Genomic DNA, 54,672 nt, shown 5'->3' with positions numbered 1-54,672 from the left:
TCGAGCTGCTCCGCCTGGCCGACGGCGAGGCCGAGGTCACGGTGCGCGTCGTGGACGCGCTGACCAATTCCTTCCAGGTCGCCCACGGCGGCCTGACGATGACCCTGCTCGACGTCACGATGGCGCATGCGGCACGCAGCGCCAACCACGCGCAGGCCGGGCTGGGGCCGGGTGTCGTGACGGTGGAGATGAAGACCAGCTTCCTGCGCCCCGGCGAGGGCCTGCTGCACTGCCATGGCCGGCTGCTGCACCGCACGGCCACGCTGGCGTTCTGCGAAGGCCGGGTGCTCGGCGAGGACGGCGCGCTGTGCGCGCACGCGACCGGCACCTTCAAGTACTTGCGCGCGCTGCCGGCCGGCGCGCGCGAACCCAAGTCGCTGCGGCGCCGTCTCGACGGCAGCGGCTCCGACTGAACCCGCACCGGAGAGCGACCATGACCGCGACGATCAACCAGCAGATCCTGCTCGCCTCCCGCCCCGAGGGCGAACCGACGGTCGACAACTTCCGCCTCGTCACGACGCCGCTGGCCGAGCTGGAGGACGGCCAGGTGCGCGTGCGCCACCATTACCTCTCGCTCGACCCCTACATGCGCGGCCGCATGAACGAGGGCCGCAGCTACGCCCAGCCCCAGCCGCTGGGCGAGGTGATGATCGGCGGCACCGTCGGCGAAGTGGTGGCATCGCGCCACGCGTCCTTCGCCGTCGGCGATGCCGTGGTCGGCATGGGCGGCTGGCAGCTCTACCAGACGGTCGACGCGAGGCAGCGTGGCGCGCTGCAGAAGGTCGACACGAGCCAGGTCCCGCTGTCGGCCTACCTGGGCGCGGTCGGCATGCCGGGCGTGACGGCGTGGTACGGCCTCACGCAGATCATCGCGCCGCAAGCCGGCGAGACCGTGGTGGTCAGCGCGGCGAGCGGGGCGGTCGGCAGCGCGGCAGGGCAGCTCGCGAAGGCGCGCGGCGCCCGCGTCGTGGGTCTCGCTGGGGGACCGGAGAAGTGCGCCTACGTCCGCGGCGAGCTGGGTTTCGACGCCTGCATCGACTACCGCCAGCACCCGGATCTCAAGTCGCTGGGCACGGCGCTGAAGGCGGCCTGCCCGGACGGCATCGACGGCCACTTCGAGAATGTCGGCGGCCTGATCCTCGACGCCGTGATGCTGCGCGCCAACGCCTTCAGCCGCATCGCCTTCTGCGGAATGATCGCCGGCTACAACGGCGAGCCGATCCCGATGCAGAACCCCTCGCTGATCCTGGTGAACCGGATGAAGCTGCAGGGCTTCATCGTCACCGAGCACACGACCTTGTGGCCGCAGGCACTGAAGGAGCTGGGTGCGGCGGTCGCGAGCGGCCGGCTCAGGTACCGCGAGAGCATCGCGGAGGGCCTGGCCGGTGCGCCGCAGGCCTTCCTCGGGCTGCTGAAGGGCCGCAATTTCGGCAAGCAGCTGGTGAAGCTGGTCTGAGCGCGGGCCGGAACCGGCACGCCCGTCGAGCCGTCGAAGCTTCAGGCCGGACGCCGCACAGGAGCCCCTCATGAAGCACGGCACGCCACCGATGCAAGCGGGTGACGAGTTCCGCGAGGATCTGCGTCCGCTGGCCACGACCGTGGCGCGCGCCGGGCAGGGCGCCGCTGCCGCACGCCGCGTGCTCGGCGCGCAGGAGCTCGCACCGCTGACGCGCCTGAGCGACAGCCGCTCGATGGGCGCGTTGGCGCTCAGCGTCGGTGTCAGTGCCGCGGCGATCACGTTCGGGCTGGCCGTCTGGCCCAGCCCCTGGGCGCTGGCGAGCGTTCTCGTGGTCGGGGTGCAGCAGCACGGCTTCTTCATCCTGGCCCATGAGGCGGCGCACTACCGGCTGCTGTCGAACCGGCGACTCAACGATGTGCTGGGGCGACTGATCGGCATGGCCGGCGGGATCTCGATGTGCACCTACCGCGTGATTCACCGCCTGCACCACAACCACCTCTACGGTCCGCAGGACCCCGACACCGCGATCCACGGCGGCTACCCCCGCGGCGTGGCCTACCTGTGGAAGAAGCTAGGCGCGGACCTGCTCGGCGCGAATGCCTGGAAGACCTACGCCTACTTCTTCGGCGCGCCGGCGATCCGCGACGAGACGGCCGCGGCGGGTGAGGGTGCGTTGCGGTCGCAGAAGCTGCTGAACGACACCTCTCAGGACCTGCGGCGCGCCGCACGCCAGGATCGATGGTGGGTCGTGGCGGCGCAGCTCGCGTTGCCGGCGGCGAGCTTCGCGCTCGGCGGCTGGCAGGGGCTGGCGCAGTATGCGGTGCTGTGGGCGCTGCCGCTGCTGACGGTGCTGCAGCCCATCCTGCGGCTGCGCGAGATCTGCGAGCACGGCGCGGTCACCGATCTCGGCTCGCCGCTGACGGCGGCGCGCAGCAACCTCACCGGCCCGGCGAAGAGCGGCCGGGTGGCCGACACGCTGCTGAACCTGCTGGGCCGCGCACTGCTGTTCCCGCACCACGTGAACCACCACCTCGAGCACCACCTGTACCCGGCCGTGCCGCACTACCACCTGCCACGGCTGCATCGGCTGCTGGCGGCCAAGGGGGTGCTCGACGGCGCCGAGGTGCGCGACCTGTCCGACACCCTCCGCCGCCTCTTCGCGCCACGGCCCGCGCACCGCGCCGCACCACCGACCCTTCCCGGAGCCTCCACCTCATGAGCGACCTGATCCTGCACCACTACCCGGCCTCGCCGTTCGCCGAGAAGACCCGGCTCATCCTCGGCTACAAGCGGCTGGCCTGGCGCAGCGTGACCATCCCGATCATGATGCCCAAGCCGAATCTGGTGGCGCTGACCGGGGGCTACCGCAAGACGCCCGTGCTGCAGGTCGGCGCCGACATCTACTGCGACACCGCGCTGATCGCCCGCGTGATCGAGGCCCGTGCGCCCGAGCCCACGCTCTATCCGGCCGAATCGGCGGGCGAGGCACCGCTGGTCGCGCAATGGGCCGACTTCACGCTGTTCTGGACCGCCGTGCCCTACACGCTGCAGCCCGCTGGCATGGCGGCCATCTTCGCCGGCGCGCCGCCCGAGGTGCTGAAGGCCTTCGGCGCCGATCGCGCCGCGATGACCACGGGGCTGCACTGGCCGACCGTGAGCGACGCCACCGCGCAGCTGCACAACCACCTGGGCTGGATCGAACAGCGGCTGGCCGACGGGCGGGCCTTCCTGGGCGGCGGCACGGCGAGCATCGCGGACTTCTCGGTGGCGCATTGCGTGTGGTTCGTGAAGAGCGCGCCGCCGGTGGCCGGCATCCTGGACGACTACCCGAAGCTGCTGGCCTGGCACGCCCGCGTGCTGGCTTTCGGCCACGGCCGACCCGAAGCGCTCGGCGAGGACGAGGCCCTGACCATCGCGGCCGGGGCGAAGGTGCATGCCCCGGTGAGCGTGATGCCGGGCCTGGGCTTCGAGGCCGGCGAGCGCGTCGCGGTGTCGGCGGTGGACTACGGCCGCGACCCGGTGGTCGGGCCGCTGGTGGGGCTGACGCGGGAGACCGTCACGGTCGAGCGCCACGACGACCGGGCAGGGCAGGTGCGCGTGCATTTCCCCCGCCTGGGCTTCCAGATCAAGAAGGACGCGACGGCATGATCCAGCAGTTCGCCGGCCGCACCGCGGTCATCACCGGGGCCGGTTCCGGTTTCGGCCTGGAAGCCTCGCGCATCGCCGCGCGCGAGGGCATGAAGCTCGTGATGGCCGACGTGCAGGCCGATGCGCTGGAGCGCGCGGTGGCCGAGATCGAGGCACTGGGGGCCGAGGTGCTGCCGTTCCGGCTCGACGTGGCGCAGGCCGCCGAGGTCGAGGCGCTCGGGGCTGCGACGCTGGCGCGCTTCGGCGCGCCGCACCTGGTGTTCAACAACGCCGGCGTCGGAGCCGGAGGACTGATCTGGGAGCACACGCTGAAGGATTGGGAGTGGGTCATCGGCGTCAACCTGATGGGCGTGGCGCACGGTGTCCGCGTGTTCACGCCGATGATGCTGGCGGCTGCGGCGCAGGACGCCGGCTACGAAGGGCACATCGTCAACACCGCCTCGATGGCCGGCCTGCTGAACACGCCGAACATGGGCGTGTACAACGTCACCAAGCATGCCGTGGTGTCCCTCAGCGAGACGCTGTACCAGGATCTGCAGCTCGTCACCGAACGCGTCGGTGCCTCGGTGCTCTGCCCGTACTTCGTGCCGACCGGCATCGGCGACAGCCACCGCAACCGGCCGACCGCGTTGCGGGGGCAGCGGGCAACGCAAAGCCAGCGCGTCGCGCACACGATGATCGGCAAGGCCGTGGAATCAGGGCGGGTCAGCGCGGCGCAGGTGGCGCAGTTCGTGTTCGATGCCGTGCGCGAAGGCCGCTTCTACATCTACAGCCATCCACAGGCCCTGGCCGGCGTGCAGGCACGGATGGAGGACATCGTCCAGGGACGCAATCCCAGCGATCCCTACGAGGCCCGGCCTGACCTGGGCCAGCAGCTGAAGAGGGCGCTACGTTCTGAGACTTCAAGTGATTAATCACATTAAAAACAATTCATAAATTATTGTTTTTAAAAGATTAAATTACTTTATTAAAGTCATTTCTACGCGATGCGGCGAGGCAAAAGCCGACCCGGCTGAACAGCCAGCCACGACGAGCCCCGCGGCGGTGCCGGACCGGCGGACTCGCGTGGCACACTGCGCCGCCCATGAAGCCGCCTCCGACCTTCCACACCCCCACCGGCCGCACCGCGCGTGCGCTGCGGCCGGTCCGCAGATGAGCGGCGCTCGACGGACAGCGGTCATCGGAGGCGGCCCCGCCGGCCTGATGGCCGCGGAGGTGCTGGCGGCCGGCGGCGTGCAGGTCGACCTGTACGACGCCATGCCGTCGGTCGGACGCAAGTTCCTGCTCGCCGGCAAGGGTGGGCTCAACCTGACGCATGGCGAGCCCTTCGAGGACTTCCTCACTCGCTACGGCGCGCGGCAGGCACAACTCGCGCCCTGGCTGACGGACTTCGATCCGGCCGCGCTGAGGCAATGGGCCAACATGCTGGGCATAGCGACCTTCGTCGGCAGTTCCGGCCGGGTCTTTCCGAGCGACCTGAAGGCCGCACCGCTGCTGCGGGCCTGGCTGCAGCGCCTTCGGGGCGCCGGGGTGAGCTTCCATCAGCGTCATCGCTGGTGCGGCTGGACCGACGACGGTGCGTTGCGTTTCGCGACCCCGACCGGCGAGCGCACCGTGCGCCCCGACGCCGTGCTGCTGGCGCTGGGCGGCGCCAGCTGGGCGCGGCTCGGCTCCGACGGGGCCTGGCTGCCGGGGCTCGCCGCGCGCGGTGTCGATGTGGCGCCGCTGCAACCGTCGAACTGCGGCTTCGACGTCGGGCGCGCCGGCCGGGCGCCGGGGTGGAGCGCCCACCTGCGCGAGCGCTTCGCCGGTGCGCCGGTGAAGCCGGTGGTGCTGAGCGCCGAGGCCTCCGACGGCCGCCGCTTCCACCGCCAGGGCGAGTTCGTGGTCACCGCGACGGGCGTCGAGGGCAGCCTGGTCTATGCCGCCTCGGCGCTGCTGCGCGACGAGATCGCGGCGCATGGCGAGGCGAGCCTCACGCTCGACCTGCTGCCGGATCGCAACCCGGACTGGGTCGCTGCCGAAGTGGCTCGGCCGCGCGGACCGCGCTCGCTGTCGACCCACCTCAAGAGCCGGCTCGGCATCGAAGGCGTGAAGGCCGCGCTGCTGCACGAACTGCTCGACAAGGAGCAGTTGCACGATGCCCAGCGCCTCGCCGCGGCCCTGAAGGCGCTGCCGCTGCGGCTGGTGGCGGCGCGGCCGGTCGACGAGGCCATCAGCACCGCCGGCGGCGTGCGCCTCGAGGCGCTCGACGAGCGGCTGATGCTCAAGGTGCTGCCCGGCGTGTTCTGCGCCGGCGAGATGCTCGACTGGGAAGCGCCGACCGGCGGCTACCTGCTCAACGCCTGCTTCGCCACCGGCCGCGCCGCGGGGCGGGGCCTGCTGGCGTGGCTGGCGGCAGGCGAGCGCTGAACCGGGCACGACGCCCGGACGGCGTCAGCAGGCACAATGGCGGGATGACTGCCACCCAGCCCGTTCACCTCGTGCGCCCGGCGCCCGTCCATGTGCATCCGTCCAGCGAACGCTGGAGCGTGGAGGCCATCGAGGCCCTGTTCGCTCTGCCGTTCAACGACCTGATCTTCCGTGCCCAGCAGGTGCACCGCGAGCATTTCGATGCCAACGCGGTCCAGCGCTCGACGCTGCTCTCGATCAAGACCGGCGGCTGTCCGGAGGACTGCGCCTACTGCCCGCAGTCGGTCCACCATGACACCGGCGTCGAGGCCGACAAGCTGATGGACGTGGCCGCGGTGCGGCAGGCGGCGCAGGCCGCCGCCGCGGCCGGTGCCACGCGCTTCTGCATGGGCGCGGCCTGGCGTGAGCCCAAGGACCGCGACATCGAGAAGGTGGTCGAGCTGGTCCGCGAGGTCAAGTCGCTGGGCCTCGAGGCCTGCTGCACGCTGGGCATGCTGAGCAAGCCGCAGGCGCAGGCGCTGAAGGAAGCGGGCGTCGATTACTACAACCACAACCTCGACACCGCGCCCGAGGCCTACGGCCGCATCATCAGCACGCGCGTCTACGAGGAGCGCCTGCAGACGTTGGCGCACGTGCGCGACGCCGGCATGAACGTGTGCTGCGGCGGCATCGTCGGCATGGGCGAGAGCCGGCGCGAGCGCGCCGGGCTGGTGGCGCAGCTGGCCAACCTGGACCCGCACCCGGAGTCGGTGCCGATCAACGAACTGGTGCAGGTCGAGGGCACGCCGCTGGCCGGCAGCGACAAGCTCGACCCCTTCGAGTTCGTGCGCACCATCGCCGTCGCGCGCATCACCATGCCGACCGCCTACGTGCGGCTGTCGGCGGGCCGCCAGGAGATGGGCGACGCGATCCAGGCGCTGTGCTTCCTGGCCGGCGCCAATTCCATCTTCTACGGCGACAAACTGCTGACGACCGGCAACCCGGACGTCGAGCGCGACGAGGCGCTGTTCGAGCGGCTCGGCCTCACGTCGGCCTGATGCCCGGCGCCCGCGTAACGGGCGCTGGCATGCTCAACCGAGCTTCTTGACGAAGCCGCGCATCTCGCTGGCCGAGTAGCCGCGCATCGTCTGCGTCCGCACGTTGCCCAGCTGCGCCATCTTCAGCGCGCTGAGCATCGCACCTTCCTCGGGGCCCTCGGTGATCAGCACCAGGTCGTAGGGGCCCTGGGTCCAGTGCACGCTCTTGACCGTGACGCCCAGGCCCTCGGCCAGCGCCTTGTAGGCCTCGAAGCGCTCCGGCGAGTCCTTGATGCTGCGTGCGCCCTGGTCGGTGAAGTTCACCAGTGTGATGAAGGCAGGCATGGCGTTCCCCTCGTGGAGCCCGGTCCCCCGGGCGGGACGCTCCGCCGTGCTGGCGCCGCGTGCCGGTCGGAGCGTCGTCGGCCCCGGCACCGCGTGCACTTCCATCGCACCAGCCTGTTAGCTTCGGCGCTGCACCGGCCAAAGGCAAGGCCGCCGTGTGGCGGCCCGGCCGGCCGGCGCGCGCCGCCGCCTCAGGCCGTGCCTTTGCCGGCCTCGAGGGCCGCGCGGCGCTTGCCGCGCGAGCGGATGTTCAGCGCCTCGACGCCCAGCGAGAACGCCATCGCGGCATAGATGTAGCCCTTGGGCACGTGCATGTCGAAGGCCTCGGCCGTCAGCGCCATGCCGACCATCACCAGGAAGGCCAGCGCCAGCACCTTGACCGACGGATGGCGGTCGACGAACTCGCCGATCGGCCGGGCCGCCACCAGCATCACCCCCACCGAGGTCACGACCGCGGCCACCATCACGCCGATCTGGTCGACCATGCCCACCGCGGTGATCACCGAGTCGAGCGAGAACACGATATCGATCACCGCGATCTGGCCGATGATGCCCCAGAAGAGCCGGTTGCCGGCCGACTTCAACGCGGCCGCGTCGGTGGCCGGCGGGCCGTCGCGCTCGGGCGCCTCGACCTCCACGAAGATCTCGTGCGAGGCCTTGTAGAGAAGGAACAGGCCGCCGAACAGCAGCACGAGGTCGCGTCCGCTGATGCCCTGGCCGAGCACCGTGAAGAGGTCGGCCGTCAGGCCCATCACCCAGCTCAGCGAGAACAGCAGCAGCAGCCGCGACACCATCGCGAAGCCCAGGCCGAGGCGGCGCGCCTTTTCGCGCGTCTCCGGCGGCAGCCGGCCGACGAGGATGGAGATGAAGATGATGTTGTCCACGCCCAGGACGATTTCCAGGGCGGTGAGCATCGCGAAGGCGATCCAGATGTTGGGGTCGAGGAGGAAGTCCATGGCAGCAGATTGAATGCGGGGATGCCGCAGCAGGCCTGCAGTGCAGGCCGGGGAGACATTGGGGCCGCGGGACGTCCGCGGCAGGCTTCAGACGAGGGGGGCCAGCGCTCGGGGCGGGCGCCGCAGCCCGTCGAGGTAGGGCGGGCGCAAGCGGCCGTCGGCATCGGGCCGCGGCAATGCGGCGCGCGGCGCGGCGAAGCCCGGCAACGCGGCATCGGCCAGCAGCCCCGGGCCGTCCGCTGCGCTCTCGGCCTGCGCCTGCGACATCGGGTCCGGCAGCGTCAGGCGGTCGAGCGCGCGTTCCGGCATCGCCACCTCGGACTGCAGGGCCCGGGCCGTGCTGTCGTGGCTCACATCCGCCGGCACGAGGATGCCGCAGCAGCACAGGAAGAGGGCGAACAGGAAGGCGTGGAGCCTGGAGATCATGGGTCGAATTGTAGGGGGGCGCGGCCGGCGCGTTGTCCTACAGCAGGGACTTTCGGGCGCCTACAGACTGTCACGAAGGGCGATCTAGCATCTGCATCCATGACAGCCCGACCCCGACTCGCCGACATCGACAGCCTCCTCCCACAGGCCGCCCCGGCACCGGCCGACATCGACTTCGATCTCGACGCGCACCACAGCACGGAGGTGCTGCTGGCGACGCACCAGGTGCTGGTGGCACGCTGCGTGATCGACTTCGCGGGGCGCGGCGAACCGGTGGAATCCGAGCTCGTGATTCCGCGCCGCGACTGCCAAGGCGACCGACCGCGCGGCATCGCGCTGTGGCGCGCGGCGCAGGAGCTGCTGGCGCAACTGCTGCTGCGTCGGCCCGGCGTGCACCCGACGATCCGCATCGCGATCGGCAGCGAACTCGTTCCGCTCGCCACCGCCTGAAGACGCAGGCCGACCCGGCCTGCCGCAGCCTCCGGTATCGTACGGAGGCTCGCATCCTTTTCCTCTCTCCCTCCATGCAAAGACGACAACTGCTGCGCGGCATGGCCGCGTCGGCCACGCTCCAGGCCCTGCTGGGCGGCGACGCTGCCGCGGCGGGCCTGAAGGCAATCGGCCAGGCCGAGGCCTTCGACTACGCGCTGCTCAAAGGCCGCGCCCGTGCGCTGGCTGCCAAGGCCTACCAGGCGCCGCGGTCGGTGCTGCCGAAGGCGATCGACTCGCTCGACTGGGACCGCCACCAAGCCATCCGCTTCCGACCCGACCACGCCTTGTGGGGCGACGACGAGCTGCGCTTCCGGGCGCAGTTCTTCCATCTGGGGCTGTTCTTCAAGTCGCCGGTGCGCATTCACGAGCTGGTGGACGGCCGGGCCCGCGAACTGGCCTACGACGCCGAGATGTTCGACTACGGCAAGAGCGGGGTGCAGGGCGGCCAGTTGCCGAGCGACCTGGGCTTCGCCGGCTTCCGACTGAACTTCCACACCGATCTCGAGCGCGACATCTCGGCCTTCCTGGGTGCGAGCTACTTCCGCGCGGTCGGCGGGGAGTGGCAGTACGGCCTGTCGGCGCGCGGCCTGGCTGTCGATACCGGCCTGCCGCGGCCGGAGGAGTTTCCGAACTTCGTCGCCTTCTGGCTGGAGAAGCCGGCGCGTCAGTCGAGCAGCATCACGGTGTATGCGCTGCTCGATTCGCCCAGCATCGCCGGGGCCTACCGTTTCGTCATCACGCCGGGCGACACGCAGGTGATGGACATCGATGCGGCGCTCTACCCACGCAAACCCATCGAGCGCCTGGGCATCGCGCCGCTGACCAGCATGTTCCAGTACGGCGAGAACGACCGCCGCGTCGCCAACGACTGGCGGCCAGAGGTGCACGACAGCGACGGCCTGCAGATGTGGACCGGCAGCGGCGAGTGGATCTGGCGCCCGCTCACCAATCCCGCCACGCTGCGCTTCAACGCCTACCAGGACGAGAACCCGCGCGGCTTCGGCCTGCTGCAGCGTGACCGCAACTTCGACCACTACCAGGACGATGGCGTGTTCTACGACAAGCGGCCCTGCGTGTGGGTGGAGCCGAAGACGGGTTGGGGGGCCGGCTCGCTGCAACTGGTGGAGATCCCGACCGCCGACGAGACCTTCGACAACATCGTCGCGTTGTGGAACCCGGCGCGCCCACCGCAGGCCGGCGAGGAGTTGCTGTTCGCCTACCGCCTCTACTGGGGGGCGCAGCCGCCGGCCCGGCCGCCGCTCGCGCACTGCGTGGCCACGCGCACCGGCCTGGGTGGCGTGATCGGACAGCCGCGCAAGTATTTCTCGTGGCGCTTCGCGGTCGATTTCGCCGGCGGCGACCTGTCGCTCATCGGGCCGAAGGCCAAGGTCGAGGTCGTCGTCAGTGCCTCGCGTGGCCGCGTGGAGATCACGTCGGCGCGGCCCTTGGCCTCGGTCTCGGGCTACCGGGCGATGTTCGACGTGGTGCCGCCGGCCGGTAACGAGCCGATCGATCTGCGCGTCTACCTGCGCTGCGACGGCCAGTCGCTCAGCGAGACCTGGCTCTACCAGTGGAGCCCGCCGCCCGCGGCCGAACGCAAGCTGGTCTGAGCGCGCGTCGAGATGCAACGACCGGTGTCCGGCCGGTCGCTACACTGCGCGCCTTCCCGATGATCTGCGGCCCGTTGCCGGGCCCCTCCCGAGTCCGTGGACAAGATCCTGCTGCAAATCGCCGCCGAGCTGAAGGTTCGGCCGGCCCAAGTCAATGCCGCCGTCGAACTGCTCGACGGCGGCGCCACGGTGCCCTTCATCGCGCGCTACCGCAAGGAGGCGACCGACAACCTCGATGACACCCAGCTGCGCGAGCTGGAAGCGCGCCTGGGGTACCTGCGCGAACTCGAGGAGCGCCGTGCCGCCGTGCTGAAGAGCATCGACGAGCAGGGCAAGCTCACCGCCGAACTGCGTGTCACGATCGAGGCGGCGCCGACCAAGCAGGAGCTCGAGGACCTGTATCTGCCTTACAAGCCGCGGCGTCGCACCAAGGGCATGATCGCCCGCGAGGCCGGCATCGAGCCGCTGGCCGACCGCCTGTTCGCGGACCCCACGCTCGACCCGCTGGTCGAGGCCGCCGCCTTCGTGGCCGGCTATGCAGGCGGCGCCGAGGCGCTGGCGACCGCCGGCTTCGCCGATGCCCACGCGGTGCTCGACGGCGTGCGCGACCTGCTGTCCGAACGCTGGGCCGAGGACGCGGCACTGGTGCAGTCGCTGCGCGGCTGGCTGTGGGACGAGGGCCTGCTGCGCTCCAAGCTGATGGACGGCAAGAACGAGCAGGACGCGGAGATCGCGAAGTTCCGCGACTACTTCGACTACGACGAGCCGATCCGCACCGTGCCCTCGCACCGCGCGCTCGCGGTGTTCCGTGGCCGCACGCAGGAGATCCTGGACGCGAAGCTGGTGCTCGACGAGGAGGTGCTGCCGGGCAAGCCGACGCTCGCGGAAGGGCGCATCGCGGTGCACCTGGGCTGGAGCCACGCCAAGCGCCCCGCCGACGAGCTGATCCGCAAGTGCGTGGCCTGGACCTGGAAGGTCAAGCTCAGCCTGAGCCTGGAGCGCGATCTGTTCGCACGGCTGCGCGAGGACGCCGAGAAGGTGGCGATCAAGGTCTTCGCCGAGAACCTGCGCGACCTGCTGCTCGCCGCGCCGGCCGGCAAGCGCGTGGTGATGGGACTGGACCCCGGCATCCGCACCGGCGTGAAGGTGGCGGTGGTCAGCGACACCGGCAAGGTGCTGGACACGGCCACGGTCTACCCGCACGAGCCGCGCAAGGACTGGGACGGCGCGATCCACACGCTGGGCCGGCTGGCCGCGACGCACGGCGTCAACCTGATCGCCATCGGCAACGGCACCGCGAGCCGCGAGACCGACAAGCTGGCGGCCGACCTGATCAAGCGCATCCAGCAACTGGCCCCGGGCACGCACATCGAGAAGGTGGTCGTCAGCGAGGCGGGCGCTTCGGTCTACTCGGCCTCGGAGTTCGCCAGCAAGGAGCTGCCGGAGCTCGACGTGAGTCTGCGCGGAGCGGTCTCGATCGCACGGCGACTGCAGGACCCGCTGGCCGAGCTGGTGAAGATCGACCCCAAGAGCATCGGTGTCGGCCAGTACCAGCACGACGTGAACCAGAGCGAACTCGCGCGCACGCTCGACACGGTGGTGGAGGACTGCGTCAACTCGGTCGGCGTCGATCTGAACACCGCGTCGGCGCCGCTGCTGTCGCGCGTGTCCGGGCTGTCGGGCGCGGTGGCGGCCGGCATCGTGCGCTGGCGTGACGCACACGGCGCCTTCCGCAACCGGCGCCAGCTGCGCGAGGTCGCCGGCCTGGGCGAGAAGACCTTCGAGCAGGCGGCCGGCTTCCTGCGCATCCGCGACGGCGACAACCCGCTCGACCTGTCGGGCGTGCACCCCGAGACCTACCCGGTGGTCGAGAAGATCATCGCCGCCGTCGGCCGACCTGTCGGCGATCTGATCGGCAACAGCGACGTGATCCGCAAGCTGCGGCCCGAGGCCTACGCCGACGAGCGCTTCGGCGCGATCACCGTGAAGGACATCCTCGCCGAGCTGGAGAAGCCTGGCCGTGACCCACGCCCGGACTTCAAGGTCGCGCGCTTCAACGACGGCGTCGACGACATCAAGGACCTGCAGGCCGGCATGACGCTGGAAGGCACGGTCAGCAACGTGGCGCAGTTCGGCGCCTTCGTGGATCTGGGCGTCCACCAGGATGGGCTGGTGCACGTGAGCCAGCTGGCGAACAAGTTCGTCAACGACGCGCGCGAGATCGTGAAGACCGGCGACATCGTCAAGGTCAAGGTGCTCGAGGTGGACCTGGCGCGCGGCCGCATCTCGCTGACGATGAAGCTCGACACCAGCGTGGCGCGCGGCCGCGACGGACGCGGGGAGGGCAGCGAGAACGGCTACCGGCCGGCGGGCCGCGACGAGCGTGCCCGCGGCGGTGCGCCGCGCGGCAGCTCACCCCAGCCCGCCGCCAGCGGCGCGATGGCCGCCGCGTTCGCGAAGCTGCAGACGCGGCGCTGAGCGCGTCTCAGGTGCGCGTTGCGCTGCGCCGGACCACCGGGTAGCGCACGCTGTCGGCCGGCATCGTCGACACGCGACGGACTGGCAGCGCGCCGAGCACGCGCGGCGCCGCCGACGGGCTGGACGCCTGCATCACGATGCGCATTGCTGCCAGGTCGCTGTGCGACAGACCGCCGGTCGCCACGGTCTGCGGAATCACCGCCACGCCGGTGGCCATCGCGAGGCCGACGGTCGCCAGGGCACGGCGCTGCCAGGTGGCGATGCCGCTGCCGCCGAGCGCCACGTCGTTGCGAGCGGCGGCTGGCACCGGTGCGCTGATCGTCGGGCGCACCACACCGGCGTAGCGCCAGGCGGCCTGCAGCACCGCCGGTGCACGCGATTCCTCGGGGATCAGCAGCCAGCCGCGGCGACGCCAGGCCAGGCCGAACTCGCTGCGGCTGGTGAGCACCGCCAGCGGCACGGCCAGCACCAGCGGCAGCGCCAGCGGCAGCACGCGCCAGGCCTCGCCGGGCTGACCCGCCAGCCACCAGGCCAGCGCCGCGGCGACGACCGCACCGATGACGCCGAAGCGCCCGATCGCCTCGCGCCAGCCGACCGCGGTGGCTTCCCGCGACGGCGATTTCCAGTTCAGCTTCAGTCCCGTCAGCGCACCCAGCACGAAGATCGAATGGGCCACCATGCGCACCGGCGCCTGCACGGCCGACATCAGCGCTTCGAGCAGCGCGCTGGTCACGAGGGTCTGGCGGCCACCGTAGCCGGCCTCCTGCCGGCGCCGGATCACCAGCAGCACCGCCAGCACGCGAGGCACCAGCAGCAGGGCGAGCGTGGCGCTCCACAGCATCATCTGCGCCAGCGGCAGGCCGGCGCCCTCGGTCGCGGCCTGCAGGCCGTCGCCCGCGAACCAGGGCAGCACGCCGAGCAGCACGAAGGCCAGCCAGATCGGCGAGGCCACATAGGACATGGCGCCGGTCACGAACATGGCCCGGTGCACGCCGGCGAAGCCCGGTTCGGCCACCAGCCGGGCGTTCTGCAGGTTGCCCTGGCACCAGCGGCGGTCGCGCGTGAGTTCGTCGATCAGGTGCGGCGGCGCCTGCTCGTAGCTGCCATCGAGCTCGGGCAGCAGCCAGACCTCGTAGCCGGCGCGGCGCATCAGCGCGGCCTCGACGAAGTCGTGCGACAGGATCTCGCCGCTGAGCCCGCCATTGCCGGGCAGCCGGGCCAGTGCGCAGTGCTTCATGAAGGGCTCGACGCGCAGGATGGCGTTGTGGCCCCAGTAGTGCGATTCGCCCAGCTGCCAGAAGCGCAGGCCGGCGCTGAACAGCGGGCCGGTCACCCGGCCGGAGAACTGCTGCAGGCGGGCGTGCAGCGAATCGTGGCCGCAGGAGCGCGGCGCGGTCTGGATGATGCCGGCCCTGGGCTGGGCTTCCATCAGACGCACCATCGTCAGCAGCGCGTCGCCGCTCATCACGCTGTCGGCGTCGAGCACCACCATGTAGCGGTAGTCGCGGCCCCAGCGGCGGCAGAAGTCGGCCACGTTGCCGGCCTTGCGCTTGGTGCGCCGCTGGCGCCAGCGGTAGTAGACGCGGCTGCTGTCGTAGCCGTCGGCGGCCAGCGCCTCGCGCAGGTCGCGCCAGGCGGCCAGTTCGGCGTCGCGCAGCGTCAGGTCGCCGGTGTCGGACAGCATGTAGACGTCGAAGCGGTCGAACGATCCGGCGCGCGACAGCGATTCGATGGTGGCGCGCAGGCCCGCCACCACGGTGGCGATGTCCTCGTTGCAGATCGGCATCACCACGGCGGTGCGGGCGTCCTCGGCGATCGGCCGGCCGGCCACGTCTTCGGGGCTCAGCGCGTGGTGGTCGCCGCGGCGCAGGCTCACGTAGCCCATCACCGCGGTCACGCAGCCGGCGGCCACCCAGGCGAACAGCAGCGCGAACAGGCCCGTCTGCAGCACGGCCCAGAGTCCGCTGTGGCCGGGCCCGGCGGCGCTGTCCAGCACCGCGGTGGCGAGGCCGGCGCTGCCGATCACCAGTGCCAGCAGCAGGCGGCGGCGCGCCGTCGCCGCGGCGAGCCAGGCCGGCGCCGGCTGCGTCTTGCGATGGCTTCGGGCACTGAACAGTCGACCCAGCCCGGCCGGCACGCCCGTCCAGGGCACCGGGGTCATGCTGCCCCGGCGGACCGGAGGCGCCGTTTCGGTGCGCGCCGGCGTGGGGCGCAAGGGGGCGGGGGTGACGGTGGCGTTCATTCCGGGGGCAGGGCGTAGGTCCATGTTTCGGTGAGCACGTTGGCACCGTCCTTCAAGAGAGCACGCAGCTCGACAGGCTGCTTGGCATCGAGGCGCTGGACCTTCAGGTTCAGGCGCCATCCCTTGGTGGCCGGGTTGCGGTAGACGTTCGCTAGCAAGACGCGTGCGTTGTCACTCGATGTGACAAACGCCTGAGGCGGGACGGTGGCCGACGGCGTGTCGAGCGGACCGCCGGCATAGTCGATGTGGAACTGCAACTCGCCGGGCTGCGGTGCTTCCAAACCCCGACCGAGGCGGGACTGCAGCACCCGGCCCAGGCGCAGAGGCGCCTGCGGGGCTGCGCCCTGCCAGAGCAGGGTGTAGCGCAGGGACAGCGGCTCGCCGGCGGCCGGCAGGCGCGCCGGGACCCAGTACGCCACCACGTTGTCGTTGGTCTCGTCGGGCGAGTGGAACTGCATCAGCTCGACGCGTCCGGCGCCCCAGTCGCCCTCGGGGCGCACCCACACGCTGGGCCGCTGTTCGTAGCGGGCCTCGGTGTCTTCGTAGCTGGAGAATGCGCGGTCGCGCTGCATCAGGCCGAAGCCGCGCAGGCCCGGCATCGCGAAGCTGGTGGTGAAGGGACGCTCCGGGTTCAGCAGCGGGCGCCAGAGCCATTCGCCGTCTTCGGTCTCGATCGACAGGCCGTCGGCGTCGTGCACCTCGGGCCGGAAATCGCCCACGGCCTGCAGCGGCCGTGGATGGTTTTCGCCGCCGAAGTACATGCTGGTGAGCGGGGCAATCCCGAGCGTGCTGACCGCGCCGCGCAGGAACAGGCGGGCCTGCACCGCGACCTCGGTCACGCGGCCCGGTCGCAGCTCGAAGCGGTAGGCGCCGGTGACGCGTGGGCCGTTGAGCAGCGCGTACAGCGTGAGCGTCTGCGCGCCGCGCGCCGGCCGCTCGATCCAGAACGCCTCGAAGACCGGGAACTCCTCCCCGGCACCGCCGGCGGTGTCGACGGCGATGCCGCGCGCCGAGCTGCCGTAGTGCTGGCCGGCACCCACGGCGCGCAGGTAGCTGGCCCCCAGGAAGACGACGAACTCGTCCTTGTAGCCCGGTCGGTTCAGGGCATGGTGGACGCGAAAACCGGCCAGCTCGGCCTGCGCCTGGCCGGCCACGGCGGCGGCGGCCGGCCCATAGTCGAAGGCGCCGGCAGGCACGTTCAGCGGCACTTCGCGGCCCTCGACCAGTTCGTGCACGCGCACTGGGCGGGTGTGGATGCCGCCGACATGGAAGAACTGCAACTCGAAGGGCAGGCCGGCATCACGCCACCACGCCGAGCGCGGCTGGAAACGGATGGCGCGGTAGTCGTCGTAGCTCAGTGCCGCGAGGCGAGGGTTCGCGGAGGGCGGCGGTTCGCGGTAGGGCGCGGCCGCCAGCGCCCGGGCGCGCTCGGTCAGCCCGTTCAGGTCGAAGGCCGCCTGCGCCTTCGCACCCATCAGGGCCCCCGCTGCGGCACAGCCCCAGATCAGCGATCGCGCCGAGCGGGAACGGGCACGACCCATCATGGGCTGGGAGAGGGTGGCGGCGTTCACGGGGTCGTGGAGGGAGCGATGGATTGGTGCAATGCAGCACGATTGTTGCGCGGACTGGCGCGGTTTGCAGCCCCCGGAACAATGAGGGTGTGAACGCATGTTCGCGGCATGCGCCGGTGCCGGCCATCGGCGGCCACCGACTGCGTCTGTAGGCCGCCGCCTACGCATGGCGGCGACCCCGCCTGCAGCCGGTAGCATGGGCCGATGACCACTCCCGCGTTGCGCATCTACGCTGGCCGCAGCGCCCGCGCCCACCTGGCCGAACACGGCCTGCGGTCGCAGGACGTGCGGGTGGTGGCCGGTGCCGCCGGCGGTCCGAAGGGGCTGGTGCTGGGGCCGATGGACCGCTACCTGTTCGGGCAGTGGCTGGCCGGCAGCACGCACACGGTCCACCTCGCCGGGGCGTCGATCGGTGCGTGGCGCATGGCGACGGCCGCGCTGGCCGATCCGCGGGCCGGCTTTGCGCGACTGACCGAGGACTACATCGCGCAGACCTACGAACTCGACCCCGGGCGCGCGCTGCCGAACGCGGCCCAGGTCAGCCGCGGCTTCGAGCAGGAGCTGCGCGCCTTCTTCGACGGACAGGTCGAGGCGCTGCTGGCCCATCCGCGCTACCGCCTGCACATCGTCACCTCGCGAGGCCGCCACGTGCTCGGACGCGAGGGCCGCGTGCGCACGCCGCTCGGCTATGCCGGCGCGCTGCTGAGCAACGCGCTCAGCCGCCGCACGCTCGGCGCCTGGCTGGAGCGCGTGGTGTTCTCCTCGCCGGGCGAAGCGCTGCCGGTCGACCTGAGCGACCTGCGGCACCGGCAGGTGCGACTGACGGCGGAGAACTTCCGCCCGGCCCTGCTGGCGTCGTGCTCGATCCCGTTCGCGCTGAAGGCGGTGCACGACATCCCCGGGGCCCCGCCGGGCGCCTACTGGGATGGCGGCATCACCGACTACCACCTGCACTGGAACTACCCGTCGATCAACCGCGACGCGGCACCGGGCCAGGGCCGGGCCGCCGGTCTGGTGCTGTACCCGCACTTCCAGAAGGCAGTGGTGCCCGGCTGGCTCGACAAGGCCCTGAAGCACCGCCACCACGCCACGCCCTTCCTCGACAACGTGGTGGTGCTGGCGCCCGACCCGGCCTGGGTGCGCACGCTGCCGCACGGCAAGCTGCCCGACCGCAGCGACTTCCGGCGCTACGCCACCGACCTGGCCGGCCGCATGGCGGTGTGGCGCCGCGCGGTGGCCGAGAGCGAGCGGCTGGCCGACGAGCTGGCCGTGGCGGTGGCGGCCGGGCCGGGGTTGACGGTCGAGCCGCTCTGAGTCCAGCTGCGCGGCGCGCCACAATCGCGGCATGGCCCTCGACGATCCGCTTGCCCCGCTGCCCGAGATCGCGCTCGGCACCTACGTCCACTACAAGGGCGCGCGCTACGAGGTGCTCGGCGTCGTGCGGCACAGCGAGACGCGCGAGCCGCTGGTGCTCTACCGCCCGCTGTACGGCGACTCCGGCCTGTGGGTGCGGCCGTTCGCGATGTTCACCGAATCGCTGACGGTCGACGGCCTGCTGCGACCGCGCTTCGCGTTCGAGCACGGCGGCACCGCGATCGACTGAGCAGCGCCCGGGACCGCTCACGCCGGCCGTCTTTACCTGGCAGCAATCAACGCCCCGTCCGGCACGGCGTTGAGCAGGGGTGGGCCCGACACCCGGGCCGCTGCGGAGACCCTACATGCCCAACTCCCTTTCCCTGTGGCGCCGGGCCCGGTTCGGCGTGCTGCTGATGCCGGCCCTGCTTGGCGGCTGTTATGTGGTGCCGGTCGTGCCGGTGCAACGGCCGATCTACGGCCCGGGCTACGACCGGCCCTACCCGAGGCCCTACTACCGCGGCTACTACCGCGTCGGCGAGGCGGTGGCGCCGGTGGTGGCTTCGGCCGCCGCCACCGGCGCGCCCGAGCCTCACATCGAGGCGGCCAGCATGTCCCGGTAATCGTCGGCGCTCGCAAGACGCGGGTTGGTCTTGTGGCAGTGGTCGAGCAGGGCGCCGCTGACGATGCGCTCCTGCCATGCCGCATCCACCCCCATCGCAGCCAGGCCGCCGGGCAGGCCGAGCCGGGCGTTCATGTCGACGAGCGCCGCCGGCAGGTCGGCGGCCGAGGCCAGGCCCATCGCCTGGGCCATGCGCTCCAGGCGCCGTTCGCCGCGCACGCTGTCGGCGTCGGCGTTGAAGCGCACCACGGCCGGCAGGAACATCGCATTGAGCGTGCCGTGGTGCAGACGGGGGTCGATGCCGCCGAGGCTGTGCGACAGCGAATGCACGCAGCCCAGCCCCTTCTGGAAGGCCATCGCGCCCTGCATCGACGCGCTCATCATCTGGCGCCGCGCCTCGCGGTCGCCGCCGTGGCGGGTGGCGCGCTCGATGTGGGCCCAGGCGCGCGCCAGGCCGTCGAGCGCGATGCCGTCGGCCGGCGGATTGAAGGCGGCCGACATGAAGGTCTCCATGCAGTGCGCCACCGCGTCCATGCCCGTGGCGGCGGTCAGGCCGGACGGCAGGCCGAGCGTCAGCTCCGGGTCGCAGATCGCGGCCTTGGGCACCAGGTGCCAGGAGTGGAAGCCGAGCTTGCGGTGGTCGTCCACGATCACGATCGCGCCGCGCGCCACCTCGCTGCCGGTGCCGGCGGTGGTCGGCACGGCGACCAGCGGGGCGGCGGCCGCGGTGATCCTCGGCGAGCCGCCCTCGATGGTGGCGTAGGTCTTCAGCTCGCCGGGGTGGGTGGCCAGGATCGCCAGCCCCTTGGCCAGATCGATGCTCGAGCCACCCCCCACCGCCACCAGCCCGTCGGCGCGGTGCGCGTCCCAGACCTCGCGGGCCGCACGCACGGCCGCCTCGGTGGGATTGGACGGCGTGCCGTCGAACACCGCGACGGGCAGATCCTTCATCGCGTCGAGCGCCTTCTGCAGCACGCCGGCCGCACGCACTCCGGCGTCGGTGATCACGAGCGGACGGCAGATGCCGACGCGCGCGCACTCGGCGGCAAGCTCGCGCACCGCGCCGAAATCGAACTGGACCTGGGTGACGTAGAAGATGCTGGCCATGCTGGTGTGCCTCGGGGCGCGCGGTTCGAGCCGGAAACGGCGGCTGCCAGTATGCTCGCGGCCGATGCCGTCCGCCGCCTTCCAGCCGCCCCCGCACGGACTGACCCCCACGATGCGCGACGTGCTCGACCGCATGCGCCGCGCCGGTCGGCCGCCGCTGCACACGATGGGCGTCGACGCCGCGCGCGAGGCCTACCGGCTCGGTGCCGAGATCCTCGATCTGCCGCGGGTGGCGCTGGCGCGCGTCGAGGACCTGCTCGTCCCGGCGCGCGACGGCCACCTTCTGCCGGCGCGCCTGTACGCGCCGAGCGGCGCGCGCCTGCCGGTGCTGCTCTACCTGCACGGCGGCGGCTTCACGATCGGCGGCCTGGACACCCATGACAGCCTGTGCCGGCAGCTCGCGCTGCAGGGGGGCGTGGCGGTGCTGTCGCTGGACTACCGGCTTGCGCCGGAGCACCGTTTTCCGGCCGCGGTCGACGATGCCTGGGACGCGCTGCAGTGGCTGGCGAGCGAGGGCGGCGCGCGGCTGGGGCTCGATGCCACGCGCCTCGCGGTCGGCGGTGACAGTGCCGGCGGCACCCTGTCCGCGGTGTGCGCGCTGATGGCGCGCGATGCCGACCTGCCGCTGGCGCTGCAGCTGCTGTTCTACCCGGGCACCGCCGCCCGGCAGGACAGCGACTCGCACCGCCGCTTTGCCGAGGGCGTGCTGCTGGCGCGCCCGCTGATCGACTGGTTCTTCGGCCACTACATCGCGACCGAGCACCGCGAGGACTGGCGTTTCGCGCCGCTGCTCGCGCCCGACCACGGCGGTGTCGCGCCCGCCTGGATCGGCCTGGCCGAATGCGATCCGCTGGTCGACGAGGGCGTGGCCTACGGCGACGTGCTGCGTGCCGCGGGCGTGCCGGTGCAGCTGGAGCTGTGGCGCGGCGTGGTCCACGATTTCATCAAGATGGGGCGGGCCGTGCCCGAGGCGCGGCTCGCGCACGCGGCGGCCGGCCAGGCACTGAAGGAGGCCTTCGCGTCATGACGCTCCAACGCAGCGACTTCCGCCACCTGCACGCCCTGCGGGTGCGCTGGGCCGAGGTGGACATGCAGCAGATCGTGTTCAACGGCCACTACCTGATGTACTTCGACACCGCGCTGGCCGACTACTGGCGCGCGCTGGCCCTGCCGTACGCCGAGTCGATGCAGCATTTCGGCGGCGACCTCTACGTGCGCAAGGCCACGCTGGACTACCAGGGTTCGGCGCGCTACGACGACGTGCTCGACATCGGCGTCCGCTGCACGCGCATCCGCACCTCGTCGCTGCTGTTCCACGGCGCGGTGCTGCGCGGCAACGACCTGCTGGTGAGCGGCGAGCTGGTCTACGTGTTCGCCGACCCGGCCACGCAGACCAGCCGGCCGGTGCCGCCGGCGCTGCGCGAGGTGCTGGAGGGCTTCGAGGCCGGCCAGTCCATGCTCGAGGTGCGCACCGGCGACTGGGCCGCGCTGGGCGAGGCGGCCCGCTCGATCCGCACCGAGGTCTTCATCGACGAACAGCGCATCCCGGCCGCGATGGAGTGGGACGCCTCCGATGCCACCGCGCTGCACGCGGTGGCCTGCAACCGCCTGGGCTTTCCGCTGGCGACCGGCCGCCTGGCGCAGGAGGCGCCGGGCCTGGCCCGCATCGGGCGCATGGCGGTGCGCCGGCCGCTGCGGGGCGGCCGGGCCGGGCGTGCGGTGCTGGACGCGCTGATCGCGCAGGCCGCCCGGCGCGGTGACCGCGAGATCGTGCTCAGTGCCCAGCTCTCGGCCGTGCCGTTCTACGCACGCGCCGGCTTCACGCAGAGCGGCCCGGGCTTCGAGGAAGCGGGCATCCCGCACGTGGAGATGCGCCGCAGCCTGTAGCGCGCCGGCATCGGCCGCGCTTGGTGCGACCGGCGCTGCGAGGCATCATGCCGGGATCATGACGAGGCAGCCCCGATGAGCACCGCAAGCGACGCACTGTTCAAGAAACTGGCCAACGACCTGGGCGTGGAGTTCTCCGAGGAGATCCGCGCCGTGCCGCACTACGAGGTGTCGGTCGAGCACGACGGCATCCTCTACGTCAGCGGCCAGATCCCGCGCATCCGCGGTGCGGTGGCGGTGGCAGGGCGCGTCGGCGCCGAGATCTCGCGCGAGGAGGCCCGCCACGCGGCCCGCATCTGCGTGGTGAAGGCGCTGGCCGTCGTGCGGCAGGCTGCCGGCGGCGATCTGAGCCGCGTGAAGCGCATCCTGCGCATGACGGTCTACGTGCAGAGCGCGCCGAACTTCACCGAGCACAGCGAGGTGGCCGATGCCGCCTCGGACATCCTCTACACGCTGTTCCAGCCGGGCGGCGGCCACACCCGCACCACGGTCGGCGTGGCCCAGTTGCCCAAGAACGCGGCGGTCGAGATCGACATGATCGTCGCACTGGGCGACCGCGAGGCGGGCAGCAGCACGTTCTGAGCGGCCGGGGCGGGCCGCGCCGCGGCTCAGGCCGTCGCGCTCAGCGCCTCGATGGCTTCACCCAGTTCCAGCCAGCGGGTTTCGAAGGCCTCGATCTGCTCGCTGAGCAGCTTGAGGCGCTTGCCGCGCTCGGCGCGTTCGGCCGCGGTCAGCGACGGGTCGGACAGGCTGGCCGCCAGGGCGTCGCGCTCCGGCACCGCCGTGGCCAGCCGGGCCTCGAGCTTGCCGAACTCGGCCTTCAGCGGCCGGGCCTGCTCGGCCGCCCGCTGGCGCGCCTGGGCCTGTGCCTTGCGATCCTCGCGGCGGTCGACGGGCTCGTCCTGGGCTTTCGAGGGCTTCGCCGCCGCCTCGACCACGGTCGGCGCTGCGGTCGCGCCCCGCGCCGCCTGGGCGTAGGCGCGGGCCTGCTCGCGCGACTGCTCCAGCAGCCAACGCTGGTAGTCGTCGAGGTCGCCGTCGAACTCGCGCACGCCGCCGGCGGTGACGAGCCAGAACTCGTCGCAGACCTCGCGCAGCAGCGCGCGGTCGTGGCTGACCAGCATCACGGTGCCCTCGAACTCGTTGAGTGCCAGGGACAGCGCCTCGCGGGTGGCGAGATCGAGGTGGTTGGTCGGTTCGTCGAGCAGCAGCAGGTTGGGGCGCTGCCAGACGATCATCGCCAGCACCAGCCGCGCCTTCTCGCCACCGCTGAGCGAGCCGACCGGCTGGTGGACCATGTCGCCGGTGAAGCGGAACTGGCCCAGGAAGTTGCGCAGCTCCTGCTCGCGCGCGCCCGGCGACACCTGCTTGGCGAGCCGGATCATGTGCTCCATCGGCCCGCTCTCGGGCGTCAGCACGTCCATCTCCTGCTGGGCGAAGTAGCCGATCGCCAGGCCCTTGCCCTCGGTGACGCTGCCGCCCAGTGCCGGCAGGGCGCGCGCCAGCGTCTTGACCAGCGTCGACTTGCCCTGGCCGTTGGCGCCGAGGATGCCGATGCGCTGGCCCGGCATGACCGAGCGATCGATGTCGCGCACGATGGTGATCGGCTCACCGCCTTCGACCACGTAGCCGCAGCGCATCTCGCGCATCGCGAGCATGGGGTTGGGCAGGTTGTCGGGCTCCCGGAATTCGAAGGCGAAGTCGGCCGCGGTCAGCACCGGAGCGATCTTCTCCATGCGTTCCAGCGCCTTCACGCGGCTCTGTGCCTGCTTGGCCTTGCTGGCCTTGGCCTTGAAGCGGTCGATGAAGCGCTGCAGCTGCGCCACCTTCTCCTGCTGGCGACCGAACGCGGCCTGTTGCTGGCTCATGCGCTCGGCGCGCATGCCCTCGAAGGCGCTGTAGTTGCCGCCGTAGCGCGTGAGCTGGGTCTCCTCGAGGTGCACCGTCACGCGGGTGATGGCGTCGAGGAACTCGCGGTCGTGGCTGATGACCAGCATCGTGCCCTCGTAGCGCTGCAGCCAAGCCTCCAGCCACACCAGTGCATCGAGGTCGAGGTGGTTGGTGGGCTCGTCGAGAAGCAGCAGGTCGCTCGGGCACATCAGCGCGCGGGCCAGTTGCAGCCGCATGCGCCAGCCGCCGGAGAAGCTGTTGACCGGCGCATCGAGCTGCGCGCTCTTGAAGCCCAGGCCCAGCATCAGCGCCTGTGCCCGCGGCGAGGCGTCGAAGGCGCCGACCTCGGCCAGCAGGCCGTGCGCCTCCCCGATGGCGTTGCCGTCATCGGCCGCCTCGGCCGCCGCCAGCGCGGCCTGCGCCTCCATCAGTCGGGTGTCGCCTTCCAGCACGAAGGCGGTGGCCGGCTGGTCGGTCTCGGGCATGTTCTGCGCCACCTCGGCCATGCGCCAGCGCGGTGGGATCGAGAAATCGCCGGCGTCGGCCTGCAGCCGGTGCGTCAGCAGCGCGAACAGCGAGGACTTGCCGGCGCCGTTGCGACCGACCAGACCGACCTTCTCGCCGGGGTTCAGCGTGAGGTTGGCGCCTTGCAGCACGATCTTGGGGCCGCGACGCAGGGTGAGATTCTTGAGAACGATCATGAGGACAGCAGGGAAGCCCGGGTCAGCAGCAGCACCTGGTCGTCGCCGGCGCTGGTTTCGAGCCACACGGCCTCGAGGGTGGGAAAGGCGCGCTCGAAGTGAGCGCGCTCGTTGCCGATCTCCAGCACGAGCACGGCATCTTCGGTCATCTGCGCCGGCGCGTCTTGCAGCAGCTTGCGCACGAAGTCCATGCCGTCCTCGCCGCCAGCCAGCGCCAGCTCGGGTTCGGCCTGGTACTCGGGCGGCAGCCCCGCCATCGACGCGGCGTTCACGTAGGGCGGGTTGCAGAGGATCAGGTCGTAGGGTCCGTGCACGCGCGCCAGCCCGTCGGAGCGCAGCAGCGTGATGCGATCGCCCAGGCCGTGGGCGTCGACGTTGATCTTCGCCACCGCGAGCGCGTCCTCGGAGAGGTCGCTGCCGTCGACCCGCACCTCGGGCCAGGCCATCGCGGCCAGCACCGCCAGGCTGCCATTGCCGGTGCACAGGTCGAGCACGCGGCGCGTGTGGGCGCCGAGCCAGGCGTCGATCGTGCCGTCGGCCAGCAGCTCGGCGATGAAGCTGCGCGGCACGATGGTCCGCTCGTCGACGTAGAAGGCCACGCCCTGCAGCCAGGCCTGCTTGGTCAGGTAGGCGGCTGGCAGGCGTTGGCGGATGCGGCGGTCGATCAGTGCGTCGACCACCAGCCGCTCGGTGGCGGACACCGGCCGGGCGGCGTGCTCGTCCAGCCCGTCGAGCGGCAGGTCCAGTGCCCATTGCACCAGCCAGGCCGCCTCGTCGAAGGCATTGGTGGTGCCGTGCCCGAACGACAGCCCCGCGCCCTGCAGGCGCGCGGCCTGGGCCTCCACCAGCTCGATCAGCGTCATGCGACCAGGCGCTCGAGCGTGCTGCGGTAGATCTCCTTCAGCGGCTCGATCTCGGCCACCGCGACGTGCTCGTCGATCTGGTGGATGCTGGCATTGACCGGCCCGCATTCGACCACCTGCGGGCAGAGGGTGGCGATGAAGCGGCCGTCGGAGGTGCCGCCGGTGGTGGACAACTCGGTCGTGCGGCCGGTCACCTGCAAGATCGCGCGGCCCAGCGCCTCGGTCAGGCTGCCGGGGCGCGTGAGGAAGGGCCGACCGCCCAGCGTCCAGTCGATCGTGTACTGCAGGCCGTGGCGGTCCAGCACCGCGGCAAGGCGCTGCTGCAGGGTCTCCGGCGTCGACTCGGTCGAGAAACGGAAATTGAAGTCGACCACCGCCTCACCCGGGATGACATTGCTCGCGCCGGTGCCGGCGTGCAGGTTCGAGGCCTGCCAGCTGGTCGGCGGGAAATGTTCGTTGCCGCCGTCCCAGACCACCTGTACCAGTTCAGCCAGCGCCGGCGCCACCGCGTGGATCGGGTTCTTCGCCAAGTGCGGGTAGGCGATGTGACCCTGCAGGCCTTGCACGACCAGCCGGCCCGACAGCGAGCCGCGGCGGCCGTTCTTGATCATGTCGCCCACCGCGTTCACCGAGGTCGGTTCGCCGACGATGCAGCCGTCGAGCCGCTCGCCACGCTCCTGCAGCCAGCGCACCACCTGGGTGGTGCCGTCGAGCGCCGGGCCTTCCTCATCGCTGGTCAGCAGCAGCGCGATCGAACCCGCGTGCCGGGGACACGCCGCGACGAATTCCTCGATCGCGACCACCATGCAGGCGATCGAGGTCTTCATGTCGGCCGCGCCGCGCCCGTAGAGACGGCCATCGCGGTGGCTGGGCACGAACGGGTCGCTGGTCCATCGCTCCAGCGGGCCGGTGGGCACCACGTCGGTGTGGCCGGCGAAGACGAGCATGAAGCCGTCGGCGGAACGGCCGCGGCGCACGGCCCACAGATTGGTGACGCGGAAGTCGTCGGGGCCGCTCTCGAGGGTGTGGCAATCGAAGCCCTGCGCCTGGAGCCGCTGCGCGACCAGCGCCTGGCAGCCGGCGTCTTCGGGCGTGACGGAGGGGCGCGCGATCAGTTGCTCGGCGAGCGCAAGCGCCGTCGGGGGCAGGGCACTCATCCGCGCGATCGACTCACAGCGCGCCGAAGTTCGTGCGGCGATCGTCCTGCCGCACGTCGAGCGTGATGTCGGTGAACGACGGCCCCTCGTCCTTTTCTTCCTTCTTCGGCACCAGCTTCGACTGCGTGGGGCTGTCGTTCTGCAGGCGCCACATCAGGTTGGTGGGGGAGTCGGCATAGCTCAGGCCCTCGTCGCGGGTGATCACGCCGTCGTTGATCAGGCGGGCGAGCTCCTGCTCGAAGGTCTGCGAGCCCTCGGCCAGCGACTGCTCCATCGCCTCCTTGACGCCCGGGAAGTCGCCCTGCGCCATCAGGTCGGCCACCAGCTTGGTGTTGAGCAGCACCTCGACGGCCGGCACCCGCCCGCCCTGGGTCGAGCGCACCAGGCGCTGCGATACCACCGCCTTGAGTGCGGAGGACAGGTCGCCCAGCAGGGCCGGGCGCGCCTCGGGCGTGTAGAAGCTCAGGATGCGGCCCAGCGCGTGGTAGCTGTTGTTGGCGTGCAGCGTCGAGACCACCAGGTGACCCGACAGCGCATAGGAAATCGCCGCGGTCATGGTCTCGCGGTCGCGGATCTCGCCGATCAGGATGCAGTCGGGCGCCTGGCGCAGCGCGTTCTTCAGGCCGATCTGCAGCGACTGCGTGTCGCGGCCCACCTCGCGCTGGTTGACGATCGCCTTCTTGTTGGTGAACAGGAACTCGATCGGGTCCTCGATGGTGAGGATGTGGCCGGCGAGGTTGCGGTTGCGGTGCTCCAGCATCGCGGCGAGCGTGGTGCTCTTGCCGGTGCCGGTGGCGCCGGCCAGCAGGATCAGGCCGCGCTTCTCGAGGATCAGCGTGTTCAGGATCTCCGGCAGCTTCAGCGAATCGAGCGTCGGGATCTCCACCGGGATGCAGCGGAACACCGCGGCGACGGAGCCGCGCTGCCGGAAGGCGCTGAGCCGGAAGCTGCCGACGCCCTGCAGGCCGATACCCATGTTCAGCTCGCCCAGCTCCTCCAGCTCCTCGAGCTGCTTGGGTGTCAGCAGCTCGGCCAGCAGCTGCCGCGGCTGCTCCGGCGTGAGCGACTGGTCGGACAGCTGCAGCAGCTGCCCGTTGATCTTGATCTGGATCGGCGCGTTGGCCGTGAGGTAGACATCCGAGGCCCGCTTCTCGGCCATCAGCCGCAGCACCCGCTCCATGTTTCCGCTCATCGCACCGACCCTTCCCGTTGAGTGTTCCGGTCGCCGCTCCGTCGCCGACCGATCAGGCGCCGCGCAGCAGCTCGTTGATGCTGGTCTTGGCGCGCGTCTGCGCGTCGACCTTCTTGACGATCACCGCACAGTACAACGAGTACTTGCCGTCCGCGCTGGGCAAATTACCGGAAACCACGACCGATCCCGCGGGCACGCGGCCGTAGCTCACCTCGCCGGTGGCGCGGTCGTAGATCTTGGTGCTCTGGCCGATGTAGACGCCCATGCTGATCACCGAGTTCTCCTCGACGATCACGCCTTCCACCACCTCGGAGCGGGCGCCGATGAAGCAGTTGTCCTCGATGATGGTCGGGTTGGCCTGCAGCGGCTCCAGCACGCCGCCGATGCCCACGCCGCCCGACAGGTGCACGTTCTTGCCGATCTGCGCGCAGGAGCCCACCGTGGCCCAGGTGTCGACCATGGTGTTCTCGTCGACGTAGGCGCCGATGTTCACGTAGCTGGGCATCAGCACCGCGCCCTTGGCGATGAAGCTGCCGCGCCGGGCCACGGCCGGCGGCACCACGCGCACACCGGTGGCGCGCATCGCGTCCTCGTCGAGGTGGGCGAACTTGGTGTCGACCTTGTCGAAGAAGCCCAGGTCGCCGGCCCGCATGATCTTGTTGTCGGTCAGCCGGAAGCTCAGCAGCACCGCCTTCTTGACCCACTGGTTCACCTGCCACTGGCCGACGCCCTGGCGCTCGGCCACGCGCAGGCGGCCCTTGTTCAGGTCGGAGATGACCTGCTCGACCGCCTCACGCACTTCGGGCGCGCTGGCCGCGGTGAGGGTGGCGCGGGACTCCCACGCGGCGTCGATGGTCGATTGCAGTTGGGTATGGGACATGGAGGCTCAGCTGGACTGGATGAAGGAAACGATGCGTTCGGCCGCTTCGACGCATTCGTCGATGCCGGCCACGAGCGCCATGCGGATGCGCCCCTGGCCAGGGTTCGTGCCCTGCGCCTCGCGGGCGAGGTAGCTGCCGGGCAGCACCGCCACATTGTATTGAGCGAGCAGCTCGCGGGCGAAGCGGGTGTCGCTGCCGGCGCAGACGGCCGCCGGCAACTTGGCCCACAGGTAGAAGCCGGCATCGGGCAGCGCGACGTCCAGCACGCTGGCGAGCCTCGGCGTCACTTGCTCGAACTTCTGGCGGTAGAGCGCCCGGTTGGCCGCCACGTGGGCCTCGTCGCCCCAGGCCGCGAGGCTGGCGCGCTGCACCGCCGGGCCCATCGCTGCACCGTGGTAGGTGCGGTACAGCAGGAAGGCCTTCAGGATCGCCGCGTCGCCGGCCACGAAGCCCGAGCGCAGCCCCGGCACATTGGAACGCTTGGACAGGCTGGTGAAGGCGATCAGGCGCCGGAAGTCGCTGCGCCCCAGCGCCAGCGCAGCCTGCAGGCTGCCGAGCGGTGGCTCGTCACGAAAGTAGATTTCCGAGTAGCACTCGTCGGAGGCGATCACGAAGCCATGCCGGTCCGACAGCTCGAACAGCCGCTGCCATTCGTCGAGCGGCATCACCGCGCCGGTCGGGTTGCCCGGCGAACAGACGTAGAGCAGCTGGGTGCTGGCCCAGGTGGCGTCGTCGACGGCCGACCAGTCGACCGCGAAATTGCGCGCCGGGTCGCTGTTGGCGAACACCGTCTGTGCACCGGCGAGCAGCGCCGCGCCTTCGTAGATCTGATAGAACGGGTTGGGGCAGACGACGGTGGCGCCGGGGCGCGTGGGGTCGATGACGGTCTGCGCCAGCGCGAACAGGGCCTCGCGCGAGCCGTTGACCGGCAGCAGCTGCGTCGACGCGTCGAGCGTCACGCCGTAGCGCCGGTGCACCCAGGCGGCGCACGCCTCGCGCAGCGCCGGCTCGCCAGCCGTGGCCGGATAGCTGGCCAGGCCGTCCAACGCTGCAGTGAGCGCCTCGCGGATGAAGGGCGGCGTCGGATGCTTGGGCTCGCCGATACCGAGGCTGATGGGCCGCAGCGCCGGATTCGGCAGCACGTCGCGGGTCAGGTCGCGCAGCCGCTCGAACGGGTAGGGCTGCAAGCGGGAAAGCAGGGGGTTCATGCGCGAGGATTATCCCGCGGCCCGCATCATGAACGGCCCGCACGACACCGCGATTCTTTCGTGTGCAAAATGCTTGCAGACGAACCAACGCCACCGCATGAGCCAGACACGCCGACTTCCCGCACCGCCTCCGGCCGACGCTTCGGACCTGGCGCTCGACGGCCAGTTGTGCTTTGCGCTGTACGCCGCGTCGCTGGCAATGACCAAGGTCTACCGGCCGCTGCTCGCGCGCATCGGCCTGACCTATCCGCAGTACGTGGTGCTGCTGGCGCTGTGGGAGTGCGACGGGCTCAACATCGGCGAGCTCGGCGAGCGCGTCTCGCTCGATTCGGGCACGCTGACGCCGCTGCTCAAGCGCATGCAGGTGCTCGGTCTGATCGAGCGCACCCGCAGCGCCGCCGACGAGCGCCAAGTGCTGATCACACTGACGCGGACCGGGCGTGATCTCAGCACGGCCGCGTTGGCCATCCAGGAGCAGGTGGCTTGCGCGACGGCCTGTTCCAACCGGGAGCGCCAGGGGTTGACGCAGGCGCTGCAGCAGTTGAGGGCGGCGCTGCTCTCGAACGCCGACACCTGAGCGCCCGGCCGCGTTCGCCCGCGGGCCTCACTCAGGTCGGCAGACCGCGCTCCGTGGCGTGCTGCGGTAGCACGACGAGCGGTTCAGGCCTCCAGCCCTTCTTGCGGTGCTCCGCGACCACGCTGGTGTAGATGCCGCCGCGCACGTACCACCTGGCGGTGATGCGCGCGAAGCGCGGTGCGGTGGTCTCGACGATCTTGCCGAGGATGTCGTTGGTGACCTTCTCGTGGAAGGCGCCCTCGTCGCGGAAGCTCCACATGTACATCTTCAGGCTCTTGAGTTCGACGCACAGCCCGTCGGCAATCATGTCGATCGTGAAGTGCGCGAAGTCGGGTTGCCCGGTCAGCGGGCACAGGCAGGTGAACTCGGGAATCTGGAACTGGATGACGTAGTCGCGCTCCGGCGCCGGGTTCGGGAACACGTGCAGTTCCTTGCTCGGTGCCGTGGGCGGATTGGGCGGCATCGGACGCTGCCGGGGCGGCGTGCGCGGGCTGGATTTCTTGGCGGTCTTGGCCATGGTTCGACGCCGCTGCACATCCCGTGCAGTCGACGTTTGCTTGCAGTTCAGGGGAGGGCCCGATGCTATCATCCCGAGCACTCTCAAGCCGGCTCGCGAGCCGGTTTCTCATTACAAATCAACGAGTTAGCGGCGCAGCGCGGGGCCACGCAACAGCCCGGCGCAGCGCCCTGCGAACCGCCCGCGATGCGCCTCAACTCGATCAAGCTTTCCGGTTTCAAGTCCTTCGCCGAGCCGACGAACTTCCAGCTGCCCGGTCAGCTCGTCGGCGTGGTCGGGCCGAACGGCTGCGGCAAGTCCAACATCATGGACGCGGTGCGCTGGGTGCTCGGTGAGAGCAAGGCCTCCGAGCTGCGCGGCGAGTCGATGCAGGACGTGATCTTCAACGGCTCGGGCAACCGCAAGCCGGCCAGCCGCTCCAGTGTGGAGCTGGTGTTCGACAACGCCGATGCCCGCGCGGGCGGTTCCTGGGCCCAGTTCGCCGAGATCGCCGTCAAGCGCGTGCTCACGCGCGACGGCACCTCCAGCTACTACATCAACAACCAGCCGGTGCGCCGCCGCGACGTGCAGGACGTGTTCCTCGGCACCGGCCTGGGCCCGCGCGCCTACGCGATCATCGGCCAGGGCACGATCAGCCGCATCATCGAGTCCAAGCCCGAGGAGCTTCGGCTCTTTCTCGAAGAGGCTGCCGGCGTCTCCAAGTACAAGGAGCGCCGCCGCGAGACCGAGAACCGCCTGAAGGACACGCGCGAGAACCTGCAGCGCGTCGACGACATCCTGCGCGAGCTCAACGCCAACCTCGACAAGCTCGAGAAGCAGGCCGAGGTCGCGGCCCAGTACCGCCGCCTGCAGGAGGCCGGCACGCTGAAGCTGCACCAGCTGTGGTTCCTGAAGCACCGCGACGCGGCGTCCGAGGAGGAGCGCGTGCACAAGGCGGTGCTCGAGGCCACCAACGCCATCGAGTCGCGGCTGGCCGAATTGCGCCACGTGGAGGCCGAGCTGGAGACGGTGCGCCAGTCGCACTACGCGGCGAGCGACGCGCTGCACACCGCCCAGGGTTCGCTGGCCGAGGCCGCGCTCGAGGTGAGCCGGCTCGAGGAACGCATCCGCTACGTGGTCGAAGGCCGCCAGCGCGTCGAGCAGCGCCTGGCCGAGCTGGCGGGCCAGAACGCCAACTGGGACGAGCGGCGCCAGCAGGCGATGGCCGAGCTCGACGAGATCGCCGCGCAGATCGCCCTGGCCGACGAACAGGCCGAGCTGCTGGCGGCGCAGGCCGAGGAGCAGTCGGGCGCCTTGCCGGGTGTGGAGGACACGGTGCGTGCCGCGCAGGGCCGCGCCAACGAGCAGCGCGGCAAGGCCGGCCAGGTGCAGCAGCAGATCCAGCTGCTGGCTGCCGAGTCGCGCAGCGTCGAGGAGCAGAGCCGCGCACTCACGCAGCGCCGCGAGCGCCTGGCCGGCGAGCGCCAGACGCTCGCCGCACCCGACGAGGCGCGCCTCGAAGGCCTGCGCCTGCAACTCGCCGCCGCCGAGGAGGGACAGGCGGTGGCCGATGCGCGTGCCGAGGAACTGACCGCGTCGGTGCCCCAGCTCGATGAAGATCGCCGCACCCGGCAGGAGCGCGTCAACACCGAAGCGGCCCGCCAGGCCGACCTGAGTGCCCGCCTCGACGCCCTGCGCGCGCTGCAGGAGAAGGTGCAGACCGAGGGCAAGCTCAAGCCCTGGCTCGCCAAGCACGGGCTCGAGGGGCTGAGCGGGCTGTGGACGCGGCTGCACATCGAGACCGGCTGGGAGACCGCGCTGGAAGCAGCGCTGCGCGAACGCATCAATGCGCTCGAGGTCGGCCGCATGGAGACGGTGCGCGCCTTCGAGGGCGACGCCCCGCCGGCCAAGCTGGCCTTCTACACCCCGCCGAGCGGTGCGATCGCCAACACCCATGCCACGCTGCCGCGGCTGTCGGACCTGCTGCGCCTGGGCGGGCAGGTGGGCGATGCCGGACTGGCCGCGCTGCTGAACGACTGGCTCGAAGGCGTGTACACCGCGGCCTCGCTCGACGAGGCGCTGGCCGACCGCGGCAAGCTGACCCACGGCGAGGTCATCATGACGCCGGGCGGCCACGCGGTCAGCCCGTTCGCGGTGAGCTTCTATGCGCCCGATTCCGAGCAGGCCGGCATGCTGGCGCGTGCCCAGGAGATCGAGAACCTGGAGAAGCAGACGCGTGCCCAGGCGCTGATCGTCGACGAGTCGCGTGCCGCCCTGGTGCGGGCCGAGGCGGCCTACACCGACGCCTCGTCGCGGCTGGTGAGCGCGCGCCGCGAGGCCGCCGAAGGCCAGACGCGCACCCACCAGCTGCAGGTCGAGGTGCTGCGGCTCGCCCAACTGAGCGAGCAGACCAGCGCACGGCGCGAGCAGATCGAATCCGAGCTGGCCGAGATCGACGCCGGCCTGGAAGAACTGCAGGAGCGCCGCGTCACCGGCGAGGCCCGCTTCGAGGAGCTGGACCTGCAGCTTGCCAACGAGCAGGAGCGTCACGCCGACCTGGAAGAGGCGGTGATCCAGGCTGAACGCCAGCTCAGCGGCGCGCGCGAGCAACTGCGCACGCTGGAGCGAGAGGCCCAGGAGGCGCAGTTCAGCTCGCGCGCGCTGGCGGCGCGGCGCGGCGAGCTGCAGCGCTCGATCGAGACCGCCGCCCAGCAGGTGGCCACCAACGAGCAGAGCGCGGCCCAACTGCAGGAAGAGCTGGGGCGCCTGACCGACGCCGCCGCGCAGGCCGGCCTGCAGACCGCGCTGGCGCTGAAGCTCGAGCGTGAGCAGGCGCTGGGCGCGCAACGCAGCGCCTACGAGGACCTGTCGACCCGACTGCGCCAGGCCGAAGAACAGCGACTGGGCTTCGAACGCAGCCTCGAGCCGCTGCGCGAGAAGATCGGCAAGCTGCAGCTCGAGCAGCAGGCCGCACAACTGGGCGGTGCGCAGTACCTGGAGCAGTTGACCGCGGCCCAGGTCGACCTCGAGGCGCTGGGCAAGAACATCGAGGACGACGGCGTCAAGCTCTACGGCCTGCAGGGCGAGATCGATCGCATCAACCGTGAAGTGGCGGCACTGGGCGCGGTGAACCTCGCCGCGCTCGACGAACTGACCGCCTCGCGCGAACGCAAGACCTTCCTCGACGCGCAGTCGGCCGACCTGATCGACGCGATGACCACGCTGGAAGACGCCATCCACAAGATCGACCTCGAGACGCGCGATCTGCTGAAGGGCACCTTCGACACCGTCAACGAGCATTTCGGCCGCATGTTCCCGGAGCTGTTCGGCGGCGGCAACGCCAAGCTGGTGATGACCGGCGACGAGATCCTCGACGCCGGCGTCCAGGTGATGGCGCAGCCGCCGGGCAAGAAGAACTCCACCATCCACCTGCTGTCGGGCGGCGAGAAGGCGCTGACGGCGATCGCGCTGGTGTTCGCGATCTTCCAGCTCAACCCGGCGCCGTTCTGCCTGCTCGACGAAGTGGACGCGCCGCTCGATGACGCCAACACCGAGCGCTACGCCAAGCTGGTGCGCAGCATGGCCGAACACACCCAGTTCTTGTTCATCTCGCACAACAAGATCGCGATGGAAATGGCCGAGCAGCTGATCGGGGTGACCATGCAGGAGCAGGGCGTGTCGCGCATCGTCGCGGTCGACATGGACGCGGCGGTCTCGATGGCCGAGGCCGCATGACCATGAGCACGCTGCAATTGTCTTTGGCCATCCTGGGGGGGCTGGTACTCGCCGCGATCGTGGCCCATGGCACCTGGCAGGCGCGCCGCAACGAGGTGAAGCGTGTGGCGCTCGAGCCCGGGGCAGAGCCCGCGCCGCTGCAGGAACCAAGCTTTGCGCCGACCGAGCCGCCCCTGGCCGACGACACCGGCCTGAAGGTGGAGGCCGAAGACAGCCAGCCGCCGCGCATCGAACCGACGCTGGTGCGCCGCACCGCCGGCCTGCCGCGCCTCGACGCGCTGATCGACGCGATCGCCACGCTGACCGTCGACAGCCCGGTGAGCGGCGAGACCGCGATCGCCCACCTGCCGCCGGCCCGGCGCGCCGGCAGCAAGCCGCTGCTGGTCGAGGGCCTGAACGCCGAGTCGGGCGAATGGGAGACGCCGGCCGCCGGCCAGCGCTACGGGGAGTTCCAGGCCGGCGTGCAACTGGCCAACCGCAGCGGGGCGCTCAACGAGATCGAGTACTCCGAGTTCGTGCAGAAGGTGCAGGCCTTCGCCGAACCCATCGGCGCGCTGCCCGATTTTCCCGACATGCTCGACGTCGTCGCACGGGCCCGCGAGCTCGACGCCTTCGCCGGCCAGCACGACGCTCAGCTCGCGCTGCGGCTGGTATCGCGCGGCGCTGCGTGGTCGCTGGGCTATGTGCAGCAGCACGCCGCCCGCCACGGCTTCATGGTCGGCGCGCTGCCGGGCCGGCTGGTGCAGCCCGGCGAGGACGAGGGCGCGCCGCCGGTGCTGACGCTGCAGTTCGATCCGCAGGCCGCGCTGGCCGACGAGCCCAGCCAGGCCGCCGTCCGCGAGCTGACACTCGCCTTCGACGTGCCGCAGACCGCTGCCGCGGCCGCACCGTTCGCCGCCTGGTGCGCCGCCGGCGAGGCGCTGGCCGCCGAGCTCGATGCCGCGATGTACGACGACGGCGGCCAGCCGCTGCAGCCGGCGGCCTTCGCCTCCATCGGCCAGGCGCTCGAAAGCCTGTACGAGGCGCTCGCGGCGCGCGACCTCGCGGCCGGCAGCGCCGCGACGCGCCGGCTGTTCAGCTGAACGCGAGCGGGCACCTGCCGATGTCCGACCGCGCGGAAGATCCAGCCGCCCGCGCCGCGCAACTGCGCGAGCAGCTCAAGTACCACGCCCACCGCTATTACGTGCTCGACGCGCCGGAGATCCCGGACGCCGAGTACGACCGCCTGTTCACTGAACTGCAGGCGCTGGAGGCGGCGCACCCCGGGTTGCGCACGCCGGACTCGCCGACCCAGCGCGTCATCGGCGCGGTGCTCGAAGGCCTGTCGGCGGTGCGGCACGCGGTGCCGATGCTGTCGATCAAGACCGAGACCGACACCACGCCCACCGGTGCGCTGAAGTTCGACGCCGCGGTGCGCAACGCACTGAAGCTGCCGCCCGACGCGCCGCCGCTGCGCTACGCCGCCGAGCTGAAGTTCGACGGCCTGGCGATCAACCTGCGCTACCAGGCCGGCCGGCTGGTACAGGCGGCCACGCGCGGCGATGGCGAGACCGGCGAGGACGTGACGCACACCGTCGGCACGATCGAGTCGGTGCCGAAGCAGCTGCGCGGCATCACGGCGCCGGTGCTGGAGGTGCGCGGCGAGGTCTTCATGCGGCGGGACGACTTCGAGGCGCTCAACGAGCGCCAGCGCGAGGCCGGGCTCAAGACCTTCGTGAACCCGCGCAATGCGGCGGCCGGCATCGTGCGCCAGCTCGACGCCAGCATCGCACGCCAGCGGCCGCTGAGCTTCTTTGCTTACGGACTGGGCGACGTGCAGGGCTGGGACGTGCCGCCCACGCACGCCGGGCTGCTGGACGCGCTGGCGGCGCTGGGGCTGCCGGTCGACGCGCACCGCACCGTGGTCGAGGGCGGCGAGGCGCTGGCCGCCTTCCACGCCGGCATCGCGGCTGAGCGTGACGCGCTGCCGTTCGACATCGACGGTGTGGTCTACAAGGTCGACGAGCGTGCGCTGCAGCAGCAGCTCGGCTTCAAGTCGCGCGAGCCGCGCTGGGCGGTGGCGCACAAGTACCCGGCGCAGGAGCAGTCGACCCAGCTGGCCGGCATCGAGATCCAGGTCGGTCGCACCGGCAAGCTCACGCCAGTGGCCAAGCTGCAGCCGGTGTTCGTGGGCGGCACGACGGTGAGCAATGCCACGCTGCACAACCGCTTCGAGCTGCGCCGCAAGGGCATCCGCATCGGTGACACGGTGATCGTGCGGCGCGCGGGCGACGTGATTCCCGAGGTGGTAGGTCGCGTGCCCGTCCCGCGAACGGCGTATGTCCCCAACTTCCGCATGCCGCGCGCCTGCCCGGTGTGCGGCAGCCAGGCGCTGCGCGAGCGCGGCAGCGTCGACTACCGCTGCTCGGGCGGCCTGTTCTGCGCCGCGCAGCGCAAGCAGGCGCTGCTGCATTTCGCCGGGCGACGCATGATGGACATCGAGGGCCTGGGCGACAAGCTGGTCGAGCAACTGGTCGACGGAGGCATCATCCGCACGCTGCCGGAGCTCTACAGGCTCGGCGTGGCCAAGCTCGTCGCGCTGGAGCGCATGGGCGACAAGAGCGCGGCCAACCTGGTGGCCGCGCTGGAGGCGAGCAAGGCCACGACGCTGGCGCGCTTCCTGTTCTCGCTGGGCATCCGCCACATCGGCGAGGCGACCGCCAAGGACCTGGCGCGCCATTTCGGCGCGCTCGACCGCGTGATGGACGCGAGCGTCGAGCAACTGCTGGAGGTCAACGACGTGGGCCCGGTGGTGGCGCAGAGCCTGCGTACCTTCTTCGACCAGCCGCACAACCGCGAGGTGGTCGAACAGTTGCGCGCCGCTGGCGTGCACTGGGCCGAGCACGACGGCGAGGTCGATCTCACCCCCAGGCCGCTGGCCGGCAAGACCTTCGTGCTGACCGGCACGCTGCCGAGCCTGGGTCGCGAGGCCGCCAAGGAACTGATCGAGGCCGCCGGCGGCAAGGTGGCCGGCTCGGTGTCGAAGAAGACCGACTACGTGGTGGCCGGCGAGGAAGCCGGCAGCAAGCTCGAGAAGGCACAGGCGCTGGGCGTGGCCGTGATCGACGAGGCGGCGCTGCGCGCGCTGCTGGACTGAGGACGAAACCGGGAGGGGCAGACGCCATGGCCGTTCGAGACATCCTGAAGATGGGCGATCCGCGCCTGCTGCGCGTCGCGCACCCGGTGCGCGAATTCGACACGCCCGAGCTGCATGCGCTGATCGAGGACATGTTCGACACGATGGAGGCCGCCAACGGTGCCGGCCTGGCGGCACCGCAGATCGGGGTGGACCTGCAGCTCGTGATCTTCGGCTTCACGAAGAGCGAGCGCTACCCGGAGGCGCCGCCGGTACCGCGCACGGTGCTGATCAACCCGCAGATCACCCCGCTGTCGGAGGCCCTGGAAGACGGTTGGGAGGGCTGCCTCTCGGTGCCCGGGCTGCGCGGCGTGGTGCCACGCCACCAGCGGATCCGCTACACCGGTTTCGACCCGCAGGGCCGGCGCATCGAGCGCGAGGCCGAGGGCTTCCACGCCCGCGTGGTGCAGCACGAGTGCGACCACCTGGCCGGCGTGCTCTACCCGATGCGGGTGCGCGACTTCAGCCGCTTCGGCTACACCGAGGTGCTGTTCCCCGGTCTTGACGCGAGCGACGACGAGTAGGGCGCCTGCGGCGGCGGCTTACTTCAGCAGCGGCCGCAGCACCGGCCACACGTTGCCCAGGATGATGGGGTGGGCCGCCTCCTTCGGGTGGATGCGGTCAGCCTGGAACAGCTCGCTCGCGTTCGGCGCGTCGCCCACGCCCTTCAGCAGGAAGGGCAGCAGTGCCGTGCCCTCGGCCCGGGCGACCTTGCCGAACAGTGCCGCGAAGTCTTCGTTGTACTGGCGGCCGTAGTTCGGGGGCACCTGCATGCCGGCCAGCAGCACCCGCGCGCCGGCCGCCTTCGAGGCCCGCGCCATCTCGACCAGATTGCGCTCGGTCATCGCCAGCGGCAGGCCGCGCAGGGCGTCGTTGCCGCCCAGTTCGACGATCACCACCGCCGGCTTGTGCTGCGCCAGCAGCGCCGGCAGGCGCGAGCGGCCGCCCGAGGTGGTGTCACCGCTGATGCTGGCGTTGATGACGCCCGCGGCGATCTTCTCCTGCACCAGTCGCTTCTCCAGCAGGGCCACCCAACCGCTGCCGCGCTGCAGGCCGTACTCGGCCGACAGGCTGTCGCCCACGACCAGGATCACCGGCCTGGTGGCCTGCGCCCGCAGCGGCAGGACCACAAGCCCCGCCAACGTCGATGCGGCGAGCTGCTTGATACAGTCCCTGCGACTCAATGCCATCCGATTCCTCCTACATGACCGAAGCGATCATCGCCGTCGAGCACGTCAGCAAGCGTGTGCAGGACTCCAGCGGCGAGCTGACCATCCTGCACGATATCGACTTCTCGCTCGCGGCGCAGGAGTCGGCGGCCATCGTCGGAGCGTCGGGCTCGGGCAAGAGCACGCTGCTGGCCATCATCGCCGGGCTGGACACGCCGAGTGAGGGCACCGTGAGGCTCGCCGGCATCGACCTGTTCGGCCTCGACGAGGATGCCCGAGCCGCAGTGCGCGCCGAGCGCGTGGGTTTCGTGTTCCAGAGCTTTCAGCTGATGGGCAACCTGACCGCGCTCGAGAACGTGATGCTGCCGCTGGAACTGCAGGGCCGCAGCGACGCCCGCACGGCGGCGACCGAGATGCTGGCGCGTGTGGGGTTGGGCGAGCGGCTGGGGCACTACCCGAAGCTGCTGTCCGGGGGCGAGCAGCAGCGCGTGGCGCTGGCGCGTGCCTTCGTCGTGAAACCGGCGCTGTTGCTGGCCGACGAACCTACCGGCAGCCTGGACTTCGCGACCGGTGAGAAGGTCATGGAGTTGATGTTCGAGCTCAACCGCGAGCAGGGCACGACGCTGGTGCTGGTGACCCACGACCGTGCCATCGCCGCCCGCTGCGACCGGCAAGTCAGGATCGAGGCGGGGCAGCTGACTTCCTCGTGAGCTCCGTCGCGGCAGCCGTTGCGCAGCAAGGCACCCGCGGGCACTGAGACCGCCCCCGATAATCCCCGCATGTCCTCCTCCCCCCGCATCCTGTTCGGCTTCCACGCCGTCACCGTCCGTGTCAAGACGGCCCCCGGCTCGGTCGTCGAGCTCTATATCGACGGCACGCGGCGCGATGCGCGCATGCGCCAGTTCATCGAACGCGCCAAGGAAGCCGGCGTGCGCCTGATCGAGAGCGACGAGCTGCGCCTGCAGGCGCTCTCCGGCACGCACCGACACCAGGGCGTGGTGGCCAAGGTCACCGCGGCGCCGGCCACGAAGTCGCTCGACGACCTGCTCGACACGGTGGAGGGCCCGCCGCTGCTGCTGGTGCTCGACGGCGTGACCGATCCGCACAACCTCGGCGCCTGCCTGCGCGTCGCCGACGGGGCCGGGGCCCACGCGGTGATCGCGCCGAAGGACCACGCCGTCGGCATCAACGCCACGGTCGCCAAGGTGGCCAGTGGCGCGGCCGAGACGGTGCCCTATTTCATGGTCACGAACCTCGCGCGCACGCTGGGTGAACTGAAGGAACGCAACATCTGGGTCATCGGCACCGCCGACGATGCGCCGCGCACGCTGTACGCGGCGGACCTGAGGCAAGCGGTCGCGCTGGTGCTGGGCGCCGAAGGGCAGGGCATGCGCCAGCTCACGCGCAAGACCTGCGACGAACTCGTCAGCCTGCCGATGGCCGGCGCGGTGGAGAGCCTGAACGTCTCGGTGGCGAGCGGCATCGGTCTCTACGAGGCGGTGCGCCAGCGCGGCGCGACCTGACGCGGAGCCGTGACCACCGTCTGCACATAGACTGCCGACATGCCCGTCCTCGAAGTCCTGCATCCGCTGGTCCGACACAAGGTCGGGCTGCTGCGCGCCGCCGACATCTCGACCAAGAAGTTCCGCGAGATCACCGCCGAGATCGCCCGACTGCTGGCCTACGAGGCCACGGCCGACTTCCCGCTGGAGCAGGTGACGGTGGAGTGCTGGAGCGGACTGACGGCGGTCGACCAGATCAAGGGCAAGAAGGTCACCATCGTGCCGATCCTGCGCGCGGGCCTGGGCATGCTGGACGGCGTGCTCGACATGATCCCGAACGCCAAGATCAGCGTGGTGGGTCTCTCGCGCAACCACGACACGCTGCAGCCGGAGCACTATTTCGAGAACCTGGTCGGTTCGCTGGAAGAGCGCACCGCGCTGATCATCGACCCGATGCTGGCGACCGCCGGCTCGATGATCGCCACTGTCGACCTGCTCAAGCGCAAGGGCTGCCGCGACATCCGCGCGCTGGTGCTGGTGGCCGCGCCGGAGGGTGTGAAGGCGCTGAATGCGGCCCATCCCGAAGTGCGCTGCTGGACGGCGGCGATCGACAGCCACCTCAACGAGGTCGGCTACATCATCCCCGGGCTGGGCGACGCCGGCGACAAGATCTTCGGGACCAAGGGCTGAGCGGCACGTGCTCAGGCGTGGCGGCTGTCGCGCCGCATGCGGTTTTCGGCCCAGCGGCTGAGGGCCAGCGCCGCGAGCAGCCAGCCCAGGCCGACCCAGTGCAGGCCGCCGTAGAGTCCGGGCCCACTGGCGCCAGCGGCTTCCTGCGCCGCGACCAGCGCACCGCCCCCCGCTGCGCCAACCGCCTGGCCGAGGTAGATGGCCGACGTGTTCAGCGCCATCAGCGCCGGAGCCAGGGCCGGCGCGGCCTGACCCAGGCGGGCCTGCTGCGCCGAGTTGGCCGCGAACATGCCCAGCGCCCACGGCAGCAGCACGCAGGCCATCGACAGGTAGCCGGTGCCCAACGGCCAGATCAGCATCGTCAGGGCCACGGCACCGAGCAGCAGGGTCACCGCACGCGCGGCACCGATGCGGTCGACGTGGCGCGACAGCAGCACGTTGCCGATCAGCCCGAAGGCACCGAACCAGGCGAACAGCAGGCTGATCTGCGTGGGCCCGGCACCGAGCACCTGCTTGTAGTACGGCGCGAAGTAGGTGAACACGGTGAACTGTCCCGCACCGAACAGGGCCGTGACCGCCACGATCGCCATCAGCAGCGGGTGCGTCAGCACCTCGCGCCAGGCGCGCAGGTTCATGGCCGGCGGCCGCACGCCATCGGGCATGACCAGCCACACCCAGACTGCACCGCCGGCGGCCAGCAGCGCCACGAGGCCGAAGGCCCAGCGCCAGCCGAGCGCCTCGCCGATGTAGCTGTGCAGCGGCATGCCGAACACCGAGGCCACCGACCAGCCGAGGAACACGAAGGTGATGGCCCGGCCGCGCTGCGCCGTCGGCGCCAGCCAGCCGATCGCCGCCGCGGCCTGGGGCGTGAACACCGCCGCGCCCAGCATGCAGAGCGCGCGCACCGGCGCCAGCGCGGCATAGCTGGGCATCAGCGCCGACATGGCATGGCCCACCGCATACCAGGCCAGCGTGAAGGCCAGCAGCCGGCGGCGGTCGACGCGGCCGACCGCCGCGGCCAGCAGCGGAGCGCCCAGGCACATCATCACCGCGGCGATCGCGATCAGCTGCCCGCCGAGCGCCACGCTCACCTGCAGCGAGCGCGTCAGGTCGTTCAGCGAGCCGGCGATGACCATCACGCCGCAGCCGATCACGAAATTGCCGAACAGCAATGCCCAGCGTGCGCCGCGCAGCGCGTCGGCCGGCGGGGGGGGCGACGCTGCGGGGGCGTCGGCGCTCAGCCCCGCGCGCGGCACGTCAGCCACGCAGGACCCGCAGCGCCTCGGGGTTCACCACGTTGGTCGGCTGGCCCTGGATGAAATTGACGACGTTGTCGAACGCGGCGTCGAAGTACTGCTGGTAAGTCTCCTGCTCGACGTAGCCGATGTGCGGAGTGCAGATGGCGTTCTCCAGCCGCAGCAGCGGGGTGCCCTGCATGATGGGCTCGCTGTCGAACACGTCGACCGCCGCCATGCCCGGCCGGCCGCGGTTCAGCGCCGTCACCAGCGCGTGCTCCTCGAGGAGTTCGGCGCGTGCCGTGTTGACGAACAGCGCGGTCGGCTTCATGCGCTGCAGATCCTCGAGCCGGACCAGGCCGCGGGTGGCCTCGTGCAGACGCAGATGCAGCGAGATCACGTCGCAGGATTCGAAGAAGCCCTCGCGCGACGTGGCCGCCTCGTGGCCGTCGGCCTGCGCCTTGCCGCGTGAGGTGTCGCTGCCCCACACCACCACCTTCATGCCGAACGCCCGGCCGTAGCCGGCGACCAGCTGGCCGATGCGGCCGTAGCCCCACAGGCCCAGCGTCTTGCCGCGCAGCACCATGCCGAGCCCGAAGTTGGCCGGCATCGATTGCGACTTGAGCCCGGCCTGCTGCCAGGCGCCGTGCTTGAGGTTGCTCACGTACTGCGGCAGGCGGCGCATGGCCGCCATGATGAGTGCCCACGTCAGCTCGGCCGGCGCCACCGGCGAGCCCACGCCCTCGGCCACCGCGATGCCGAGGCGGGTGCAGGTCTCGATGTCGATGTGCGGGCCGGCGCGGCCGGTCTGCGCAATCAGCTTCAGGCGCGGCAGCTTCTCGAGCAGTTGCCGCGTGAACTGGGTGCGTTCACGGATCAGCACCAGCACGTCGGCGTCGCGCAGCCGCACGGCCAGCTGGCCGTTGCCCTTGACGGTGTTGGTGAAGACCTTGGCGCTGTAGCCCTCGAGCTTGGCGGCGCAGGGGAGCTTGCGGACCGCGTCCTGATAGTCGTCCAGGATGATGATGTTCATGGGCTGCAATGGGCCGCCGTCCCGCGGCCGGAGCGGTCGATTGTGCACGCCCTGCGCCGGACCGGGGTTACCGGTAGCATCCGCCACCTCACGAGGAGACTCCCATGGCAATCACGATGCATTCGGCCAGCGTGCCCATCTTTCTGACGATGCTCGGCAACCTCGCGAAATGGCTGGACAAGGCCGTGGCGCATGCCCAGGCGAAGAAGTTCGATCCCGACACGCTGCTGACCTCGCGGCTGGCGCCCGACATGCTGTCGCTGGGCAAGCAGATCCAGATCGCCTGCGACAGTGCCAAGTTCGGCGTCGCGCGGCTGGCTGGCGGCGAGGCGCCGAAGTTCGACGACACCGAGTCCACCATCGCCGAACTGCAGGCCCGCATCGAGGCGACCGCGGCCTACCTCCGCAGCGTGCCCGCGGACCAGGTCGACGGCAGCGAGGGCAAGCCCATCAGCGTGCCGGTGCGCGGGCGCGAGCCGCTGCAGTTCACCGGTGAGCAGTACCTGAAGCACTTCGCGCTGCCGAACTTCTTCTTCCACGTGACCACCGCCTACGCGCTGCTGCGCCACAACGGCGTGGAGCTCGGCAAGGCCGACTACCTGCGCGGGGGCTGAGCCCGCCGCGCCCGTGCGAACCCCGATGCGGCGGAGGAGGGCAGCGACTAGCCTGTCCTCATGAAGTGGATGCGTCGGTGCCTGGCGGTCCTGCTGCTGGCGGGCGTGGGCGTGATCGCGGCCTTGCTGGTCTATCGGCAACTCGCGCTGCCGATCGCCGAGGGCCGGCTGCGCGTCGAGGGCCTGCGCGCCGGGCTGCAGATCGAGCGCGACGCGCAGGGCGTGCCGACGATCCGCGCCGCCTCGATCGACGACGCCTGGTTCGGCTTGGGTTTCGTGCATGCGCAGGACCGGCTGTGGCAGCTGGAGACCCACCGGCGCATTGGCGCGGGCCGGCTGGCCGAGGCCTTCGGGCCGCGCGCGGTGGAGAGCGACCGTTTCCTGCGGGCGCTGGGCGTGCGGCGCGCCGCGCAGGACCAGTGGGAGCAGGCCGGGCCGGGCGTGCGGGCGATGCTCAATGCGTACGCGGCGGGCATCAACGCCTACCTGCGCGGTCACCTTCGGGCCCGGCCGCCGGAGTTCCTGCTGCTTGGGCTGCAACCCGAAGCCTGGAGCCCGGTCGACAGCCTCGCGTGGTCGACCATGATGGCCTGGGACCTGGGCGGCAACTGGAGCACCGAGCTGCTGCGCATGCGCCTGGCGCTGACGATGCCGGTCGCACGCATCCAGCAGCTGCTGCCGCCGTATCCGGGCGAGAAGCCGCTGGCCACGGCCGACTACGCGGCGCTGTACCGCCGGCTGGAGCTGGGTGACGGGCAGCCGCCGCAGCGGGCCGACGGAGCCGACGCGAACGGCCTGCCATGGCAGATCGAGAGCGGCGTCGAGGGCGTCGGCTCGAACAACTGGGCCGTCGCCGGCACACGCAGCGTCACCGGCAGCCCCTTGCTGGCCAACGACCCGCACCTCAAGCTGAGCGCGCCGACCCTCTGGTACGTGGCCCGGCTCGAGGCTCCGGGCCTGAAGGTGGCCGGCGCCAGCATTCCGGGCCTGCCATTGATCGTGCTGGGGCAGAACGAACGCGTGGCCTGGGGCTACACGAACACCGCGCCTGACGTGCAGGACCTCTACATCGAGCGCATCGACACCGGCGACCCCGAGCGCTACGAGACCCCGGACGGCTGGGCCCATTTCGAGAACGTCCCGGAAACCATCCGTGTGAAGGGCGCTGCCGACGTGAGCTTCATCGCGCGCCGGACGCGCCACGGCCCGGTGCTCTCCGACGCGCTGCCGGCCCTGCACGGCGTCACCGGCGCCGGCGGCCCCGTGCCGCGCTACGCGCTGGCGCTGCGCTGGACCGCCCTGGAACTCGACGCGTCCGACACCCTGGCCGCGGGCCTGGCCTTCAACCTCGCCGGCTCGGTGGACGAGTTTCTCGCCGCGTCGGCGCAGTACATGGCGCCGATGCAGAACATGGTGGTGGCCGACGCCCAGCACATCGGCTTCGTCTCGGCTGGCCGCGTGCCGCTGCGACGCCCCGACAACGACCTGCGCGGGCTGGTGCCCGCGCCGGGCTGGGACGCCCGCTACGACTGGGCTGGCTGGCTGGCACCAACCGCCACGCCGCGCGACCGCGACCCGGCGCGCGGCTGGATCGCGAGCGCGAACCAGCGCATCCACGGGCCGCAGTACCCGCACTTCATCAGCAGCGAATGGGCACCGCCGTACCGGCAGCAGCGCATCGAACGGCTGCTGGCCGCGCGACCGCTGCACAGCCTGGACAGCCTGGCCTCGATCCAGGCCGACCTGCTGTCCACCGCCACCCAGCGCCTGCTGCCTTTCCTGCGCCAGGCGCACTCCGTGCACCCGCTGGCGCCGGCGGCACAGCATGCGCTCGAGGGCTTCGAGGGCACGATGGCCGCCGAACGGGCCGCGCCCCTGATCTTCATGGCCTGGGTGCGTCAACTGACGTGGGGCCTGTTCGCGGACGATCTCGGCGAAGCCCTGTTCATGGAACAGATGGCCCGGCGCAGTTTCCGCGAGGCGCTCGAGGGCGTGCTCGACCGCAACGACACGAGCTGGTGCGATGACCTCGGCAGCCCCGCGGTCGAGACCTGCGCCGAGCAGGTCGACGCGGCCTTCACGCGCGCGCTCGACGAACTGCAGACCGCGCAGGGCGATGACGTGAGCCAATGGCGGTGGGGACAGGCCCACCAGGCGCGGCTCGAGCACCGTCCCTTCAGCAGCGTGCCGTGGCTGGCGCGATGGTTCGAGCTGAGAAGCCCGGTGGGCGGTGACGCCTTCACCGTCAATGCCTCGCGCGTGAGCCTGCGGCCGGATGCCGGCAGCGGCGAGCTCTACCTGGGCGATCACGGTGCCGGTCTGAGGGCTCTGTACGACCTGGGGGCCCGCAAGCGCTCGCGTTTCATCCACTCGAGCGGGCAGAGCGGCATCGTGTTCAGCGCCGACTACCGCAACCTCAACGAACGCTGGTCGCGGGTGGAGTACCTGCCGCTGTGGGGTGACGGCCGGCCGGGCCGGATCCTCGAACTGGAGCCACGCTAGGCCGGGGGGCTAGCCTTCACGACGCCGGGCGGCAGCGTCGACACGGCCTCCGCCAGCGCGAACACCGAGAGCGGGGCGCTGCCTTCAGCCTTGTTGTTGATGGTCGTGAAGATCGGCTGTCCCGCCGCCACCGTGACTGCGATCAGCCGCGCCAGCGCCTCGCGCGTGACGGGGTCGGGCGCGGCGAGTGCGTCGAAGGGTTCGAACCGCGCCTTGGCCTGCCGGTAGCGCAGACCCCGCTGCAGGCTCCACCGGCACACCAGGGGGCCGGGCCAGGTCGCGCGCAGCATCGGGAGCTGCGCCTCGAGCGGCGGCATACGGTCGTGCAGGCCGAGGCAGTAGCGAACACCGTGCAACTTCAGCAGCGCGGCCAACTCGGGAACCAGCAGCCCTGCGTCGCGCAGCTCGATGGCCAGCAGGCCGTGATCGGGGCGCGGCAGCTTGGTGAACAGGCAGTCGAGCGCCTGCAACAGCCGGCCGGGCGGCGAAGTCGACAACCACTCGGCAGGCAAGGGCGACAGTTGGAACAGCAGCACGCCCAGCTTGCGGCCCAGCCCCTCGACCGCCGGCCGCAGCACCGTTTCCAGCGTGAGCACCGGATCGAGGAACAGCGGATTCGGCTGCGTGGGTGCGCCGCTGGATGGGTCTCGCAGCGCCGCATCCGTCACCGACGCGCCGGCCTTGACGACGAAGCGGAAATCGTCGGGGACCTGGTCCGCCAGTGCAGCGTACTCAGCAGTCGACAAGGGTCGGTAGAAGCTGCGATCGAGGCTCACGGTCCGCAGCAGCGGATGCTGGGCGTAGGCGGTAAGACCGGATTTCGACAACACGCCCTCGGAATGCCGGTCGCGAAACACCAGTCCTTCCCAGCCCGGAAAGTACCAGGACGACGTGCCGAATCGGACCAGCGGCCCGAGGTCGACCGCCCATTGCTTCAGTCGCGCATCGGCTTCGACGGCGCGAACCATCGTCGCACCGCGCGCTCTGCGAGGCTGGGCCGGAGTCGATGCGTCGATGCCGAACAAGTCTGGGTGCGAGGGGTCCACGCGCAGCAGTATCGGCGCCGAATCGAGCAGCGAACCCGGCCAGCGGGAGCGCACAGCGTCTTCGCCGCTTGCCCATCTTTTAATTTACATAATATACAGCCCATTTTCGGCGGAGATAGCGACAGAAGAGAGCAGGGCGGCGCCTGCATCGGGGCCTCCGTCGAAGCCGAAGAACGCGGACAGAATGACCGCCAGGAGCAGCGCCAGCGCGCTGCCGTTGTTGCTCAGTCGGGCGGCGACCTCCATCCACAGCGACCGCGCTGAAGCGGTCGGCGCGCGATCGGCGTGCAGGCACGCCACCACGAATCCACGGTCCAACCCGGCGAGGTCGGCCAGCTTGGCGGCCACGTCGTCATCGGGGCGGCTGCGGCGCTTCCGGTAGTGACCGATGGTGCTGGGCTCGATGCCGAGCACCAGCGCCAGCTTGTAGTCGCTGGTCACGCCAACGGCGGCCTTCGCCCGGTCGAGCAGCTCATCGACAGTCGGCGGACGGGTGATTTCAGTTGCTTCCATGGTGGCCCCTTGCTGTACGTACGTGACTTTGGCGTAGGGGTCTTGCTGTAGCAAGGCCTCAGGCACTTGCCATATGGATGGGTCTGAGGCTAAAGTCGCGCCGCCGCCCGGATCACTTCAACGTGACGCCCACCCCCGGTTCCATCCGGGCGGCCCCTTTGGGGTAGGGCGCACCGGAACGGGGGTTCTGATGGCAAGCACCAAGCGCCGCGACGATCGCGGCCCGGTCATCGTGGTCGAGCAGTGGGTACACCGGCACGGGCCCGATCTGTGGGTACCGAGCGTGGCGGGCGTGAAGCCGGCGCAGCGAGTGCTGCATGGGTTGAGAGCCGTTGCGGGAGTGCTGCCGCGGCTGTCCGATGACAGCCTCTGCGTGCGCTCCGTCTGGGTCCGTGAGCGCGGCCAATGGGTGCCGGCATGAAGCGCCTTGTGCTCGTGCTCGCCATCCTCGCGGCCTATGCCGCTGCCAGCGTCGAGCCGGCGCCCACCCCTGAAGCGCTGGCGCGCACCGGCTCATGAGGCGCCTGTACATCGCGGGGCCGATGACGGGCTATCCGGGGCTGAATTTCCCGGCCTTCAGTCAGGCGGCATTCGGGCTGCGCGCCGCGGGCTTCGAGGTCGTCAACCCGGCCGAGCTGAACCCGCCCGGCCTCACGTGGGAACAGTGCATGCGCACCGACCTTGCGCAGCTCGTCACGTGCCAAGGCGTCGCGGTGCTGCCGGATTGGGACCGGTCCCGCGGCGCCACGCTGGAGGTTCACGTCGCCCAGCAGCTCGCCATGCCTGTGCGGCGCGTCGCGGAGTGGTTGTTCTGATGCAGCCGCACGACGCGGAGGAAACGGGCCCCGATGCCTGCGGCTGGAACGGCTCTCTCTCTCCGTACAAGCCGGCGCAGTACACGCCGGCCGCGCCGACCCAGCAGCAGCGCGAGAAGCTCAAGCAGCTACGCGATGAGTTCTCGGCCAGGGCCGAGAAGAGCAGGGCGCAGGGGCTGACTCTGTGACCCGCTACAGCACCACCACCGCCGCGCACTGGCTCACGATCGAGCGCCAGCGCGCCCGGCTGTACGAGCACCACCAGCACCAAGCGACAGAGCGCGCCCGCGCATCGCGCGAGGTAGAGGCCATCCGAAACGAGCGCGGCGCGCTGCCGGTGCGCTCGCACATGAACGACACGGACTTGCGCGAGCTGGCCGACCGCCGCGCCGAACTGATGGCATCGCGGATCACGGCCGATCGCGTCCCCCGCGACGTTGACGGCTATGCGGCCTGGATCGACGCCCAGGTGCGGCAGCTCGACGCCCGCGGCGCGCGGCTGACGGGGAAGGGCACCGACGCCCAGCAGCTGGAGGGGCTCATTGGCCGGGTGCAGTGCGCGCTGTGGTGGCGCCGGCAGTTGCGCCGCGCCGTCGTGCGCAAGCGCGAGGCCGAGGGCATCACGCGCGCCGAGGTCTGCGCGACGCGCCGGCAGCCCTACGTCACCACCGACACGGTGCGCCGGCACATCGGCCAGAAGGCCCGCAACGCGGCCATGCTGGAGGCCACCGAGATTGAATCGGCCTGCGGTCAGGTGGTCACGCTCGCGGCAGCAGCGGCGGCCTCCACGTCGAACAAGGGCATACGCCGCGGCGAGCTGATGACGCGCATAACGGGCTGCGAGGCGCTGGCCGACTCTGCAGGCCATGCCGGCGTGTTCATCACGGCTACCTGCCCGTCACGCTTCCACGCGACCCAGCGCCACGGCGGCATCAATCCGCGCTTCCGCGAGGCCGGGCCGCCGCCGCCCGACGCGCCGCGGCGCGCGCAGGCGTGGCTCTGCGCGATGTGGGCGAAGGCGCGCGCCGCGCTGCATCGCGTGGGCATGCCGGTGTACGGCTTCCGCGTCGCCGAGCCGCATCACGACGGGTGCCCGCACTGGCACCTGTTGTTGTGGACGCTGCCGCACTACGTGGAGCAGCTCACCGCGACGCTGCGCCGCTACTGGCTGTCGGACGCGGGCGACGAGCCGGGCGCGGAAGAGCACCGGCTGACGGTCAAGACCATGCATGCCGGCGGCGCCTCGGGCTACGTCGCCAAGTACATCGCGAAGAACATCGACGATGCCGGCGCGATCGAGGCCGAGGGCCACCACGACGAATTCGACGGGGAGGCGGTGCCGATGCCGGCCCAGGCCGACATGTTCGGCGGCGGCGCCCAGCGCGTGGAGGCGTGGGCCAGCGCCTGGGGCATTCGGCAGTTCCAGGCGATCGGCCAGCCTCCCGTGACCCCGTGGCGCGAGCTGCGCCGCGTGCAGGACGCGGGGGAGGTCATGGGCGCATCGCACGCCATCTGCAGGGCCTGGATCGCGGCGCACCGGAACGACGACAAGCGCGCAGATTGGGCGGGCTACGTGAAGGCCCAGGGCGGGCTGCTGGTCGGCCGGCTCTACGCGGTGCGCGTGGCCGAAGAGCAGCGCCTGACGCACGGTCGATACGAGTCGATCGAGGCGCCGCGCCCGGTGGGTCTCTTCGATGCGAGCGAGCCTCACGTGGTGGTGAGGTCGTCCCGGCGCGAATGGCGCCCGAAGGGGACATGGCGAAGGGATGAGCGGCGGGCACCGAAGGTGCCGACGCTCACTCGGACCCGTTTCAATAACTGTACGCAGGGGCGGCAGTTGCCGACCCGGATCGCAGGCCGCGTGATGCCTCGAGGCTCGCCATTGATGACGTGGAAGGCCCTGATCGACGCCGACGAGGGGAGCAGCTATGCGGTACCCGGGTGGTAAGGGCGGCGCCGGGGTGGCGCAGACGATCATCAATCAGATTCCGCCGCACCGCGTGTACATAGAGCCGTTCGTCGGTGGCGGCGCCGTGTTCCGCGCGAAGGCGCCTGCAGCATCGTCGCTGCTGGCCGATCGAGATCCGGCCGTCGCTGAACATTGGCGACGATGGTCGACGTCCACAATCGTCGGAGGTGGCGTCGAAGTACTCGAGGGCTGTGCCCTCGAGCTGCTCTCGTCATATCCGTGGTGTGGTGATGAGTTCGTTTATCTGGACCCACCCTACCACCCTGACAGCCGGGCGTGCGCGACCATCTATCGGTGCGAAATGGGCGATGCTGGCCACCGTGAATTGCTGACGCTGCTCGAGCGCCTGCCGGTGCGCTGGGCGCTGTCGGGCTATCGCTGCGCGCTCTATGACGATGCCGCCGGGTTGCACGGCTGGCGCCGGATCGACTTCAATGCAATGACGCGGGGCGGCGTGCGCGTCGAGTCGCTGTGGATGAACTACCCGGCGCCGGCGACCCTCGCCGAGTACACCTATGCGGGATCTAACTTCCGCGAGCGCCAGCGCATCGGACGGAAGGTGGAGCGCTGGCTCGCCAAGCTCGATGCAATGGACCCGATCGAGCGAAACGCGCTGCTCTCGGCGATGAGTGATCGCGACAGAGATTCTTGGAATGCGGACCGGGGGCGGGCGCAACAAGGAAATGATCATGCGCACCCCGAAACAGATCGCCACCGAAGCCCGCGAGCACCTGGATAGCGCCAGTAAGGCTTTCGTACCGGTCAATGTCGTCAAGTCGGCAGAGCTGGCCGTCGAGTTCATGGAGGCCACGGCCGCCACGCTGGAGGCGGCCGGCCTGATCGACGATGCCGCCCCCAGCTCCAGCGAGCCGGCCTGACCATGGCGGCCGAGACCATCGGCCGCTGCAGGTGCCCCCTGTGCAGCTCCGACCGCGCGCGCCTGTCGCTCGCAAAGTCGAAGCTGTCCGTGCTCACCTGCAACGCCTGCAACTTCCAAGGGTTCTCGCGCTCCGATCGTTCGGACGAGAAGCTTCGCGCGCTGCTGATCGCCGAGCCGATCGAACCGCCCCGCGACGATCCGCCGGCACCGCCGGCACCCGTCGCCGCGGCCCCGCAACCGGCGCCGGCACCGCGCACGCCGATGAGCTGGGGGGTGCTGGGCCATGTCATTTGAAGAAGGGCAGGGCGGCCCGGAATCGCCCGGCCTCGATGCGCTGGCAGCCCAGGCGGTCGAGCTGGAAACCGGCGCGCTGCCGCCGGGCATGCGGCCACCGGAGCCGGCCCAGGTCATCGCCGACAGCTCGGCCGAGCTGCTGGGCGCGCTGACCATGGCGCGGCTGCTGGTCGCGCCCATGTTTGAGTGGTGGCCGAAGTTCGGCGACACGTGGAGCGATGGCACGCTGCAAAGCATCTCGACGGCCGGCGCCCAGGTGATGGAGCGCCACGGGTGGAGCCTGGGCGATCTGATGTCGAGCTGGGGGCCGTACATCGCGCTCGCGTTGGCGACGGCACCGCCGACGATGGTGACGCTGCAGGCGATCAAGGCCGAGAAGGCGCGGCAGGCGATGCCGCGTGCGGAGCCGGCCGAAGCTGCGGAGGGCGTGCGGCCATGAGCGTGCTGAATCGGCCGATGGTCTGGGCCTACATCGGCGCCAGCGGCAGCGGAAAGGGCGTGTCGATCAACAAGGCCTTGGCGCAGCTCAAGCCCAAGCGCCTGCTGATCTGGGACCCACGCGACGAGTACAGCAAGCACGCGAAGAAGATCACGACGCTGCCGGCGCTGGTGGCCGAGTTCAAGAAGGCCGGCGCGGGCCCTATTCGCGTGCGCTACGTCGCGGGCTCGGGAATGCCGCTGGCCGACGCCTTCGCGCTGGTCTGCGCGCTGGCTTTCGAGGTCGGCGAGCTGGTGTTTCTGGCCGAAGAGCTCAGTGACGTGACGACGGCCAGCCAAGCGCCGGCCGCGTGGCGCCGCTGCATCACGCAGGGCCGACACCGCGCGCTGCATGTCATCGGCGCGGCGCAGCGGCCCGCGCTGATCGACAAGACCTTTCTTGGCAATTGCACCTACATCCGCTGCTTCACGCTGCGCTACAGCGACGACAGAGCAGCCATGGCAAAGGCGCTCGATGTGCCGCTGGCCGACGTGTCGGCGCTGCAGACCGTCGAGGACGAAAGAAAGACCCGCATTGCGTACATCGAACGGGATTTCCGGGCCGGCGTGTTGCAGAAAGGGGCCATCAATCTGACCCGGTGAGGGTGGGGCTACATAGGGCCTACGTACGGGCGTCCGGGCCCCCAACGTACAGCGGCGCGGTGTGCACTGGTGGCTCTCTTCAACCCACCATGAAAGGACACCAGCCATGAAAGCCCAACTGAAAAACGCCGCGATCACCACGGCCATCGTTCTCGCGACCATCTACGCGCTGCGTCAGGTCCCGGCCACGCGCGGCATCGTCGACAAGGCGCTGGCCGGCTGATCGTCACCCCCTCAACGCACCACCCAAGGAAACCCGCCCATGCGCGCCATCCGCCTGCCCCAGTTCCAGAACGTCGGCCCGAATCAGCGGGTTTCCCTGTCTCTGCCGCTGGGCGTCACCTACCAGAAGCTCTATCTGCAGCTCGGAACGAACATCCTCACGTCGCTGATCACGAACATTGTTCTGCGACTCAACAACAAGGAATTTGCCCGCTGGGCGTCGGCCGCCGACCTGATCGCGCTGAACGCCTACAAGGGCAACTACACCGGCTCCACCGCCTTCCTCGTGCTCGACTTCACCGAGCGGCTGGCCCGCGAGGAAGCCGGCTTGACGCTGGGCACCATCGCGGCCACGCAAGAGGCCGGCGTCCAGCAGTTCACGCTGGAATTCGACCTGGGCAACTACACCGTGGTCGCGGCCTCGACCATCACGGGGTGGGCCGACGTGGAAGTGCCGAGCGCGAACCGGATCATCCAGCGCGTGCAGTACCAGCAGAAGGTCATCGCCGCGGCGGCCGAAGAGCAGATTTACATCCCCTTCGGTGCCAACGGCTACCAGCTCAAGCGCGTGCTGATCAAGCACGCGAACCTGTCGAGTGTCCGCGTGCGTCGAGACGGCACCGACATCTACGAGAGCCTGCCGGTGGCCTTCGCGAACCAGCGTGAGCAAGACTACGGCCGCGCGCCGCAGGCCGGCTATCACGTCCTCGACTTCCTGCCCGACAGCCTGCAGGCGAACGCGCTGAACACGGCCAACATCCTCGTGGACCGAAACACCGCCGTTCCGGTGCAGAACCTCGACGTGCGCGTCGCCACCTCGGCGGCCGACACGCTGACGATCTACACCGAGTCCTACGCGCTGAACTCGCAGCTCTGACCCCATACCACCACCGAAGCGAAGGCAACGGGAGAGGGCGGCCGGCACTGACACCGGCCGCCCCGTTTGAAAGGAACAGAGCATGAGTGCAGCACTCGACCGGGCGGCCGGCGATCCCTACTACAGCCAGTCCCTGCCGGGCGATATCGGCGACTACGCGCAGATGGCGCCCTACCAGTCGGGCGTGTCGGCGCAGGCCGGTCAATCGTGGTGGGAGGGCGTGATCCAGTAC

The 54,672-nt window shown here is 70.7% G+C and carries 55 protein-coding genes (2 of these 55 running past the window's edge); 37 read left to right on the top strand and 18 right to left on the bottom strand.

From position 1 onward, the window contains the following. The 7 genes from C1M51_RS18780 to bioB all read left to right on the top strand — a co-directional run. On the top strand, window positions 1-413 hold the 3' portion of the coding sequence (locus C1M51_RS18780; RefSeq protein WP_129452012.1) for a PaaI family thioesterase. 43 nt of this gene lie to the left of the window's left edge; only the last 413 of its 456 coding nucleotides appear in the window; the start codon falls outside the window, past its left edge; it ends in the stop codon at window positions 411-413. A 20-nt stretch (window positions 414-433) separates the two neighbouring features. After that, window positions 434-1,456, top strand: a complete 1,023-nt coding sequence (locus tag C1M51_RS18775) for an NADP-dependent oxidoreductase (protein ID WP_129452011.1) — start codon at window positions 434-436, stop codon at window positions 1,454-1,456. Window positions 1,457-1,526: 70 nt separating this feature from the next. Further along, window positions 1,527-2,678 carry a fatty acid desaturase family protein gene (locus tag C1M51_RS18770; protein WP_129452010.1) on the top strand — a complete coding sequence of 384 codons (1,152 nt, stop codon included), beginning with the start codon at window positions 1,527-1,529 and terminating at the stop codon, window positions 2,676-2,678. Further along, window positions 2,675-3,607 carry a glutathione S-transferase family protein gene (locus tag C1M51_RS18765; protein WP_129452009.1) on the top strand — a complete coding sequence of 311 codons (933 nt, stop codon included), beginning with the start codon at window positions 2,675-2,677 and terminating at the stop codon, window positions 3,605-3,607. The genes C1M51_RS18770 and C1M51_RS18765 overlap by 4 nt, the downstream gene beginning before the upstream one ends. Then, the gene (locus C1M51_RS18760; RefSeq protein WP_129452008.1) at window positions 3,604-4,521 is read left to right on the top strand and encodes an SDR family oxidoreductase; all 918 of its coding nucleotides are present in this window, start codon (window positions 3,604-3,606) and stop codon (window positions 4,519-4,521) included. Before C1M51_RS18765 ends, C1M51_RS18760 begins: the two co-directional genes overlap by 4 nt. A 238-nt stretch (window positions 4,522-4,759) precedes the next feature. Further along, the gene (locus tag C1M51_RS18755; RefSeq protein ID WP_129452007.1) at window positions 4,760-6,019 is read left to right on the top strand and encodes a TIGR03862 family flavoprotein; all 1,260 of its coding nucleotides are present in this window, start codon (window positions 4,760-4,762) and stop codon (window positions 6,017-6,019) included. Window positions 6,020-6,063: 44 nt separating this feature from the next. Further along, on the top strand, window positions 6,064-7,056 hold the full coding sequence (gene bioB, locus C1M51_RS18750; RefSeq protein ID WP_129452006.1) for a biotin synthase BioB: 993 nt from the start codon (window positions 6,064-6,066) through the stop codon (window positions 7,054-7,056). 33 nt (window positions 7,057-7,089) lie between these two features. Here the strand turns inward: bioB and C1M51_RS18745 are convergent, their stop codons facing one another. The 3 genes from C1M51_RS18745 to C1M51_RS18735 all read right to left on the bottom strand — a co-directional run bounded on the left by C1M51_RS18745 (window position 7,090) and on the right by C1M51_RS18735 (window position 8,762). Then, on the bottom strand, window positions 7,090-7,380 hold the full coding sequence (locus tag C1M51_RS18745; RefSeq protein ID WP_011829383.1) for a GYD domain-containing protein: 291 nt from the start codon (window positions 7,378-7,380) through the stop codon (window positions 7,090-7,092). Between the two features lie 191 nt (window positions 7,381-7,571). Then, on the bottom strand, window positions 7,572-8,336 hold the full coding sequence (locus C1M51_RS18740; RefSeq protein ID WP_129452005.1) for a TerC family protein: 765 nt from the start codon (window positions 8,334-8,336) through the stop codon (window positions 7,572-7,574). Window positions 8,337-8,423: 87 nt separating this feature from the next. Next, on the bottom strand, window positions 8,424-8,762 hold the full coding sequence (locus C1M51_RS18735; protein ID WP_129452004.1) for a hypothetical protein: 339 nt from the start codon (window positions 8,760-8,762) through the stop codon (window positions 8,424-8,426). Between the two features lie 99 nt (window positions 8,763-8,861). Between C1M51_RS18735 and C1M51_RS18730 the strand changes: the two genes are divergently transcribed. The 3 genes from C1M51_RS18730 (at window position 8,862) to C1M51_RS18720 (ending at window position 13,342) form a co-directional block, all read left to right on the top strand. Further along, on the top strand, window positions 8,862-9,212 hold the full coding sequence (locus C1M51_RS18730; protein ID WP_129452003.1) for a hypothetical protein: 351 nt from the start codon (window positions 8,862-8,864) through the stop codon (window positions 9,210-9,212). A gap of 74 nt (window positions 9,213-9,286) precedes the next feature. Then, on the top strand, window positions 9,287-10,864 hold the full coding sequence (locus tag C1M51_RS18725) for a glucan biosynthesis protein (RefSeq protein ID WP_129452002.1): 1,578 nt from the start codon (window positions 9,287-9,289) through the stop codon (window positions 10,862-10,864). A gap of 96 nt (window positions 10,865-10,960) precedes the next feature. Then, window positions 10,961-13,342 (top strand): Tex family protein, encoded by a 2,382-nt coding sequence (locus tag C1M51_RS18720; protein ID WP_129452001.1) that lies wholly within the window; start codon window positions 10,961-10,963, stop codon window positions 13,340-13,342. A gap of 7 nt (window positions 13,343-13,349) precedes the next feature. Here the strand turns inward: C1M51_RS18720 and mdoH are convergent, their stop codons facing one another. Continuing rightward, on the bottom strand, window positions 13,350-15,503 hold the full coding sequence (gene mdoH, locus C1M51_RS18715; RefSeq protein ID WP_129452000.1) for a glucans biosynthesis glucosyltransferase MdoH: 2,154 nt from the start codon (window positions 15,501-15,503) through the stop codon (window positions 13,350-13,352). Between the two features lie 77 nt (window positions 15,504-15,580). Further along, complete coding sequence (locus tag C1M51_RS18710; protein WP_242499826.1) at window positions 15,581-17,155, bottom strand: glucan biosynthesis protein G; 1,575 nt, start codon at window positions 17,153-17,155, stop codon at window positions 15,581-15,583. 204 nt (window positions 17,156-17,359) lie between these two features. On the opposite strand from C1M51_RS18710, the gene C1M51_RS18705 reads away from it, so the two are divergent. The 3 genes from C1M51_RS18705 to C1M51_RS18695 all read left to right on the top strand — a co-directional run bounded on the left by C1M51_RS18705 (window position 17,360) and on the right by C1M51_RS18695 (window position 19,131). After that, the gene (locus C1M51_RS18705) at window positions 17,360-18,469 is read left to right on the top strand and encodes a patatin-like phospholipase family protein (RefSeq protein ID WP_129451999.1); all 1,110 of its coding nucleotides are present in this window, start codon (window positions 17,360-17,362) and stop codon (window positions 18,467-18,469) included. 31 nt (window positions 18,470-18,500) lie between these two features. Next, window positions 18,501-18,758, top strand: coding sequence for a DUF1653 domain-containing protein (locus C1M51_RS18700; protein ID WP_129451998.1), 258 nt, complete (start codon window positions 18,501-18,503; stop codon window positions 18,756-18,758). A gap of 115 nt (window positions 18,759-18,873) precedes the next feature. Next, window positions 18,874-19,131: a hypothetical protein gene (locus C1M51_RS18695; RefSeq protein WP_129451997.1), complete on the top strand. Its 258-nt coding sequence runs from the start codon at window positions 18,874-18,876 to the stop codon at window positions 19,129-19,131. Here the strand turns inward: C1M51_RS18695 and C1M51_RS18690 are convergent. Beyond that, complete coding sequence (locus C1M51_RS18690; protein WP_129451996.1) at window positions 19,101-20,237, bottom strand: iron-containing alcohol dehydrogenase; 1,137 nt, start codon at window positions 20,235-20,237, stop codon at window positions 19,101-19,103. The two genes, C1M51_RS18695 and C1M51_RS18690, sit on opposite strands and share 31 nt — an antisense overlap. A 112-nt stretch (window positions 20,238-20,349) precedes the next feature. Here C1M51_RS18690 and C1M51_RS18685 point away from each other — a divergent pair, with 112 nt between their 5' ends. The 3 genes from C1M51_RS18685 to C1M51_RS18675 all read left to right on the top strand — a co-directional run bounded on the left by C1M51_RS18685 (window position 20,350) and on the right by C1M51_RS18675 (window position 22,706). Beyond that, window positions 20,350-21,264: an alpha/beta hydrolase gene (locus C1M51_RS18685; protein ID WP_242499825.1), complete on the top strand. Its 915-nt coding sequence runs from the start codon at window positions 20,350-20,352 to the stop codon at window positions 21,262-21,264. Further along, on the top strand, window positions 21,261-22,124 hold the full coding sequence (locus tag C1M51_RS18680) for a YbgC/FadM family acyl-CoA thioesterase (protein WP_129451994.1): 864 nt from the start codon (window positions 21,261-21,263) through the stop codon (window positions 22,122-22,124). Before C1M51_RS18685 ends, C1M51_RS18680 begins: the two co-directional genes overlap by 4 nt. Window positions 22,125-22,199: 75 nt before the next feature. Next, complete coding sequence (locus C1M51_RS18675; protein WP_011829397.1) at window positions 22,200-22,706, top strand: RidA family protein; 507 nt, start codon at window positions 22,200-22,202, stop codon at window positions 22,704-22,706. 26 nt (window positions 22,707-22,732) lie between these two features. Here C1M51_RS18675 and C1M51_RS18670 read toward each other — a convergent pair whose 3' ends face one another. The 6 genes from C1M51_RS18670 to dapC are packed head-to-tail and all read right to left on the bottom strand — an operon-like array spanning window position 22,733 to window position 30,016. Next, a complete protein-coding gene (locus tag C1M51_RS18670; RefSeq protein WP_129451993.1) occupies window positions 22,733-24,715 on the bottom strand; it encodes an ABC-F family ATP-binding cassette domain-containing protein in 1,983 nt (660 codons plus the stop codon). Then, window positions 24,712-25,578, bottom strand: coding sequence for a 50S ribosomal protein L3 N(5)-glutamine methyltransferase (prmB, locus tag C1M51_RS18665; protein WP_129451992.1), 867 nt, complete (start codon window positions 25,576-25,578; stop codon window positions 24,712-24,714). The genes C1M51_RS18670 and prmB overlap by 4 nt, the downstream gene beginning before the upstream one ends. After that, on the bottom strand, window positions 25,575-26,726 hold the full coding sequence (dapE, locus tag C1M51_RS18660) for a succinyl-diaminopimelate desuccinylase (RefSeq protein WP_129452279.1): 1,152 nt from the start codon (window positions 26,724-26,726) through the stop codon (window positions 25,575-25,577). Before dapE ends, prmB begins: the two co-directional genes overlap by 4 nt. Before the next feature lie 22 nt (window positions 26,727-26,748). Next, on the bottom strand, window positions 26,749-27,927 hold the full coding sequence (locus C1M51_RS18655; protein ID WP_129451991.1) for a PilT/PilU family type 4a pilus ATPase: 1,179 nt from the start codon (window positions 27,925-27,927) through the stop codon (window positions 26,749-26,751). Window positions 27,928-27,979: 52 nt separating this feature from the next. After that, complete coding sequence (dapD, locus tag C1M51_RS18650; protein ID WP_129451990.1) at window positions 27,980-28,807, bottom strand: 2,3,4,5-tetrahydropyridine-2,6-dicarboxylate N-succinyltransferase; 828 nt, start codon at window positions 28,805-28,807, stop codon at window positions 27,980-27,982. Window positions 28,808-28,813: 6 nt separating this feature from the next. Next, window positions 28,814-30,016: a succinyldiaminopimelate transaminase gene (dapC, locus tag C1M51_RS18645; RefSeq protein ID WP_129451989.1), complete on the bottom strand. Its 1,203-nt coding sequence runs from the start codon at window positions 30,014-30,016 to the stop codon at window positions 28,814-28,816. A gap of 97 nt (window positions 30,017-30,113) precedes the next feature. On the opposite strand from dapC, the gene C1M51_RS18640 reads away from it, so the two are divergent. After that, on the top strand, window positions 30,114-30,593 hold the full coding sequence (locus C1M51_RS18640) for a MarR family winged helix-turn-helix transcriptional regulator (RefSeq protein ID WP_129451988.1): 480 nt from the start codon (window positions 30,114-30,116) through the stop codon (window positions 30,591-30,593). A gap of 31 nt (window positions 30,594-30,624) precedes the next feature. On the opposite strand, the gene queF is transcribed toward C1M51_RS18640, so the two are convergent. Continuing rightward, a complete protein-coding gene (gene queF / locus C1M51_RS18635) occupies window positions 30,625-31,056 on the bottom strand; it encodes a preQ(1) synthase (protein WP_129452278.1) in 432 nt (143 codons plus the stop codon). 240 nt (window positions 31,057-31,296) lie between these two features. Here queF and smc point away from each other — a divergent pair, with 240 nt between their 5' ends. The 4 genes from smc to def are packed head-to-tail and all read left to right on the top strand — an operon-like array spanning window position 31,297 to window position 38,523. Continuing rightward, window positions 31,297-34,824: a chromosome segregation protein SMC gene (gene smc, locus C1M51_RS18630; protein WP_129451987.1), complete on the top strand. Its 3,528-nt coding sequence runs from the start codon at window positions 31,297-31,299 to the stop codon at window positions 34,822-34,824. 2 nt (window positions 34,825-34,826) lie between these two features. Beyond that, the gene (locus C1M51_RS18625) at window positions 34,827-35,906 is read left to right on the top strand and encodes a cell division protein FtsZ (RefSeq protein ID WP_129451986.1); all 1,080 of its coding nucleotides are present in this window, start codon (window positions 34,827-34,829) and stop codon (window positions 35,904-35,906) included. A 20-nt stretch (window positions 35,907-35,926) separates the two neighbouring features. Next, complete coding sequence (gene ligA, locus C1M51_RS18620) at window positions 35,927-37,960, top strand: NAD-dependent DNA ligase LigA (protein WP_129451985.1); 2,034 nt, start codon at window positions 35,927-35,929, stop codon at window positions 37,958-37,960. A gap of 26 nt (window positions 37,961-37,986) precedes the next feature. Then, entirely contained in the window at window positions 37,987-38,523 is a 537-nt protein-coding gene (def, locus tag C1M51_RS18615; protein ID WP_129451984.1) for a peptide deformylase, read from the top strand. A gap of 18 nt (window positions 38,524-38,541) precedes the next feature. Here def and C1M51_RS18610 read toward each other — a convergent pair whose 3' ends face one another. After that, window positions 38,542-39,189 carry an arylesterase gene (locus tag C1M51_RS18610; RefSeq protein ID WP_129451983.1) on the bottom strand — a complete coding sequence of 216 codons (648 nt, stop codon included), beginning with the start codon at window positions 39,187-39,189 and terminating at the stop codon, window positions 38,542-38,544. Between the two features lie 14 nt (window positions 39,190-39,203). On the opposite strand from C1M51_RS18610, the gene C1M51_RS18605 reads away from it, so the two are divergent. The 3 genes from C1M51_RS18605 to upp all read left to right on the top strand — a co-directional run bounded on the left by C1M51_RS18605 (window position 39,204) and on the right by upp (window position 41,360). Further along, window positions 39,204-39,878: an ABC transporter ATP-binding protein gene (locus tag C1M51_RS18605; RefSeq protein WP_051495565.1), complete on the top strand. Its 675-nt coding sequence runs from the start codon at window positions 39,204-39,206 to the stop codon at window positions 39,876-39,878. A 69-nt stretch (window positions 39,879-39,947) separates the two neighbouring features. Further along, window positions 39,948-40,691 carry a 23S rRNA (guanosine(2251)-2'-O)-methyltransferase RlmB gene (gene rlmB / locus C1M51_RS18600; RefSeq protein WP_036230248.1) on the top strand — a complete coding sequence of 248 codons (744 nt, stop codon included), beginning with the start codon at window positions 39,948-39,950 and terminating at the stop codon, window positions 40,689-40,691. 39 nt (window positions 40,692-40,730) lie between these two features. Next, window positions 40,731-41,360, top strand: coding sequence for a uracil phosphoribosyltransferase (upp, locus tag C1M51_RS18595; RefSeq protein WP_129451982.1), 630 nt, complete (start codon window positions 40,731-40,733; stop codon window positions 41,358-41,360). Between the two features lie 11 nt (window positions 41,361-41,371). On the opposite strand, the gene C1M51_RS18590 is transcribed toward upp, so the two are convergent. Together C1M51_RS18590 and C1M51_RS18585 are read right to left on the bottom strand one after the other, a co-directional pair. Then, window positions 41,372-42,625 carry an MFS transporter gene (locus C1M51_RS18590; protein WP_207207779.1) on the bottom strand — a complete coding sequence of 418 codons (1,254 nt, stop codon included), beginning with the start codon at window positions 42,623-42,625 and terminating at the stop codon, window positions 41,372-41,374. Further along, window positions 42,618-43,628 carry a D-2-hydroxyacid dehydrogenase family protein gene (locus tag C1M51_RS18585; protein ID WP_129451981.1) on the bottom strand — a complete coding sequence of 337 codons (1,011 nt, stop codon included), beginning with the start codon at window positions 43,626-43,628 and terminating at the stop codon, window positions 42,618-42,620. The genes C1M51_RS18590 and C1M51_RS18585 overlap by 8 nt, the downstream gene beginning before the upstream one ends. A gap of 104 nt (window positions 43,629-43,732) precedes the next feature. Between C1M51_RS18585 and C1M51_RS18580 the strand changes: the two genes are divergently transcribed. Together C1M51_RS18580 and C1M51_RS18575 are read left to right on the top strand one after the other, a co-directional pair. Further along, window positions 43,733-44,242, top strand: a complete 510-nt coding sequence (locus tag C1M51_RS18580) for a DUF1993 family protein (RefSeq protein ID WP_036230238.1) — start codon at window positions 43,733-43,735, stop codon at window positions 44,240-44,242. A 60-nt stretch (window positions 44,243-44,302) separates the two neighbouring features. Continuing rightward, window positions 44,303-46,744: a penicillin acylase family protein gene (locus C1M51_RS18575; protein WP_129451980.1), complete on the top strand. Its 2,442-nt coding sequence runs from the start codon at window positions 44,303-44,305 to the stop codon at window positions 46,742-46,744. Here C1M51_RS18575 and C1M51_RS18570 read toward each other — a convergent pair. Both C1M51_RS18570 and C1M51_RS18565 read right to left on the bottom strand, forming a co-directional pair. Then, entirely contained in the window at window positions 46,741-47,712 is a 972-nt protein-coding gene (locus C1M51_RS18570) for a DUF72 domain-containing protein (protein WP_129451979.1), read from the bottom strand. The two genes, C1M51_RS18575 and C1M51_RS18570, sit on opposite strands and share 4 nt — an antisense overlap. Before the next feature lie 162 nt (window positions 47,713-47,874). After that, window positions 47,875-48,303: a DUF3693 domain-containing protein gene (locus tag C1M51_RS18565; protein WP_129451978.1), complete on the bottom strand. Its 429-nt coding sequence runs from the start codon at window positions 48,301-48,303 to the stop codon at window positions 47,875-47,877. 190 nt (window positions 48,304-48,493) lie between these two features. On the opposite strand from C1M51_RS18565, the gene C1M51_RS18560 reads away from it, so the two are divergent. From C1M51_RS18560 to C1M51_RS18510, 11 genes are all read left to right on the top strand, one after another. Next, window positions 48,494-48,724, top strand: a complete 231-nt coding sequence (locus C1M51_RS18560; protein ID WP_129451977.1) for a hypothetical protein — start codon at window positions 48,494-48,496, stop codon at window positions 48,722-48,724. Window positions 48,725-48,818: 94 nt separating this feature from the next. Next, a complete protein-coding gene (locus C1M51_RS18555; RefSeq protein ID WP_129451976.1) occupies window positions 48,819-49,118 on the top strand; it encodes a DUF4406 domain-containing protein in 300 nt (99 codons plus the stop codon). After that, entirely contained in the window at window positions 49,118-49,306 is a 189-nt protein-coding gene (locus C1M51_RS18550) for a hypothetical protein (protein WP_129451975.1), read from the top strand. Before C1M51_RS18555 ends, C1M51_RS18550 begins: the two co-directional genes overlap by 1 nt. Then, complete coding sequence (locus C1M51_RS18545) at window positions 49,303-51,066, top strand: replication endonuclease (RefSeq protein WP_129451974.1); 1,764 nt, start codon at window positions 49,303-49,305, stop codon at window positions 51,064-51,066. The genes C1M51_RS18550 and C1M51_RS18545 overlap by 4 nt, the downstream gene beginning before the upstream one ends. Before the next feature lie 13 nt (window positions 51,067-51,079). Continuing rightward, window positions 51,080-51,826 carry a DNA adenine methylase gene (locus tag C1M51_RS18540; RefSeq protein WP_242499824.1) on the top strand — a complete coding sequence of 249 codons (747 nt, stop codon included), beginning with the start codon at window positions 51,080-51,082 and terminating at the stop codon, window positions 51,824-51,826. Then, a complete protein-coding gene (locus C1M51_RS18535; RefSeq protein ID WP_129451972.1) occupies window positions 51,777-51,965 on the top strand; it encodes a hypothetical protein in 189 nt (62 codons plus the stop codon). Before C1M51_RS18540 ends, C1M51_RS18535 begins: the two co-directional genes overlap by 50 nt. Window positions 51,966-51,967: 2 nt before the next feature. Further along, complete coding sequence (locus C1M51_RS18530) at window positions 51,968-52,261, top strand: hypothetical protein (protein ID WP_129451971.1); 294 nt, start codon at window positions 51,968-51,970, stop codon at window positions 52,259-52,261. Continuing rightward, window positions 52,251-52,700, top strand: coding sequence for a hypothetical protein (locus C1M51_RS18525; protein WP_129451970.1), 450 nt, complete (start codon window positions 52,251-52,253; stop codon window positions 52,698-52,700). The genes C1M51_RS18530 and C1M51_RS18525 overlap by 11 nt, the downstream gene beginning before the upstream one ends. 77 nt (window positions 52,701-52,777) lie before the next feature. Next, window positions 52,778-53,341: a hypothetical protein gene (locus C1M51_RS18520; RefSeq protein ID WP_165349721.1), complete on the top strand. Its 564-nt coding sequence runs from the start codon at window positions 52,778-52,780 to the stop codon at window positions 53,339-53,341. A 262-nt stretch (window positions 53,342-53,603) separates the two neighbouring features. Then, a complete protein-coding gene (locus C1M51_RS18515; protein WP_129451968.1) occupies window positions 53,604-54,440 on the top strand; it encodes a major capsid protein P2 in 837 nt (278 codons plus the stop codon). 82 nt (window positions 54,441-54,522) lie between these two features. Further along, a protein-coding gene (locus C1M51_RS18510) for a hypothetical protein (RefSeq protein WP_129451967.1) crosses the window boundary here: on the top strand, window positions 54,523-54,672 show its 5' end (the start). 219 nt of this gene lie beyond the right edge of the window; 150 of the gene's 369 nt are visible here — the first part of the coding sequence; the start codon lies at window positions 54,523-54,525; its stop codon lies beyond the right edge, outside the window.

Origin of the sequence: Methylibium sp. Pch-M (assembly GCF_004136295.1) — a bacterium.
GTDB lineage: Bacteria > Pseudomonadota > Gammaproteobacteria > Burkholderiales > Burkholderiaceae_C > Methylibium > Methylibium petroleiphilum.
This window is presented reverse-complemented; position numbering and strand designations above follow the sequence as displayed.

Excerpts from the sequence above, each read along its gene's own strand:
- C1M51_RS18775 (WP_129452011.1), top strand. The coding sequence starts at position 434 with ATGACCGCGACGATCAACCAGCAGATCCTGCTCGCCTCCCGCCCCGAG.
- C1M51_RS18725 (WP_129452002.1), top strand. The coding sequence starts at position 9,287 with ATGCAAAGACGACAACTGCTGCGCGGCATGGCCGCGTCGGCCACGCTC.
- C1M51_RS18730 (WP_129452003.1), top strand. The coding sequence starts at position 8,862 with ATGACAGCCCGACCCCGACTCGCCGACATCGACAGCCTCCTCCCACAG.
- C1M51_RS18700 (WP_129451998.1), top strand. The coding sequence starts at position 18,501 with ATGGCCCTCGACGATCCGCTTGCCCCGCTGCCCGAGATCGCGCTCGGC.
- C1M51_RS18695 (WP_129451997.1), top strand. The coding sequence starts at position 18,874 with ATGCCCAACTCCCTTTCCCTGTGGCGCCGGGCCCGGTTCGGCGTGCTG.
- C1M51_RS18555 (WP_129451976.1), top strand. The coding sequence starts at position 48,819 with ATGAGGCGCCTGTACATCGCGGGGCCGATGACGGGCTATCCGGGGCTG.
- prmB (WP_129451992.1), bottom strand. The coding sequence starts at position 25,578 with ATGACGCTGATCGAGCTGGTGGAGGCCCAGGCCGCGCGCCTGCAGGGC.
- C1M51_RS18740 (WP_129452005.1), bottom strand. The coding sequence starts at position 8,336 with ATGGACTTCCTCCTCGACCCCAACATCTGGATCGCCTTCGCGATGCTC.
- C1M51_RS18745 (WP_011829383.1), bottom strand. The coding sequence starts at position 7,380 with ATGCCTGCCTTCATCACACTGGTGAACTTCACCGACCAGGGCGCACGC.
- C1M51_RS18640 (WP_129451988.1), top strand. The coding sequence starts at position 30,114 with ATGAGCCAGACACGCCGACTTCCCGCACCGCCTCCGGCCGACGCTTCG.
- C1M51_RS18570 (WP_129451979.1), bottom strand. The coding sequence starts at position 47,712 with ATGGTTCGCGCCGTCGAAGCCGATGCGCGACTGAAGCAATGGGCGGTC.
- C1M51_RS18580 (WP_036230238.1), top strand. The coding sequence starts at position 43,733 with ATGGCAATCACGATGCATTCGGCCAGCGTGCCCATCTTTCTGACGATG.
- C1M51_RS18625 (WP_129451986.1), top strand. The coding sequence starts at position 34,827 with ATGAGCACGCTGCAATTGTCTTTGGCCATCCTGGGGGGGCTGGTACTC.
- C1M51_RS18760 (WP_129452008.1), top strand. The coding sequence starts at position 3,604 with ATGATCCAGCAGTTCGCCGGCCGCACCGCGGTCATCACCGGGGCCGGT.
- smc (WP_129451987.1), top strand. The coding sequence starts at position 31,297 with ATGCGCCTCAACTCGATCAAGCTTTCCGGTTTCAAGTCCTTCGCCGAG.
- C1M51_RS18670 (WP_129451993.1), bottom strand. The coding sequence starts at position 24,715 with ATGATCGTTCTCAAGAATCTCACCCTGCGTCGCGGCCCCAAGATCGTG.
- dapC (WP_129451989.1), bottom strand. The coding sequence starts at position 30,016 with ATGAACCCCCTGCTTTCCCGCTTGCAGCCCTACCCGTTCGAGCGGCTG.
- C1M51_RS18690 (WP_129451996.1), bottom strand. The coding sequence starts at position 20,237 with ATGGCCAGCATCTTCTACGTCACCCAGGTCCAGTTCGATTTCGGCGCG.
- C1M51_RS18565 (WP_129451978.1), bottom strand. The coding sequence starts at position 48,303 with ATGGAAGCAACTGAAATCACCCGTCCGCCGACTGTCGATGAGCTGCTC.
- C1M51_RS18560 (WP_129451977.1), top strand. The coding sequence starts at position 48,494 with ATGGCAAGCACCAAGCGCCGCGACGATCGCGGCCCGGTCATCGTGGTC.
- C1M51_RS18685 (WP_242499825.1), top strand. The coding sequence starts at position 20,350 with ATGCGCGACGTGCTCGACCGCATGCGCCGCGCCGGTCGGCCGCCGCTG.
- C1M51_RS18755 (WP_129452007.1), top strand. The coding sequence starts at position 4,760 with ATGAGCGGCGCTCGACGGACAGCGGTCATCGGAGGCGGCCCCGCCGGC.
- mdoH (WP_129452000.1), bottom strand. The coding sequence starts at position 15,503 with ATGACCCCGGTGCCCTGGACGGGCGTGCCGGCCGGGCTGGGTCGACTG.
- C1M51_RS18680 (WP_129451994.1), top strand. The coding sequence starts at position 21,261 with ATGACGCTCCAACGCAGCGACTTCCGCCACCTGCACGCCCTGCGGGTG.
- C1M51_RS18575 (WP_129451980.1), top strand. The coding sequence starts at position 44,303 with ATGAAGTGGATGCGTCGGTGCCTGGCGGTCCTGCTGCTGGCGGGCGTG.
- C1M51_RS18770 (WP_129452010.1), top strand. The coding sequence starts at position 1,527 with ATGAAGCACGGCACGCCACCGATGCAAGCGGGTGACGAGTTCCGCGAG.
- C1M51_RS18610 (WP_129451983.1), bottom strand. The coding sequence starts at position 39,189 with ATGGCATTGAGTCGCAGGGACTGTATCAAGCAGCTCGCCGCATCGACG.
- def (WP_129451984.1), top strand. The coding sequence starts at position 37,987 with ATGGCCGTTCGAGACATCCTGAAGATGGGCGATCCGCGCCTGCTGCGC.
- ligA (WP_129451985.1), top strand. The coding sequence starts at position 35,927 with ATGTCCGACCGCGCGGAAGATCCAGCCGCCCGCGCCGCGCAACTGCGC.
- C1M51_RS18550 (WP_129451975.1), top strand. The coding sequence starts at position 49,118 with ATGCAGCCGCACGACGCGGAGGAAACGGGCCCCGATGCCTGCGGCTGG.
- bioB (WP_129452006.1), top strand. The coding sequence starts at position 6,064 with ATGACTGCCACCCAGCCCGTTCACCTCGTGCGCCCGGCGCCCGTCCAT.
- C1M51_RS18530 (WP_129451971.1), top strand. The coding sequence starts at position 51,968 with ATGGCGGCCGAGACCATCGGCCGCTGCAGGTGCCCCCTGTGCAGCTCC.
- rlmB (WP_036230248.1), top strand. The coding sequence starts at position 39,948 with ATGTCCTCCTCCCCCCGCATCCTGTTCGGCTTCCACGCCGTCACCGTC.
- C1M51_RS18535 (WP_129451972.1), top strand. The coding sequence starts at position 51,777 with ATGCGCACCCCGAAACAGATCGCCACCGAAGCCCGCGAGCACCTGGAT.
- dapD (WP_129451990.1), bottom strand. The coding sequence starts at position 28,807 with ATGTCCCATACCCAACTGCAATCGACCATCGACGCCGCGTGGGAGTCC.
- C1M51_RS18525 (WP_129451970.1), top strand. The coding sequence starts at position 52,251 with ATGTCATTTGAAGAAGGGCAGGGCGGCCCGGAATCGCCCGGCCTCGAT.
- C1M51_RS18675 (WP_011829397.1), top strand. The coding sequence starts at position 22,200 with ATGAGCACCGCAAGCGACGCACTGTTCAAGAAACTGGCCAACGACCTG.
- C1M51_RS18655 (WP_129451991.1), bottom strand. The coding sequence starts at position 27,927 with ATGAGCGGAAACATGGAGCGGGTGCTGCGGCTGATGGCCGAGAAGCGG.
- C1M51_RS18585 (WP_129451981.1), bottom strand. The coding sequence starts at position 43,628 with ATGAACATCATCATCCTGGACGACTATCAGGACGCGGTCCGCAAGCTC.
- C1M51_RS18515 (WP_129451968.1), top strand. The coding sequence starts at position 53,604 with ATGCGCGCCATCCGCCTGCCCCAGTTCCAGAACGTCGGCCCGAATCAG.
- C1M51_RS18705 (WP_129451999.1), top strand. The coding sequence starts at position 17,360 with ATGACCACTCCCGCGTTGCGCATCTACGCTGGCCGCAGCGCCCGCGCC.
- upp (WP_129451982.1), top strand. The coding sequence starts at position 40,731 with ATGCCCGTCCTCGAAGTCCTGCATCCGCTGGTCCGACACAAGGTCGGG.
- C1M51_RS18605 (WP_051495565.1), top strand. The coding sequence starts at position 39,204 with ATGACCGAAGCGATCATCGCCGTCGAGCACGTCAGCAAGCGTGTGCAG.
- queF (WP_129452278.1), bottom strand. The coding sequence starts at position 31,056 with ATGCCGCCCAATCCGCCCACGGCACCGAGCAAGGAACTGCACGTGTTC.
- C1M51_RS18735 (WP_129452004.1), bottom strand. The coding sequence starts at position 8,762 with ATGATCTCCAGGCTCCACGCCTTCCTGTTCGCCCTCTTCCTGTGCTGC.
- C1M51_RS18765 (WP_129452009.1), top strand. The coding sequence starts at position 2,675 with ATGAGCGACCTGATCCTGCACCACTACCCGGCCTCGCCGTTCGCCGAG.